Below are 57,071 nucleotides of genomic sequence, written 5' to 3' on the forward strand. Positions count from 1 at the left end.
CACCCGTGTTTGTTGCCGCCAATCATGCTTGTCTTCCTGTCTTACGCCGCTTGATCGGCAGGTCAATGGTGCAGTGGAGATGGGTATCGGTCATCTCGTAGGTCGTTTTGGCGCCTAGCGTATACGGCAGCGCCTTCTCGATCAGCTCTCGGCCATAACCTGTCTTTTGAACGGTCTCCGTCAAGCGCGGTCCAGAAACCTCTTCCAACCAATCGACAAGAAGCCGCTTTTCGCCGTCCAATGTTTCGTAAGGAGCCCAAGATATCTTAAGGTTCCCGTCGTCGGTCGAGAGCGCGCCATATTTCCGGGCATTGGTTGCAAGCTCGTGGATCGCCAGGGCAAAGGTCTGGACGGTACTGTTTTTCAGGAGCACCTCAGGACCATCGACGGATACGCGGTGCGCGACGGAACCGAGCGCGGAGAGTTCCATTTCGGCCAGGGTTCCGATGGTGATTGGCTCCATTTCGGATCTCGAAAGCAACCCCTGCACACGCGATAGGGCCGACATCCTATCGGCGAACCTATCCATGAAATCCGGCGTAGGGCCGGTCTCACGCATTGTCTGCTCGGCAATCGAGCGGACGACGGCGATCAGGTTGCGCGTCCTATGCTGAAGCTCGGCAACCAGCGCGTTCTGTGTTTCTTCCCATCGTTTGCGGGCGGTGACATTCTGACCAATCTTCACGACGCCAGCAGTTCCCGTGTCTCCTGAAGGCAGCGGCCGCGCGAAACCTTCAATGAAAACGCGACTGCCGTCCTTGCGCATGTGCCATCTGACGTTTTCGGCAAAGCCGTCCTGAAGGGCCTTTCGCAATTCCGTCTCCGGCACCCCGGCAGCCCGATCTTCCGGGGTGTAGGTTATTGCCAGATCCTTGCCGACGATCTCTTCAGGCGTCCAACCGAAAACCGATTGCGCGCCGGGCGGCCAGTCTTCGACCTTCCCCTCTTCGTCGGTGGTGAATATGGCGTAATCGAGCGCGCTCTCGACGATCAGCCGATGACGCTCCTCGCTGCGCTGCAGGGCTGCGTTCGCGTGGTGTGCCGCCTTCTGGGCCATAATGCGTTCTGTAACATCCGCCGCCATCCCAAACCATTCTACAATATCGCCATCATCACCAAAAACAGGGATCGCGCGCGAAAACGTCCATCCTTCTGATCCGTCTGTCCGTCGGACACGGTGTTCCAGTTCAAATGGGCCGCGGTCTGCAATCGCCTTGTCGATGACGGCGCGGATCGACGCGTGGTCTTCCGGAAAGATGTAGTCGTCCATCCATCTAGCGCTTGGGCGCTCCCCATCGACAAGAAACCCGCGACCGAAAAGGTGGCGCATCTCCTGCCAGTCGGGATTGAGACTGTAGACGACGTCGGAACTCGCTTCGACCAGCGCCCTTATTTGCTCCTCGCTCTTCCGCAACGCCTCTTCGGCAAGCTTGCGAGGCTTGATGTCATGGAACAGGACCGCAACGCGGCAGTTTTCGGCGCCGCCAATCCTGAAGGCGTAGACATCATACCAACGCCCAAGAGCCGCTGCACGGTGCTCGAAGCGTTTCGGCTGGCCCGTTTTGGCTATATTGCCGTAAGTGTCGAACCAGAACTGCTCGTGCTTGGGGATCAGGGAGCGTGCAGACTTACCAACGGAGTCGATAAGTCCCGTCTGGCGGGCAAATGCCGGATTGATTTCGAGGAAGCGATAATCCGCCGCCTGACCACGCTCGTCGAAAATCACCTCGATGGTGCAGAAACCTTCGTCGATAGAATCGAACAGTACATGATACCGGTCCTCGCTCTCGCGCAGTGCTGCCTCGGCCACTTCGCCGCGAAGACGAAGTAGCTCCGCCTGCGCCACCTTGTCCGCTGTAATATCTCGGGTTGTCGTAGCGACACCGTCGCCAAGTTTCACAACAGACTGTAGGAACCACCCGTCGAACTGCTCATGCACGTAGTGATGTTCAGCTTGTTCGGGAACCCCGGTTTCCACCACACGCTTGAAAGCGTCGAAGATGTCTGCCTCGACCACGCCAGGATTGCGCTGCAGAAGGCTTTCGCCCCAAGCCGCACCGTACCGGTCTTCCGAGGTTTGGTTGTTGAGCGTCCAAACGAAGTCGATAATCTCGCGGCGATCGTTGCGAACAGCATCGAATACCTGGATCATGTCCGGGGAGCTGTCTATGACCCCTCTAAGGAAGTCACGGCTCGCCCTAAGCTCGGCCGTGCGTTTTTCGACCTGGCGCTCAAGCTCGGCCATGTGCCGGTTCCGGATATCGTCGGCCTGCTTGCGGTCATGTATATCGACGTTCATGCCGATCCACTTGCGGACAGTCCCATCTTCATCCAGCAGTGGCGTTGCGACACTGTTCGTCCACCGCCAGCCGTTCGTCACATGAAGGACGCGGAATTCCGTGTCCACGTAGCGCCCCGTGTGGATAGCTTCCCGCCATTGATGTTCCGTGTAGGCTCGGTCGTCAGGATGAACAGCGTCGAGCCAACCATAGCCAAGCATTTCCTCAAGGGTCTGACCTGTGAAGGCACGCCAGCTCTCGCTGTCATCGACGACATTGCCGAGTGTATCGGCTTCCCAAGTGACGTCGGCATACTTGTCGATAAGACGGTCGAAGCGTCCGCCTGTACCCCGGGGCAACCCTTCTCCAATCTCGGAGTTTCTAGCGATGTCGTCTTCCATATCCGCCTTCCCCGCCGGTGCCGTTCACTATAGCGGAAGTTGCGCTCGATTGCGCTGCTGGCACCAGCTGGGTTGGGCGACGAAACTTCTGTCCGCTTGCCATAACCAGTGCCAAGGCGATGGGTACGTCCTGGCCCACAAACGGCTTCAGATAGTGTCGAACGCGTTGAAAGCGCGATGGGATGATCTCTCGGTCATATCCTGTCAGAAAAAGGAAAGGGATACCCTCACTCAGTAGACGATCCGCCGCGGGGAACGAGGTTGCATCGCCAACTTTGACGTCAAGGATCGCAGCATCGATCAGGTTATGGCCCCAATACTGAAAACATTCCTCTAGAGCTGAAAAAGGTCCGACGACCTTTGCCCCATGCTCCATCAAAGTTCCCATAATGTCGCATGCTTGATCATAGTCGTCTTCGACCACGAGTGCTTTCTTCCCGACGAGCTCACATTGAAACATCGACTACAACTCCTTGCGCAGCTGCTAACCGCAAGTGCACCATGAAGTTCCCGTTGCGCGAGGCCACCACGCGCGCTGCCGGGTTATAGAGGAGTCATAAGAGGTGCGGGTTCAACCGGAACCTAAATCATGCAAGCTACAATCGGAACTCGCTTTAGCAAGTGCACCACAGGAGCTCGGTTATGAGCATGGACTGGCGTACTCAGCGTTCGAACCTCTCCAGCATCTTCTTTAATTGTGCATTTTGCAGTTGAAGTCTGCGGGACAGCTGTTCGCGGAGCGTCTTGATCTCGTCTTCGAGGCTCAGCTGTTCTTCCAAATATGTGGGAATGGCTGGAGACGTCTGCGCAACGACGTCAGATTCCCGAGCGGTCTTGCGGCTTCCGCGCACCTTCCGTGTTGTTCCCTGAGCAACCTGCGAAGGTGAACCGACGTCGTTCAAAATCGTGACTGCAGTATCAATGTCGCTGGAGGGGATGGGATTGACAGTTGGTTCAAACCCGGCGCTATCAACATTGTTCGCACCCTGGACATCGTTCCCCAACTCCGCAGGCTGCGCCAGTCCCGCCGAAGTCGCGTCATGTCGATCAGCGCTCTTTATTTCAGCAGGTATTGAGCCGTCAGGAGGGTTGGACGCGTTGTCATCGGCAGGTTCACTGAGTTCGGTGCTCGACGGAGCTTGTGGGCTTCCCTCGTCCGTCGAGGTTTCGTGTTCACCCTTATCCTGCCGCCTCGACGTCAGCCGAGCAAGAAAATTCCACCGTGACGCCATCTGCTATAAACCTTGTGTTCTACCTTGCACTCGGATTGGACAATCCGAGCTTTGCGGCGGAAGACCGCCACAAAATAAGGATCTAGGCGAGCACAGAATGCCTACCAGCACCCGAAGGCGTGATCAGTTGAGCTTGAGCCGCTTCCGCAGATCTGCATTTTCTGCACGAAGCTTCTCAGCCAGCAGCTTGCGCAGTCTCTGGTTTTCCTCTTCCAGCTGAAGAAGATCTGCGATCTCGTCGGTTGCGGAGACTGGTGCTTCTGCCGCTGCCTGCGCTGCCTTGCGGCCACGTTTTGCAGGTGCACTGACGACAACACCCTCATCTACACTCAGCTTTGGCTTACGCCCCCTCGTCTGCTTGCGGGGCTTGGCAGCTTCAGTACCTGATACGCCAGTTGCTTCCCCCAGCGCTGCTGCCGAAGCCGTTTTCTTGGCGCGGGGCTTACGCTGCTTCTTCGGAGCGTCGGGCTCAGCTACGGCGGAAGCCGGCGCACCGGTATCGGTTACTGTATTGTTTTCGTCGGCCATCATTATCTCCTGTGTCGCCAAGGCATTTGTCGGCTGATCGAGGGCCGCTGTCAACAACGGCGCTGCTTGATACTCTTCCGATAAAGAGACATCGTGGCTCGGTGCACCATCACGCGCGCCGGTGAGAAATGGCATCGCCTCTTCCTGCAGATCTCTTGTCACAGATTTGAGGTCCATGTCTCCCCAAATCGAGTTCGACTTGGGTCCAGGTTTTCTCCTGCCCGATTTGTACTCGATGGCAAAACCGCCCTGGATCTTTTTCACTTTACAATGCCCCGAAGTTTCCGCGGTGATGTATCGACGAAACGTCAGGATGGCAAGATGTTCGTATATATGGCGCAGCGGTGCATTATCCTGGCCTCACGGCGCATCTGCTTTTGTTCGTGACAGGCACTTCTAGCGGCACTTAAGAATGAGCCGCCCCTGCCGCGATACTTTTATTGACCTGAACAACAGTCATCAGGAATGGGGGCCGGGCACGGTCAGCACCGGAGCGATCCGAAACGCCATCGTTTCCTGTTGTAAGGCTCAGGCGGCTTCCAAGGCTGCCTCTTCTTCCGGCATGGCAACATACTTGAGGCCGTTCTCGCAGACGATATGTTGGTTGCCCCAACTCCGCAGCGCGGCGATGACCGGCTCGAGGCTCAAACCCAACGGCGTCAGCGCGTAATCGACGCGCGGGGGCACCACAGCAAACACCGTGCGCTGCAGAATGCCCGCCTCCTCCAGTTCCCGCAATTGCTTGGTTAGCATCCGCTGCGTCACAGAGGGAATTCGGCGCCGCAGCGCGTTGAAACGCAGCGTCCCCTCCTCTAGCAGATGATGAAGGATCACCCCCTTCCACTTGCCATCAAGGAAACTCAAGGTCGATTCGACAGGGCAGCCCGGGAAATTACCGGTCAGCTTTGCACGCGGCTTGGACATGACAAACTCCCTCTCACGGTATACTTTTCGGCACTATAGGCCAAAAATGTGCATTCTTGCTGAATGAAACCATAGGCGCCATGTATTGCCTACGCACCGCAAAGAAGGAGATTTCATATGCGCGCCGTCGGTTTCAATATGCCCCAGCCTATCACATCCGAAACCTCGCTGATCGACATCGAACTGCCCATGCCGGAAGCCAAGGGCCGCGATTTGCTCGTTGAGATCAAGGCCGTTTCGGTCAATCCGGTCGATACGAAGGTTCGCGCCTCGGCGCCGGTCGAGGCCGGGCAGCATCGTATCCTGGGGTATGATGCTGCCGGTATCGTCAAGGCTGTCGGGCCAGACGTAAAGCTCTTCAAGCCGGGCGACGAGGTTTATTACGCGGGTGCGATCAACCGCCCGGGCACCAATGCCGAATATCATCTCGTGGATGAACGGATCGTCGGGTTCAAGCCGAATACGCTGAGCTTCGAGGAGGCAGCCGCCCTGCCGCTCACCACCATCACCGCCTATGAAGCCCTCTTCCACCGTATGAAGATACAGGACAAGGTGGCCGGCGCTTGGAATGCCGTACTGATCATCGGCGGCGCAGGGGGCGTCGGCTCCATCGCGATCCAATTGCTACGCGAGCTGTCGGACGTCACGGTCATCGGCACCGGCTCGCGGCCGGAAACGCAGGACTGGATCCACTCGCTTGGCGCACATCATGCGCTGGATCATTCGAAGCCATTGGCAAAACAGTTGGCGGAATTAGCGATCGGTGCGCCGGCCTTCGTGTTTTCTACAACGCATACGGACGAGCACCTCAAGGACATACTGGAGCTGATCGCACCGCAGGGTCGGGTCTCGCTGATCGACGATCCGAAGGAACCGATTGACCTGCGGTCATTTAAGAGCAAGGCACTTTCGGTTCACTGGGAAATGATGTTTGCCCGGCCGGTTTGGCAGACGGGGGACATGATCGAGCAGCACAAGCTTCTCAACCATGTTGCAGAGTTGGTTGATGCGGGCAAGATCCGCACGACGCTTGATGAAACGCTCGGAACGATCAACGCCACAAACCTGAAAAAGGCGCACGCCCTGATCGAGAGCAACCGCACCAAAGGCAAGATCGTACTTTCGGGCTTTTAGGCTCCACCAAAAGGACCGCCGCGTGCGTCACGCCTTCTCTTCATGAACAAGCCTGGCAGATCAGGCTGCCGGGCTGTTAATATATGACTCAGGCCACCGAAGTGTGGCGCTCACTGTGATGCAGCGCGCCTAAACCATCACGCCTTAAAGTATCTACGCCAAAGAAATCATAGATAACAAATAGTCTAGAAGCATTTTAAAGTTTCTAAAATTTTAATTATCTATCTTTACTTTAACAGCATTAGCCAACGAAACGGCTGCATTCACGACGTCACCGACTCCGCAGTCCGGAGTCTACTGTGCCGCCGCCTAAACCGCTAATTAGAAGGTCATACTATAATGTTCGGAATGTCGCAAATTTCTCGAATGCAGACCAATTCGCTTAATCTGATCACGGCGAACATCATGATCGCGGACGTCAACCTGAACATTCGGTATATGAATGACGCGGTCAAGGATCTGCTGAAAGAAGCCGAGAGCGACCTGAAGAAAGAACTTCCGCGGTTTGACTTCGCCAAGCTGATCGGTAGCAATATCGACATCTTTCACAAGAATCCATCGCATCAGCGCAACATGCTTGCGGCACTCAAGACACAACACCGGGCAACGATCTGGGTCGGCCACCGAGCTTTCGACCTTATCGTCACGCCGCTGCGCGAGAACGACAAGACGAACGGTTTTGTGGTTGAGTGGGCAAACGCCAAAGATCGGCTGCAGAATCTGGACTACCTTGGACAGATGATTGCAATCAGCCGAGTTCAAGGCATCATTGAATTTACGACGGAAGGTGAGATCGTCACCGCAAACGATAATTTTCTTAAAACCATAGGCTATCGCCTCGAAGAGATCAAAGGACGCAACCATAGCATGATGGTTGAACCAGGCTATGCTCAATCGCCCGAGTACAAGGAGTTCTGGGACGCGTTGCGCCGAGGCGAGTTTCAAGCAGCCGAGTTTACCCGATATGGCAAAAACGGGAAAACCGTTGTTATCAGCGGCTCCTACAATCCCATTCTTGATGGCAGAGGGAAAGTCACCAAGGTCGTGAAGTTCGCTACCGACGTAACGGAACGCGTACACGCAGTGGATACGATAGGCGCTGCTCTAACAAAGCTCGCTCACGGAGATCTGTCGTTCAGCCTGGACGAACCCTTTGCTGCGGACTTCGAAGGACTACGGCGGACGATGAACGAAGCGCTCAGCCAGATGCGAAACACCCTCGGCGCCGTTGCACAATCGACCAGCCAGATCGATACTGGAACGCGGGAGATCAGCCAGAGTGCCGACGATCTTTCCAGACGCACGGAACAGCAGGCCGCTTCCCTTGAGGAGACCGCCGCAGCGCTTGACCAGATCACGGTGAACGTGGCTAACGCCTCCAAGCGAGCAGATGAGGCTCGACATGCAGCCGCAACAGCGAGTGAGAATGCGGAGCGTTCCGGCAAGGTCGTAGCAGACGCCGTCGGCGCAATGTCGCGCATCGAAAGCTCATCGAACCAGATCTCCAATATTATCGGCGTGATCGACGAGATCGCTTTCCAAACGAACCTTCTGGCGCTGAACGCCGGTGTCGAAGCTGCACGCGCTGGCGAGGCCGGGAAAGGGTTTGCTGTCGTCGCGCAAGAGGTACGCGAGCTTGCTCAACGATCGGCACAGGCCGCCAAGGAAATCAAGGATCTGATACGGAACTCGTCCGAGCAGGTCAGCACCGGCGTCAAGTTGGTCAGCGAGACCGGTGAGGCCCTTCAGACAATTCAGCAGAATATTGTTGCCGTCAACGACCACATGGAGGCGATTACCAGCTCCGCCAAGGAGCAGGCGACCGGCTTGTCCGAGGTCAATTCCGCGGTCAACCAGATGGACCAAGTGACGCAGCAGAATGCTGCGATGGTAGAAGAGACCAATGCCGCTAGCGCGACTCTTGCACAGGAAACGGCGCGCTTGCGCGAATTGATCGACGGTTTCCAGCTGGGGAATTCAATCGACAGCGGCCAACGCCAGGCGGGACTAGCGGATTCGCGCCACAGGTCGGCGGTGGCGCCCGCCCGCCCCATACGGGCCAGAGTAGCGCGTTGAATGTGAGCGGTATCAAGCTACGTTCGGAATTAGTTTTAGGCACGGCACGTCAACAAACAGTCCCGTCAACGTGGTGAAGGTCTATCGAGGTTCATCAGAACGGCATGCACCCACTCCTTGGATGCATGCCGTTGGGAAAGGCGGGTGACATTATCACTGCCGTTTTCGTGTCTTGTTTGTCAGAGCACGGCAGACATGCCGCCATCGACATAGATTATCTGACCGTTGACATAGTCGGCGTTGGAGGCAAGGAAGGCCGCGGTTCCCACGAGTCTCTTCCCTCCGACCCCAAAGCTTCACAGGGGTGCGCCCTTTGACCCACGCATCGAATTCGGGATTATCGACAAGAGCCTGGTTCATGTCGATGTAGCTCGCTTCTCCTTCCGCCGAGCGATGCCGACACGTTCCGATAGAAGCAAGGCTCCTCTCTCCGAAGAGACATAGCGGTTGTAAAATTTCACAATATGTTTAAAAATAGTTTCGAATGTAGAACGATGTTTTGCAGTCGTGGAGGGGAAGAGACCGTTCATGGCTAGATCTAAGGGTAAACCTCAGCTGGTGGTCGAAGGCGGCAAACCGGCGCGTTCAAATCGTGTGAATTTTCTCGAACTCGCCTATCAACGGATCGAGGATCTGCTCGTCAATTGCCACCTGAAGCCTGGTCAGCAACTAACGCTTCACGAACTTCAGGGCCTAACCGGCCTTGGCCGCACACCTGTCCACAACGCCGTCAGCCGGCTGGCGGCAGACACCCTGCTTATCATCGTCCCGCGACATGGCCTCAAGGTCGCTCCTATCGACCTTTCCCGCGAGCGTACGCTTTTGCAGTTGCGCCGAGACGTCGAGCGGTTTGTCGTCAAGCTGGCCATCGAACGCGCCAGCCTCTCGCATCGCAACCAGATGCTGCACATGGAGCGGGCTCTGAAGGAAAGGCGCAGCAATATTACGCTTGAAGAGTTCAATATGCTTGACCGGCGTATCGACGAGATCCTTCTTTCGGCGGCACGCGAGCCTTTTCTTGTTCACACGCTGCGCCCCTTGCACACCATCTACCGGCGCATTGGTTTCATTTATCACACTCACACCGATGGCCCATCAGACCTTACCCAGACGGTAAACTGCCATCTTTCTGTGTTGAATGCCGTAGCTAACCGGCATCTCGATACGGCTGTGGCGGCAACCGACGCACTGATGGGATTCGTCGAATCGATGTTCGACGAGATGGAGGCCGGCATAGACCCGCGCCTGCTCGATTGCAGCATCGAGCCGATCTTCAAGCCTTGAGTTTCAAACGGGGGAGCGTTCGACATCAAAAACCTCGTCGTGCGCTTCGGCAAAAAAGAGGTCGTCAAAGGCATATCGCTATATGTCGGGCCGGAGAGACGGTGGCGCTGGTCGCCCTTTCGACAAGAGGGTTCGTGGAGGGAACAACTAAACTGGACATTATCGCCTGGGCCCGGCAATCTACGGCCTGGCAAACAGACCAAGCTCGATTAACGAGCTCGTTGCCCGTTTTCGCCCCACAGTTATGGCGGTAGCAGCCCGCACTGGCTATTCAACCTATCTGATGACTCGCGCTGGCTCGAGGCGCTGTGCATAGACATGCACGAGGGCAATGCGATCATTCGGACGCTGTCAGGCGGTGTCGGGGCCACATTCCGCAGACAGGGTTTTAGCCACGACATCAGCCAGACATACACGGAGGCAGCAGACGTTGCCTGTCTCATGCGGCGGCCGGGCCTCGGCGCTGTCGCGGCCCTGTCGATCGCCATGCAGTCCGCCCAGATGAACAACCAGCGCGCGGCCAAAATCGCCGACATCATGCAGGAGGCGGTCCAAAGCTCCTGAAGGCGCGATCAATCGCCAATATTCAGTCGCATCCCGTTGTCATCAGTGCCGGCAAAGCGGGTTGCGGGCGGATCAATTTCGCACCAACTCGCAATAGCACCCGGAGGCTCCCGCGAACGTTCAGATGTGCGGCATTACCCTCTATTTCTCGACCAGCTCGACCCGGCGGTTCTTGGCCCGGCCCGCGTCGTTCGCGTTGCTGGCCACAGGCGCATAGGGACCAATGCCTTTTGCCTGAAGCCGGCTGGCGTTGATGCCGAATTTGCCGGCAAGGGCTTTCACGACGGCGGTGGCGCGCGCCTGAGAGAGCTCGATGTTGTGCTCAAGCGCTCCCGAACTGTCGGTATGGCCGACGATGTAGACCTTTCGGGTTTCATCGTGCGCCAGCAGTTCGGCCATTTGTGCCAGCGTTTCGTCCGATTCGGTTTTCAAGGTGGCGCTGTCGGTTTCGAACTGAATGCCATAGAGCGCGATGTGACCGGCTTTGGCTAGGCCATCGCTCATTGCCTTGGCGTCCACAGTGACCTGGCCAGTCTGCATCGCGCGACCTTCAACGATTTGAAGCAGCACACCGGCTTGCCGACCGCTGTCCTGGCTTACCAACAAGGAAACATCCACTGACCCATCGGAGCGATCCAGATGAGCTGTCATGGCCCGCACGTCGTCATTAGTGGCGTTGAGCAGGTTGATCCTAAGATTAAAAAGATTGCTGTCCATGGCGCGATTGATCGGGTCGGCAAGTGCGGCAGCAAAATCATAGCCACCGCACGCACTGCTTTCGCACTGGTATGCGGACTGGAAGCCGGCCGCTTTCAATGTCTGCTCGTAATTACGATAGACCTCAAGCGCCGTCTTCCCCTCGGGGATTGCATAAATGATGCTGGTCAGACGGCCTTCTGCGGTCTGGCTCCTGGCAAACTGGCTTTTCTGGCTGGCGTCATAAGGTCCCAGTGGCAAGGTCAACGCCGCGTAGTCCCGCTGTTGGTAGCCGATGATCACCGCACCCGCAAAACGCGAGACAATTGGATTGTCTTTGCCGCCCTTGATGTCCTGCGCCGGCGTTTCGGCTGCGGCCAAATTCGGCAAAATTAGCGAAGGGAGGACGGCGACGGCCGCGAGGGCTGTTCGAAATCCTGACATATCAAAATCCTTTCGATGGGCGTGCATCCAGACAAAGCTCGGAGGTTGGCGGCCATTGGGCGCAAGACATGCGGTGCGCCTCGGTCGCATCTGGAATGACGGCTGAAGCGCCTAGAGGCGATACACCGCAGGGAGGGAAAGGGGCAATTAGTATCCTTGTACTAGCGACATCAGGCGCCACGATCGGTTTAAAAGTGAATATCATGGCATATCGGTCCAAAAATCGTGGGTTGAAAATAAGGCTCCACCAATCAAAAGCAAAAATTTTCTAAACTTCTTCTATTCTGACACTCCTGACTTTCTTCTTCTTTACCTTAGGGAACTTTTATTTAGAATTGTCTAAAACAAAAAGCATTTCCTTTCTTTGCCAAGTTGACTATGATGAAATTTGATTGCGCTTCATCTTTGAGGAGAGAAAATGAAAGTTCTGATCATCGTGGCAGCCCTGCTTCTCGGCCAGTCAACGTTCGCACAGGCAGCGTCATGTGAGAGCAATTTCAAGGTCTCCGGTGTGCCAATGGTCACTGCGCTAAGCTACCGTTCCTGGCAAGAATATCCCAAGGCGAATGCCACGGTCATTCTGAAAAATCTGGCTCAGTCTGTTGCGGCAGAAGGGTTCTCCGGCATAAAAGTCAACAAGGAGCTTTCCTCCATTGATGCCTTCCAGGAAACCAGTGGTAGTGGCCGCATTCAAACCCTTCGTATTGTCGCGCGCCAGAAAGGCGCGGGCGTTAGGGTCGATGCCGTTTTCGATATCCAGGCCGGCCAGCTGACCAGCAAGGAAGTTGTCCGCACAGGCATTTGCAACATTATTGGTGCAGCACGCTGACTGAGCGTATTGCAACTCTTTTACCATGATCGGGCTCAGCCGGATTGAAACCGTGTTCGTTGTTGCAGACAAAATACGGCTTAAGACCAACTCGTGCCTTGACCTGGGAGACTGCAGTTGGACGAGCGGTCACATCGGCTGCAGGCTTTTTCGCCTTTGTATCCCATAGCCAGTCGAGATAAATTCTCTCGCGACCGGCAACGAATAGCTCCGGGAGGTCGGGCAGCCGATTGAAGCCGAAGTGCCAGAGACGCAGGTTCGCTTCATCACTCGGTAGGGGGCATCATTTGGCCCGCGCGCGGGATGGTGACCTGGATATCTCGAGCGTTTCGAACAGCCGACTCACCGCGCGATCTCTTCCATCACAGATGCTTGAGCGGGCGATTCGGGAATGGAGCTCTCGTGAGCCCACTATCTGGCAATATAGGCGGCCAGTTCATCGGGTGTACCGGTGGGAAAGGCCTGCTTTAGAAAATCCAAGAAGGCTGAGACGCGAGCGCTCAACAGCCGTCGCGACGGGTAGAGCGCCCACAAAGCAATGTCGGCCCCCTCAACATCCCCCCAATGCACCAGAGTGCCGTCGGCCAGATCGTGGCTCACCAACGAGATCGGCAGGCGTGCAGCACCGACGCCTGCTCGAACCGCATCGCGAACCATGATCATGGATGAGAGGGCGAGAATTGGATTGACGCTGATTGTTGCAGGTCCCGTGGAGGTCATGACGTTCCAAGTCTGACGGTTGCCGGCCCCGCGCACGACGCCCGGCGCTGAGTGATCCGCGGCGGGCCTCAGAAGATCGGGGCTTGCCACGACGACCAGGCGATCGTGCAGAAAGGCGCGACCGACCAGACTCTCGTCCGGATCGGGGTTGACCCGGATAGCCAGATCATAGCCTTCCTCGATCATGTCAACAGCCCGGTCCTCTGTGGTGATTTCCAGCCTCACATCCGGATATTTCAGCGCGAACCCCGCCGCTATCTTGCCCATGGCGGTCTGTGATAAAAGGAGTGGCGCGCTAACACGCAATCGGCCACGCGGCTTCTCTGCCCCTGAAGCAATAGCGGCGGCGGTTTCGTCAAGCTCCGTTAGAAGAGCAGCTGTTCGCTCGTGGAGGGCACGGCCCTCCTCGGTAAGTTTCAGATTGCGTGCGCCGCGTTCGAACAAACGTATGTCGAGGGCAGCCTCCAAGTCGGCGACCCGTCGCGACAAAGTCGCCTTGGGACGCCCGGAGGCCCGGGCCGCTTTACCGAAGCCGCCGTGACGAGCCACGAGGTTGAAGTCCGCCAGTGCGATAAGATCCATGATCGTTCCATGTATGAGACGGCGCGACTAGATTAAGCCTCTATTGGCTCGACAATGAACCAGCCATATTCGGGGTGTCAAGTCATTCAGCCGGAGCCATTCCAATGACCACGTCCGCAACACAAATACCCATAACCGCTACTCCCAAGATCGTTGTTCTAGGCGCCACAGGTCCGACCGGTCGCCATATCGTCAGCCAGGCTGTCAGCCGTGGCTATGATGTCACCGTATTGGTACGCTCGTCGGAGAAAGGCGCCGATCTCAAGGGGGCAAAGATTGTCGTCGGCGATGCCCGCGATGAGAAAGCGCTGCGCCAGGCGATCAGAGGCCGTGATGCCGTGATCAGTGCCCTCGGCACACCCGCGAGCCCTATTAGTGAAGTCACGCTTTTGTCGGCCGCCAGTCGCGCTCTCGTCGATTCTATGAAAGCAGAGAACGTCTCCCGCCTTGTCACGATCACCGGGATCGGCGCCGGCGACAGCAAGGGACATGGCGGGTTTCTCTTCGACAAGTTGATCTACCCACTGCTTTTGCGCAAGGTTTACGCCGACAAGAACCGCCAGGAGGCAATCGTAAAGAGCAGTGATCTCGATTGGACCATCGTTCGTCCTTCGATCCTCAACAACAAGCGCGGAGACAAGACGGTACGGACGTTGACGGATCTAAGCGACTTCCACGGCGGCACCATTTCGCGCGAAGACGTTGCGACGTTTATACTAGACCAGATCACCTCAAACGAATGGCTGCGCAAAACACCGTTCATCACGTGATAGTCTTCAGATGCAAACTGGCACCCAGATCTTCACTGTGGCCCGGATACCGAGCTGAGTTTTATTAAGTCAGCGAGATGTGCAGGCCACAGTGACGCCGACATCAGGCGCGCAACGACTAACTCAGAAACGCCATCGCTTCGATTTAATGCCAAAGAGATGATATAGATGAACGAGGTTGGGGCTCGGGAAGTCACACTCGCACTCTTGGCTGCCAGACACAGTATATGTCGACGACGACTTGGTTGACGGCAACGCTTGGGCTGAATAGTCGGCACTGCTGATCTGCGCCTTTCTCGTCACGTTCTTCCTGCCGAACTTGGCGACGACGCTGGCGTGATCGGATCCGGCCTTGCCGCGCTTGATCTGACGTCCAGAGTGATCCCGCGCCGCTGGAAAGCGCTTTGTAATGGAAGACGGCGTGTCGGCGTCAGGAAGAGCGGCGTCGCGCAAGCACTCTGCGAAATGACTGGCTGACCGGTTCTCACACTCACGTGCACAGTTCGAATTTTTGTCTTCCTGATCTCCTAACCTGCTCATCCGCCGCCGCCCATGGTTACGGACATGAAGGCGCGGAAGTTTTCTGCAGGGGATGTAATCGGCCGCGCCTTTGCCCAGGCAAGCCCGACATCCATGCTAGGTATCGGCTCTATCAGCCGGCGAACTTCAATGCGCTGGCCGTCAAGCGACCAAGGTCGATAGACCATGTCAGAGAGGATCGTCACCCCGACACCTGCCGCAACGAGCGAGCGGACCGCCTCTACGGAACTGGTGGTCAGCACCGCCCGCGGCGACAGTCCGACCGCCTCCCAATAACGCGATGCAGTCTTGCGGGCCTCGTCGATGGTCAGCATGACGTAGTCCTCCTCAGCGACATCCTTGAGGCTTATCTCGTTGCGCGACAGGAGATGATGATCGGCAGAGAGCCAGAGGCGCCGGCTGGAACGCAGCAGCAGTTCGTGCTCCAGATCTTCCGAGTTGGCGAGGTTTGAAACGAGCATCAGCGCGATATCAACGTTGCCACGCGCCAGTTGGCGTTCCAGTCCCGCGCGCGGCAGCTCTCGGAGTTCCACGGAAATCTGCGGGTAGGCCTTGCGAAAGCGAGCATAGTATTTGGACATGAAATAGCCGATGACGGTGTAGGTCATGCCGATCCTAACCTTGCCGCCGAGCTCAGCCCGTTCGCGCGATGGGCTGCGGACCGCGGCAGCGACGGCGCCGGTAATGACCCGCGCATGTTCGAGGAAGTGCGCACCTTCCATCGTCAGCCGCACACCCGAATGGGTGCGCTCGAGCAACCGCACCCCCAGCTCTCGTTCCAGCGATTTAATCGCGGCGGTGACTGCCGACTGAGAGATATTCATATTAACAGCCGCATGACTAACCTGGCCACTGTCAGCAGTTGCTATAAAATAATCCATTTGTTTCAATGTTATATTCACTCGACGCGCCCCTCGTACTGTTATCTGATTTTTCGATATTACAATCAAAAAACTACTATTTCACAAGGGGGCAAAGGTGCGACAAGATTTGTGCAACGCCGCAAAGACGGCTGCATAACAGGGGAACGATAGAATGACCGTCACGTTGAATTGTGACATGGGGGAGAGCTTTGGCCTCTACAAGCTCGGAGACGACGCCAGCTTGATGCCATTGATCGACGCCGCAAACGTCGCTTGCGGCTTTCACGCCTCCGATCCGGATCATATGCGGAACACGGTGCTGAGCGCCAAGATGCACGGCGTCAAGGTTGGCGCCCATCCGTCGCTTCCCGATCTCCAGGGCTTCGGCCGTCGCGAGATGAAGATGAGCCGCCAGGAAATCGTCAACTCGGTGCTTTATCAGGTCGGCGCGCTCGTGGGCTTCCTCAAGGCAGAAGGTATGGAGCTGAACCATATCAAGCCGCATGGCAGCCTCTACAGCATGGCGGCGCGGCAGGAAGAGGTCGCCCACGCCATCTGCGATGTCGCCGAGATCTACGGCGTGCCGCTGTTCGGCATGACCGCGACGTTTCACGAGACGATCTACACGCAGCGCGGCATCGAATTCGTCCCGGAATTCTACGCGGACCTCGAATATGCGCCGGGCGGCATCCTGATCGTCACCCGCGAACACCCGGCGATGGACCCGGATCTGATGGCTGAGCGCTGCGTCCGCGCCCTCACCGATGGAAAAGGCACTGCCCTTGACGGCAGCTTCTTCCCGGTCCGCTGCAAGACGATCTGCGTCCATTCCGACACGCCGAACGCGGTCGACATTGCCAGGACCGTGCGCAGCGCGATCGCGCCTTGGCGTTGAAGTGATCGACAACCGCCCAAAAGGCGGTCTTAATGCCTGCATCCCCTTATTGTTTGCCTGATCCGGAGATCGATATGGCCCAGCTTCTCTCTCCCCTTCCCGGTACCTTCTACCGTAGCGCATCCCCAGATCAGCCACCATTCAAGGCTGACGGCGATGGCGTTGCGGTCGGCGACGTCATCGGCCTGATCGAGGTTATGAAATCCTTCCATGAGGTAAAGGCCGAGATCGCGGGTAAAAATATCCGCTTTGTCGCTGATAACGAGGACCCGGTCATGGCCGGCGCACCGCTGGCGGATCTCGACTGATGCTCAAGAAGCTCCTGATTGCCAATCGTGGGGAGATTGCAGTGCGCGTCATCCGCGCGGCACAGGATCTCGGCATCGCGACGGTCGCAGTCTATTCCGCGGCGGATGCGGACGCATTGCATGTGCGGCTTGCCGACGAGGCCGTCAACATCGGCCCGCCCGCTGCCAAGAAATCCTATCTCAACATCGAAACGATCATTGCAGCGGCCATCGAAAAAGGCTGCGACAGCATCCATCCGGGCTACGGGTTCCTCGCTGAGAACGCAGGCTTTTCCGATGCCGTGACGGCGGCAGGCCTCAGCTTCGTCGGGCCATCTGGCGACGCGATCCGGCTGATGGGTGACAAGGTGTCCGCCCGCACCGCGGCGGCTGCCGCCGGCGTACCCGTCGTTCCCGGCTCCACGGGACGGGTCGATGGCATCGAGGCAGGGCGCCATGTGCTGGAAGAAACCGGTTTTCCGGTAATGATCAAGGCTGCGGCGGGCGGTGGCGGGCGTGGTATCCGCATCGCCAATTCGTTAAGCGAATTCGAACAGGCCTTTCCGCAGGCGGAAGCCGAGGCGCTGGCCGCCTTCGGCGACGGTGGCCTCTACATGGAAAAGGTGATCGGCAAGGCGCGCCATATTGAGGTGCAGGTGCTGGCCGATGGAAAAGATGCAATCCACTGCTACGAGCGGGAGTGTTCGCTGCAGCGCCGCCGCCAAAAGGTGTGGGAAGAGGCGCCGTCCCGCTGCCTGTCAGACGCCCTGCGCGAAGAGCTTTGCGCCTCTGCAGTGGCGCTGGCCAAGGCCGTCAATTATTCCGGCGCCGGCACCGTTGAATATCTCTACGACGACGAAGCTGACCGCTTCTATTTCATCGAGATGAATACCCGCATCCAGGTCGAGCATCCGGTAACGGAAGCGATCACCGGCATCGATCTCGTGGCGGAAATGCTGCGCATTGCCGGTGGCGAGCCTTTGCGGATCCGGCAGGGCGACGTGACGGTCAAGGGCCACGCCATCGAGGTCCGGCTGAATGCCGAGGATCCGGCCAAGGATTTTGCACCTTTCCCCGGCAAGATCGGCGACCTGCGCATTCCAGGCGGTCCCGGCGTCCGCTTCGATTCCATGCTCTATAACGGTTATCAGGTGCCGCCATTCTACGATTCCCTGCTGGCCAAGCTCATCGTCCACGCCGATACCCGCGAAGCGGCGATCGTGCGGCTGACGCGTGCGCTGGGCGAACTCCAGATCGACGGCGTCAAGACCACCAAGCGGCTTTTCCTGGCTCTTGCTGCCGATCCTTCGGTCAAGGCCGGAGACGTGCATACCCGCTGGCTGGAAGGCTGGCTTCAAGACAACGCCAGGGCGCTTGCCGGCTGACAAGGAGGTTCGATGTCGATACGCTTCAATTTCGGCGGTGACGAACATATCTTCGGCGAAGTGTCCGAAGATATGTCGCTCGCTTCATTCTTCACCGGCCTGTCGATGATCAATGCGGTCCGGACAGCCGGCATCCGCGGCGTTACCGAGACGTGCCCGGCCAATGCCAGCTTCCAGATCCGCTTCGATCCGGACGTCATCGCCCCGCAGGATCTGTTGAAGGAGCTGCAGTCGATGGAGGACGCGGCGTCGAAATCCGACGCGACGCTCAAGACCCGCATCATCGAGCTGCCGGTCTATTTCCAGGACCCCTGGACCCATGAAACGGAAATGCGCTTCCGCGAACGCCACCAGGATCCAAGCGCGACCGACCTCGAATATTCGGCGCGTATCAACGGCTATGCGACGATCGAGGAGTTCATCGCCGCCTATTCCGGCCAGCCGTGGTTCGTGTCAATGGTCGGTTTCGTCGCCGGCCTGCCCTGGCTCTACCAGATGGTCGAGCGCAAGAAGCAGATCGAGGCGCCGAAATATCTGCGCCCGCGTACCGACACGCCGAAGCTGACGGTCGGCCATGGCGGTTGTTTCGCGGCGATCTATTCGGTGCGCGGCGCCGGTGGCTACCAGATGTACGGCGTCACGCCCGCTCCGATTTACGACCCGACGCGTAAGGTTCGCTACCTCACCGAAGACATGGCGCTGTTCAAGCCGGGCGACATCGTCAAGTTCAAGGCGATCAACCGCGACGAATACGACGCTACGCTGGAAGAGATCGACGCCAACCGCTGGCAGCCGACGGTGCGCGACTGCTCGTTCAGCCTGACTGAGTTCAACCGCGACATGCTCGGCACCAATACCAACCTGATGGAGCTCCTCAATGGCCGTTAAGGTGATCACTCCCGGTCTTGCAACCTCGGTGCAGGATCTCGGCCGTCCGGGCTACTACCATGTCGGCATCCCAGAGGGCGGCGGCATGGACCGGTTCGCTACACGCATCGCCAACCTTCTGGTCGGCAACGAGCCGCGTGAGGCGATTCTGGAGGCGACGTTCCTCGGACCGGAACTCGAATTTACCGCACCGGCCGTTGTTGCCGTCACCGGCGGCGAACTGCCACCGAAGGTCAACGGCGATGAACGCCCGACCTGGGAAAGCTTCAGTGTCAAGGCGGGCGACCGCCTGTCCTTCGGTTACCTGAAATCCGGCGCCCGCGCCTATATCGCGATTTCCGGCGGCATCGACGTGCCTGTCGTGCTCGGATCGCGCACGACTTATGTACTCGGCGCGCTTGGTGGCTTCGAAGGCCGCGTGTTGAAGGCAGGCGACGAGATCCCGGTTGGCACCGGCACCGGCACGCCCGGGCGTTCGCTGCCGGCGGAACTGCGCGGTGCCGGCCCCTCTTCCGTGGAATTGAGAATGCTGCCGGGCATCTATTGGCACCGCATCACCGAGGCTGCCGGCAAGCGCTTCTTCGAAGACACCTGGAAGGTGGCGCCCGAAGCAGACCGCATCGGCTATCGTTTCAAGGGAGGCACGCCGCTTGAATTTGTCGCCCGCGAGCAGCCCTTCGGCGCCGGTTCCGACCCATCCAACATCGTCGATGCATGCTATCCCTACGGCTCCGTGCAGGTGCCGAGCGGTACCGAACCGATCGTGCTGCACCGCGACGCGGTATCAGGCGGCGGCTACATGATGCTCGGCGTGGTGATTTCCGCCGACATGGACCGCATCGCCCAATTGCAGCCACACACACCGGCGCAGTTCGTGCCGGTGACGCTTGAACAAGCACTTGCAGCGCGGGCCGACCGCCGCACAATGCTCGCTAAAGCAGAGGATTACCTGACCGCCTGAGGCGGCGGTAAGACCCCGTGGAGGAGGATCATCTACGGGGTGGGAGGGGTTCGGTCGGCCAAAGCCGGCCCTCCGCCGCGCCAGGCGACAACACCCGGCGCGCGCAACGACAAGACTACGCCGACAAACGGCGTGACTTTGGCATCCGAGTGGTCCGCAGAGATCGCCGGAACCGACAGGGGAATATCGCGATTTTCGATCGGCCGTTTCACGGCCCGATGTCGCATGCCTTTCCGTCGGAAACAAGGAAAGGGGACTATGGCTCATCTCAGCGCGGACAATATTTCGGTAGCCTTTGCAGGACTTAAGGCCCTGTCATCCGTGACGCTCGACATCAGGCCTGGCCAAATCAGCGGCCTGATCGGGCCTAATGGCGCGGGCAAGACGACCCTGGTCAACGTTCTGACCGGCTTCCAAATGCCAACGGAAGGATCGGTCAACCTTGATGGCAAGCCACTCACCAACCTTAAGCCGCATCAGGTGAGGCGCCTAGGGATTGCCCGCACATTCCAGGGCGGCCGACTGTTTCGCGACCTAGCGGTGATCGACAATCTGGAGGTCACCGGCGTTGGGCTTGGCATGAGCCGGCGCGCCGCCGTCGCCGAAGCAGAAGCCATGCTCGACTGGATCGGCATTTCGGCACTCGGCGGGCGCGCAGCCGGCACCCTGCCCTATACCGACGAACGGCGCGTTGCGATCGGCCGTGCGTTGATGGGCCGACCTGCCTTCATCCTGCTCGACGAACCCGCCGCCGGCATGAGCGCTCAGGAAGCGACCGATCTGTCCAGCCTCGTCAAGCGCATCGCCCGCGATCTCGGCTGCGGCGTACTGATCATCGAACACAATGTCGGGCTCGTGCTTGGTCTCTGCGACCATATCGTCGTGCTCGATTCCGGCGCGGTCATCGAGGAGGGGACACCTACCGAGATCCGCCAAAGCGAAAAAGTCCGGCATGCCTATATGGGCACCGCTGCGGATACGGCCCTGCCGGTCGCGGAGGTGCTGCTATGAGCCTGCTAGTCCTGGCTAATATCGAGGTCCGTTACGGCCGCCTTACTGCTGTCCGTGGCGTGTCGCTCTCCATCAAGGACGGCGACACAGTTTTTATCACAGGGCCGAACGGTGCCGGAAAGTCTTCGCTGCTCCGCGCCATCGCAGGGGTCACGCCTGCTTCGAACGGCACGATCGATTTCGACGGCTACAACATCACCGGTAAGGCGCCGGAGGATATCGCCCGGCTCGGCTTCTCGATGGTGCCGGAAGGCCGAGATGTCTTCGGGTCGTTGACGATCGAGGAAAACCTCATGGTCGGCACCGGCATGAAGGCGAAGGATCGCGGCTGGAAGGCGAAGAGGGCCGAGGACCTCGAGGCGGTCTACCAGACCTTCCCGATCCTGAAGGAACGCCGCCACGGCCAGGCTGGCTTGCTTTCAGGCGGCCAGCAGCAGATGCTCGTCATCGGCCGGGCGCTAATGACCAATCCGCGGCTGATTGCGATCGACGAACCGTCGCTGGGCCTGGCACCCAATATTACCGACCAGGTCTACGAGCGACTGATCGCGCTGCAGTCGTTAAGGGCGCTGACCCTGTTGATCGTCGAGCAAAGTTCCACTCGCGCCAATCTGGTCGGCGGGCGGATGCTGCTGATGCGTGGCGGCCAGATCGTTCTCGACGGCGACGCCCGTGAACTCGGCAACAGCGCGGCGGTGCAGGCCGCTTATTTCGGTTACGAGGATCATTGAGATGCTGCAGATCGTCTTCGACTCCCTGTCGCTCGGCTCGCTCTATGCTCTCGGCGCGCTCGGGATCGCGCTGATCTTCGGGGTCATGCGGCTCGTCAACTTCGCCCATGGTGACGTCATTGCCTTCTCCATCTTCGCGCTTTTGTGGCCGTCGACCGATGCGATGGCGATCGTCTTTGCCGGCCAGTTGCCCTGGTACCTGCTGATCCCCTTCGTGCTTCTCGTCGGGGCCGGACTGTCGGTCCTTTGCGAAATCGTCGTCTTCCGCCGCTTCCGGCGCGCCAACCCGGCGACGATGATGATCGCCTCCTTCGCGCTCGGCTTCGTCATCCGCTATTTCCTGCTGATGCTGTTCACCAGCCGCCCGAAGTCGATCTCGCTCCTACCGATGCTGTCGCAACCTGTCGAGATTTTCGGGGCTCGTCTGCCGCTCCTGCAACTGATCACCATCATCGCCACCGTAATCATCCTCATCGGCCTGACGCTCTTCCTGCGCCGGACCCGCTTCGGCCTGGAAATGCGGGCGGCGGCTGAAAATTTCTCGATGGCGCGCATGCTGGGCATCCGCGCCAACCGGGTGATCATGGGAGCGTTTGCGCTTTCAGGAGCGCTGGCCGGTGCGATCGCCATGATCTTCGGCAGCCAGACCGGCACCGTCGATATCCAGATGGGCGCCTCGATCATGCTCATGGCCTTCATCGCCACCGTTATCGGCGGGCTTGGCAGCCTTGCGGGTGCCGTTCTGGCTGGCTTCCTCCTGGGTGCCGCCTCGGTGATCATGCAAGTCGTGCTGCCGGTCGATGCCCGTCCTTTCCGCGACGCCTTTGTCTATGGCGCCGTCATCCTCGTTCTCCTCTTTCGCCCGCAAGGTCTGATCGCCGCCCGCGGCACCAAGGAAAGGGTCTGATCCATGACCGATGCCAGCCTCTCCACCCTTCCCCCAGCGCTTGCCAACCCGCGCAAACCCGCTCGGTTCGCGCTGGCCCGCCGGACTATCATCACGCCAATCCTCCTCTCGCTTCTGATCCTTGCCGTCGCCATCGTGACGGTGATGACCGGCTCGCGGCCTTTCAACCAGGCGATGATCGACATCATGGTGCGTGTCGTCCTCGTCGTTGGGCTTTATATCTTCATCGGCAATTCCGGCGTGCTCAGCTTCGGCCATATCGGCTTCACCTGCCTTGGCGCCTATGCTGCAGCGTGGCTGACGATCAACCCGCTGATGAAGAAGACCTCGCTGCCTGGGCTGCCGAGCTTCCTTCTCGAAGCCCGCCTTCCCTACTGGCAATCGGCGATCATCGCTGCACTCTTCGCGGGACTGGCGGCGTTGATCTTCGGCAAGGTGCTGATGCGGCTTTCAGGCATCGCCGCTTCGATCGCCACGTTTGCCGTGCTGGCGATGATTAACACCATCTATTCGAACTGGGAGAGCGTCACCGGCGCAACGTCGTCGGTCGTCGGCATTCCGATCGTGCGCGTGATCTGGCCTTATGTGGGCGCGGCGATCGTTGCGATCTTCATCGCCTGGGGCCATGCAATCTCCCGCTCCGGCCTTGCCTTGCGGGCCGCCCGCGACGAACCGACGGCGGCGGCCGCCTCCGGCGTCGATATCCCCAAGGAACGCCTCATTGCCTTCGCCATTTCCGGCGTCATCATGGGTCTCGGCGGCGCCGCGACGGCCCATTCCATCGGCGTTGTGACACCCGATACTTTCTATCTCGGCCTCACCTTCATCACGCTCGCCATGCTCGTCGTTGGCGGCATGAGCAGTCTCTCCGGTGCGGTGATCGGAGTCCTGCTGCTTTCCGCCCTCATCCAGGCTCTGCGCTGGCTGGAGGCGGGCGTTCCGCTCGGGTCGACCACCTTTGCCCTTCCCAAGGGGCTTCAGGAGATCGCCCTCGGCGTCATCATGATTGTGATCCTCGCCCTGCGCCCGGCCGGCTTGATCGGCAATCGCGAGATCACGCTCTTCCGCGTCAACCGAAATAAATAACCGGCGGAGAGGAAAACCGCCGCAACAAAGGAGACGTCAATGGCCCACAAGATACGCATACTTTCAGCGACGATGGCCGCGGTTCTCGCCGCCTTCCCAGTGCTCGCGGACGACGACAAGATCGTCGTCGGTTTTGCCACAGGCGCATCCGGTTTCATGGAAGCCTATGACAAGCCTGCCCAAGATGCGGCGATGATCCGCATCAAGGAGATCAATGCCGCTGGCGGCCTGCTCGGCAAGCAGATCGAAGTCGTCAGCGCCGACACCAAGTCCGACCGTGCCGAAGGCGCCAAGGCAGGTCTCTCGGTCATCGACGAGGGAGCCGATCTCGTCGTCGTCTCCTGCGACTACGACTTCGGCGCACCGGCAGCGCTTGCTGCGGAAGATGCAGGTCTCGTCTCCTTCTTCCTTTGCGCGGAATCGGTGAAGGCCGGCATCCAGGGCGTCGGCAAGCACTCGTTCTCTGCTTCGGTTCTTGCTGCCGTACAGGGCGCCACCATGTCCGAATGGGCATTCAAGGAAAAGAAGGCCAAGAATTTCTACCGCCTGCTCGACACCTGGACGGAATACAACAAGGGCATCTGCGACGGCTTCGACTGGATGATGCCGAAGCTGGAAGCACAGGGCGCCAAGCTAGTCGGCCAGGATACGTTCAAGAACGACGACGCATCAATCGCCGCACAGATTACCCGCATCAAGTCGCTGCCGAAAGAGCCGGATGCGATCATGCTCTGCACGATGATGCCGGGCGCTGTCTCCGCCATCAAGCAGATCCGTGCGGCCGGCATCAACTCGATGATCCTCAATGGCTCCGGCGTCGACGGCAGCTACTGGCTGTCGGCCGTTCCTGACCTGTCGAACTTCTACACCCCGGTGCAGGGTTCGATCTATGGTGACGACCCGAACCCGGACGTGCAGAAGTTCAACGCCACCTACAAGAAGGAAACCGGCACCGATCCCTCAAGCCAGTATGTCTACCCCGGTTATTCGATGATCGACGTTTGGGCAAAGGCCGTCACCCGCGCCAAGACCACGGAAGCCGACGCTGTCGTGGCCGAACTGGAAAAAATGAAAGACGAGCCAACCCTGTTCGGACCGCGCACGTTCACAGCGGAACTTCACCACCAGAACAGTGCTCGCTACCTGATCGTCGATATCGAAAAAGGCAAGCCTAGCGTTATCGGTTCCTGGACGATTTCCGAACCGGTACCGATGAACGCACTGGTCAAGTAGTCGTACGATACCCGCCACCGGCTTTGTCCGGAGGTGCACGCGAAGAAACCGGCCGCACGACAAAGTGCGACCGGCTTTTCTATGCAGGAGCGCTTTGGTCAGGCGCGGATCTTGCGATAGGAATCCTTTTGGGCAATCAGATCGCCCGAAAAGGCAAAGATGTCACAACCGTCGACCTCGACAGTCTGGCCGCTCCTGTCCGTCCCGACAAACCGCCAAGACGAAACCCCGGTATCGCCGGAAACGACATGGCGGCCGTTCGTCCATGCCGCCTGCGGAAACGCCTCGAATAGAGCTGCATAGGATGCTCGCACGGCATCGCGACCCACGTGGCGCCGTCCCTCAGCATCCGGTCCTCCCGAGGCGTTAAAGGCGCAATCATTCGCCATGCAGGCCATCAGTCCGTCCACTTTCCGGCCGTTCCACGCTTGCAGAAACTGTTCGAGCACCATCAGACGGCGGTGCTCGATCTTGTCTTCAGCGTCCGCCATCAGACGAGCCCTTCGGCCGCGATCGCGGCCGGCAGCCGGTCGAGGGTGCGACCGAGACGAGTGATGATCTCCGAGATGTCCGACGACGTTACGATCAGCGGCGGGCACAGCGCCAGTTGGTCTCCGATAGCGCGGAAGATCAAGCCTTCATCATGACCAATCCCCGATGCCAGTGCGCCGGCCCGGCCGATCTTTTCGAATGGCTTGCGGGTGTTCTTGTCGGACACGAGTTCCAGCGCGCCGATCAGGCCGGCACCACGGGCCTCCCCCACCAGCGGGTGATCCGCAAAGCTTTTGAGCCCGGCCTGAAATTGCGCCTCCAACCGCACAGCGTTGCCCATCAGGTCGTTCTCCTCGATGATTGCGAGGTTTTCCAAAGCGACGGCCGTAGCCACCGGATGTCCTGAAGCGGTAAAGCCATGCCCGAAATTGCCGATTTTTTCCGAATTGTCGGCGATCGCATCATAGATCGCCTCTGAAAACACCACGGCGGCAAGTGGCATATAGGATGAGGTTATCTGCTTCGACAGCGTCATGATATCCGGCGTAAAACCGTATTTCTGGCAACCGAACGGCGTACCGAGCCGGCCAAAACCGCAAATCACCTCGTCGGACACCAGAAGGATGTCGTTGGCACGACAAATCCGCTCAACCCCCTCCCAATAACCGGCCGGCGGAGGCAGGACACCGCCTGCAGACATCAGCGGCTCGCCTATGAAGGCCGCAATCGTGTCGGCATCTTCCTCTGCGATCACCGCTTCCAGTTCCGCCAGCAGCCGCGCCGTGAATGCCGCCTCGTCCTCGCCTTCCATTCCGAAACGGTAGAAATGCGGGCAGGTCAGATGACGCACCGGGATCGCTGGCAGGTCGAAATCGCGATGGTTGCCGGGAAGCCCCGTCAGACTGCCCGATGCGATCGTGATGCCATGGTAGCCTTTAGTGCGGGCTAGGAACTTCTTTTTCTGCGGTCTGCCAAGCGCATTGTTCATGTACCAGACCATCTTGACGATCGTATCATTCGCCTCCGAGCCGGACGAGGTGTAGAAAACGCGTGTCAGGTTGGATGGCGTCATCTCGATCAGCTTTTCCGCCAGCCGGATGGACGGCTCATTCGCCTTCGACGAGAAGGTGTGGTAGTAAGGTAGCTTCAGCATCTGCTTGTAGGCAGCGTCCGCCAGGCGCTTTTCGGAAAAGCCGACGGCTACCGACCATAGGCCGGCCAACCCCTCGATATATTCCTTGCCGCGATCGTCATAGACCCGGATGCCATCGCCGCGGTCAATGACAAGCGGCCCGGTGCGCTCGTGCTGGCGCAAGTTGGTATTGGGATGCAGGGTCGTCGCAATATCGACGACGGCTAGAGAATTGGAAATCAGGGTCATGGCGGATCTCTAAATCTTGGTGCTGATGGTGAGGTCTTCAAGTCGAAATTGTCCCGTTTGCGCTCACCTGAGCGTGTTGTCCGTCCAGTTGGGCGCAATATGCGGATAGTCGGGGCGCGGCTCGATATCGTGGATGAGGCGCAGAACGCGCGGCGGCGTCAGTGGCAGCCGGTACACCGGCTTGCCAATCGCATTCGAGACCGCGCAGGCGATCGCGGAGCCGACTGCAAGGATAGGCACCTCGCCCGCACCCTTGGTTCCGAGCGGCCCCATCGAGGGCGCGCCTTCGTAGAGATCCGCAACCACCGGCACGACGTCCTGCGCCAAGGGCACCCGATATGTCTCGAACCCGTCCTGGGCGATACGCCCGTCGCCGGTGATCGTCACTTCTTCGTGCAGCGCATAGCCGAGACCCTGCACGACGCCGCCCTGGATCTGACCCATGATGGCGCGCGGATTGAGCGCCCGGCCGACATCCTGCACGACACGATAGGCAAGCACGTCGACATGGCCGGTATCGGGATCGACCGCGACTTCCGCCTCGTGCACGACGAAAACCGGAATGTCGAGCGCATCTATGAAATGGCCCATGGCGCAGCCCGCCATCGCCGGCGTGTTTTTCGCCGTAAAGCTGCCGGTGCCGCTGATCGGACCGGTCGTCGCCTGCGCATGGGCAACGACCGTCGAAATCGCAGCACCCGAGCCGGGCCGACCGGAAATTTCCACACGCCCATCGCGCAGAACGAGATCCTTCGGCGCCGTTTGCAGCATTTCGCCAGCTGTGCGCAGCAGCTTTTCCCGCACTTCAGCCGCAGCCCCCACGCTTGCAGCCCCGATTGACACCGTGGTGCGACCACCGCCGATGCCGGCATCAAGCCCCGCCGCATCGGTATCGGCTTCGCGTACCACGATCTGGTCGGGATGCAGGCCGAGCTGACCGGCAACGATCTGCGGCAGCGACTGCATCATCGTACCTGAACCGATCTCGACACCGGAGGTAACGAGCGTCGCACTCCCATCGGCGTTGAGGTTGATCGTGGCGGCAGAGGGGCCAACGAAAATGAACCAGGTGCCGAGCGCTGTGGCGCGGCCATAGAGCCGACCGTCCGCCGCATGCTCCAGCGTACCAGTATTTGCCCGCAAGGTGTCCATCCGCTCCAGCATCGGGCCAAGCACATCGCCCTCGAACACCTGGCCTGTCGGCCCGAGATCGCCGTTGCCGAGTACGTTGCGCTTGCGGAATTCAATTGGATCCATGCCGATCGCCGCACAGATTTCGTCGGTGTGCCGCTCCAGCGCAAAACTGTTGTAGACACCGTTGCAGGCCCGGAAAGCTCCATTGGGCGGCGTGTTGGTGTATACGGCCCGGCTCACGAGCCGAACGGCCCCAAGGCGATAGCTGCCGCCCAGCGTGTGCGACGTCATTGTCGTCAGGAAAACCTGCTCGCCTCCGTAGGCGCCGCAATCCATCAGCACCACCGCCTCGCGACCAACGATCTCGCCCTCGGCGGTAACGGCGGAGCGAATGCGGATCTCGGCGTTCTCGCGGCACAGGCAGGTCGCCATTTCCTCCTGACGGCTGTTTTCCAGGATCACCGAGCGGCCGGTCATCCGCGCCAGAAGCGCCGTAATCGGCTCGATCGTGGCGTCGAACTTCAGGCCGAAGCCGCCGCCCACCGGCGGCACCGTCACCCGCACTCTCCCCGGCGGCAGTTGCAGAACGCGACCGGTCACGTTGCGCACCGTCCAGGGCACCTGGGTCGAGGTCTCTATATGGGCCCGGCCGTTTTCCCAACTGCCGATCGCGACGCGTGGCTCGAACGGAACATGGCTCTGCCTGCCGACTGCGATGCTGCTCTCAACGATCGTCACGTCCGACCGGGCAAAGGCAGCATCGACATCGCCGCGCACCGATTTCGCTTCCCAGGCGATGTTACCGTCGCGCGCCCCGCCTTCGGTCAGCACCTCATAGGCACGCCAGTCCTCGTGGATAAGCGGGGCGCCAGGCGCCAGCGCTTCAGCCATCGTCAAAACAGGATTGAGCGGCTCGACGTCCAGCACGATAGCAGCCAGTGCGGCTTTCGCTTCCGCCTCGGTTTCTGCGGCAATGCAGGCGATCGGCTCGCCGTGATAGCGGATCGTGTCTGTCGCAAACAGGGGATGGTCGGCGATGCCGATACCGTGCAGGCCAGGCGCATCGGCACCCGTCACGATCGCATGGACGCCTGGGCATTCGAGTGCTGCCGAAACGTCGAGACGGGTGATACGACCGGCAGGTACCGTAGATCGCAGCAAAACTGCATGCAGCGTATCGGGTCGTGCGCGATCATTGGTGTAGCGGGTGCGGCCACGCAGCTTGTCGCGCGCGTCCCGCCGCGGCAGATCCATGACCGTGGAGGAGACGTCAACCATTGGCCTGCTCCATCTTCTGACTATCAAGAAAGTTCATCACCGCATCGACGATCCGCTCGTAGCCGGTGCATCGACAGATATTGCCGACCATCGCCGCCTTGATCTCATTACGGCCAGCATCGGGGTTCTCGCGCAGAAATGGCGCAAGGCTCATCACCATGCCCGGGAAGCACATGCCGCATTGCACGACGTCCGCCGCCTCGAACGCCGCCTGCAGCGGATGCAGTGCCGTATCGCCCGGCGCCAGAGCCTCGATCGACTTTACCGTCGCACCGTCCAGCAAGCCGATCGGCCTCAGGCAGGACATGACCGCCTCCCCATCCACCTCGACCGTACAGGCACCGCAAAAACCTTCGCGGCAGACGGCCTTCGTGCCGGTTAAAAACCGTTCGCGGCGCAGTACGTCCACGAGGGGCGTCATGGGATCGCCGTGGAAGCGGCATGCCGATCCGTTGATCCGAAGCGTGACTGTCATTGCACGCTCTCCTTTGCCGAAAGAGATGCAATCGCGCGACGGACCAGTGTAGGTAGGACCTGACAGCGATACCAGCCATCCGCCTCAATGCCATCGCGCCCACGAAAATCAACGCATTGTGCGGCCAGTGCCCTCATCCTTTCGGGATCTGCCGACACGGAAGCCGGCTCTATCGCAAGCACCGCTTCGAGCGAGATCCATCGCCGTGCCACATCTTCGACCGAGCCAACGGCAATTCTAACCCTGCCGTCATGACCCCGCACCGCGGAGACGATCGCGACCGGGTAATCGCCCGCCCGGCGCAATGGCAGGCGCGCATGAGCGCTGGCGATCACATCGCGGCGCAGGATCACCGAGGTGAGGATTGAATCGCGCAGAAATACCCTTCTGTTTGCAAGGAACTCGGCAATCGGCAGGACCTGCCGCTCACCAATGGACCGCAGTTCCACTACCGCATTCATTGCCAGGAATACCGGCAGCAGATCCGCCGCAGCGAAGTCGAATGTACACAGATTGCCGCCGACGGTCGCCACACGCCGGATGGCCGGGTTGGCAGCGCCATTCGCCGCCGCCACCACGGCGTCGAAGCCGTTTAGGCCCGCAAGCTGCCGTGCAAGACCCGCATGGGTGACTGATGCACCTATGACAACCTGATCCTTCTCGATTTCAACGGTAAAAAGAGCGGGAAGGGCGTGCAGGGAAACCAGTACATCCGGAAGATTGACGCCTCGCCGCGGATCACGCATCAGCCAAGTGCCGCCAGCAAGGACGGCCGCGCCTCTGTGTTTGGCGGCAAGCGCTTCCTCGATGCTGCCGGCAACGGTCAGAGACCGCTCCATGCTGTCGAACATATCAGTGCCCCTTGAAATGCCGTCTTTTGCGGCGTTGCAACATTCTGTCCCAGGCCGAAGAGCATGTGAAATAGTTGTTTTTTGAATGTACTATCGAAAAAATTGATACCGTAGCCGGCATCTACCGAGCCGCTGACAGGCGCCGCATCAGCGCGGCGCCCTCTCCTTCTGCCGGCCGGCAAGCGGCTCAGGCCCAGTGTGCGACGGTTCGTTTCTCGAAGCTCTCGCGGAACTGCTTTGTGGTGTTTTCCAACACCTCGCCGGTCTCCCATTCGAGGATGACGGCATAGCGCCTGACAGCATCGAAAGAATTGATTTCGCCTGCCTTGTACTTGCGGGAAACCTCGGCAGGATCCATCCGCGCCCATTCGGTGCGGCTTGCGCGAATTTCGGTCCGCAAGCGCTCTGTCGCCGCCTCGTCAATCTCGTAAGCGCAAAGGTCACGGTCGATTTCACTAACGACGACGCCATAATCCAGCGCCGCGCGTTCGATAGACACGTAGTCGTCGATGACGTCCTCCAGCACTTGGAGCGGGTCGCGCTTGAGTGGGTCGCCGAAACCTCCGCCGCCAGCAGTCGGCCTTGCGAATTCATCGCCGGTATAGACCGGGTAATCCGAAAATACGGAACCGAGCCATGTCGCTTCCGTCTCGCCAGCGCGGCGGATTGTTAAGCCATGTGGCATCGATGGAAGTCCACCTTCAATTCCCCATACGACGGCCCGTTCGCGGTCGCAGATATAGGACATGACGGCGCCTTCTGCCTCCAAGAGCAGCGAGGTCTTCTGGACGCCCACCCCGCCGCGCCATTTGCCCGGACCGGCTGAATCCTGCTTGATCTGGAACTCCGTCGTCCGCGTCGGGTTGACGCGTTCGTTACCCTCGTTCGGCTGCGACATCAGGCCGGTTCCGAAGCAGGCCGTCGTCACGTCGGCGCCATCCTTGCCGTTGCGACCGCCCCAGCCGCCCGGCAGCCATTCGTAGAACATGAAGATCGGCTTTTCCGTCTTACGCGCGTCGCGGCCTCCAGCCAGCAGGTATTCGAGGTTGAAGGCGCAGGCGATCGCCCGTTCCGGCATGATCTTCGACCACATCTCGAAAATCGCATTCATGATCTTTTCGAACGGCATCAGGAAGCCGGTCACGGCCACCGGCCATTCGGCGCTGACGACACTGTTCTTCGGCGCCGTCACCTCAATCATCCGGTAAAAACCGCTGTTCAGCGGCAGATCCGGGAAGAAGGTCTTCATCCCGGCGACGACGGCTGAAAAAGTCGCGCCCGGCGCCGAATTGTACATCGACGAAATCGTCGAATGGCTGCCGGTGAAATCGTAATGGATGCTGTCGCCCTTGATGGTCATCTTGATGCGGATCGGGATCATACCTTCGCCGCCCCCGAGATCGCGATCGATATAATCCACCGTCTCCCAGGTGCCGTCAGGCAATTCCAGCAGACGCTTGCGAACAGCGCGTTCGACATAGTCCTGGACCTCCTCCATGCCGCGAGTAACTTGGTCGCGACCATATTTGGCAACCAGCCTCAGCAGTTCGCGTTCAGCAGCATGGGTCGCCTGCGCCTGCGAATGGATATCGCCGATGATCGAGGCCGGATCGCGGGTATTTGCGGCAATCATATTGGCAACGTCCGAGCAGAAGCGGCCGGCCTGGAACAGCCGGATCGGGGTGATCCGCAGCCCCTCGCGGAACATGTCGCGCGCCGTCACATCGAACGAACCGGGCACTGATCCGCCAAGATCCGACCAGTGGCCGTTGGACTGCGCAAAGCCGATCAGCTTATCCTCATCGAAGATCGGCCGAACGAGGCGGACGTCGCTGAAATGGGTTCCGCCGGCGTAAGGGTCGTTGATCGCGTAAACGTCGCCGGGCGCCATCTCGCCTTCGAAGACGCGGATAACTTCCTTGCAGGTATTGTGCAGCGTGCCGACATGCACCGCGATATCGTAGTTGCCCTGCGCTACCGAATTGCCGTCGGCATCGTGCAGCGCATTGGAAAAGTCACGGTTGTAGATGACGAACGAATAGCAGGTGCGCAGCATCTGTTCGGCCATCTGATCGACCGTGGTAATGAAGGAGTTCTTGAGAACCTCGAACGTGACCGGATCGAGCCTCTGTTCCGGATGGGCAAACGTGTTCATGGCTCAGCCTTTCGTTCCGATGACAATGTTCATGAAGGCATCCACTGCCGCATTCATCTTCGGTGGCACGACGGTGGTAGAGTCGAACTGCTCGACAATGGCCGGTCCGGAGAATGTCGCGCCGGCGGAAAGCTTTTCGCGCTGGTAGATCGCCGCGTCATGCGCCACGCCCTCGAACCAGACCTTGCGGCGCCCGACCGGCTCCGGGGCATGAGGCCTGACCTCGTGCTTCGGCAGATCGGCCTTCGGCACGATGCCGATCGCCTTGATCGCGAGACGGAAGATCGACACCGGCGCCTCGTCACGACGGTAGTTGAACTCCCGCTCGTGTTCGCTGTGGAAGGCTTCGATCAGCTCGCCGATGCTGGCGATACGGGCTGGCGCATTGACGGATAGCGACCGCCACTGGCCCTGGTACATCATCTCCACGGTACGCTGTAGCGCCATGTCGGAATCGGCAATTCCCTCGTGCGACAGGCGTTCTGCTGCCTGCAGTTCCATCCTCTGGAAGGCGACCTCCATTTCCTCCGGTGCAACCGACGACGCATCCGCCATGAAGCTTTCGGAAAAGTCGTGCTGCACGTCGACCAGCAGGCAGCCGAGCGCCGATGTAACGCCGGGGTTGGGCGGCACGATCACCGTCGGGATCGACAATTCCTTGGCGACTGCCGCGCCATGCAGCGCACCGGCTCCACCGAAGGCGATAAGCGCAAAATCACGCGGATCATAGCCTCGGCTGATCGACAGCAGCCGTACCGCATTGGCCATGTTTGCATTAGCGACTGCAACGATCGCCTCGGCGGCCTGATGCAGTTGCATGTCGAACGGACCTGCTACGGTCTCCTGCACCGCGTCAGCGGCAAGCGCCGGATCAAGAGTTATCTTGCCACCGGCAAGGCTGGTGCCGAGGCGGCCGAGTACGACATTCGCATCGGTATTAGTGGCAATGTGGTTGCCGTTGCAATAGCAGGCCGGGCCCGGCGTGGCGCCGGCCGATTGCGGGCCGTTGCGCAGCGAACCACCCTCGTCCTGCCAGGCGAGCGAACCGCCGCCCGCACCGATCGTCAGCACCTCGATCGACGGGAAGCGGATTGGGTAGCCATATTCGATATACCAGTCCTTGGTGATGCGCGACTGGCCGTTCCAGGCGAGCGACACGTCGGTCGAGGTGCCACCCATGTCGAAGCCGATGGAATTGGGGAAACCGCAGAGGTTGCCGATATAGCGGCTGGCGATGGCGCCGGCGGCGATGCCCGATCCGGCCAGCCGGGCGGAGAAATCCCTGACGCTTGCTGGCGTCATCACGCCTCCGCCGGAATGCAGCAGCAGCAGATCCCGCAGATAGCCGCCGGCCGCCAGCTTATCGCCGAGCCGTGAGACGTAATCGACGACAACCGGTGCGCAGACGGCATTCGCCATCGTCGTCGAGAACCGCTCGTGCTCGAAGATCTCCGGCATCACCTCGGAGGAGATCGAGACCGGAATGTCCGGCATCACATTGAGAAGGATATCGCGCATGCGCCGTTCATTGGCCCCGTTCACATAGGAGTTCATGAAGCAGACCGCCACCGACTTGACCTCGCGCTTGCGCAGCACCTCGGCAACATGGCGTGCATCCTCCTCGTTGAGAGCGTCGAGGATCACGCCTTCCGCATCGACCCGCTCGCGTACGGTCAGCCGGTCACGGCGCGGGATATAGGGTTTTGCGACATCCTTGTAGGTGTCCCAGAGATCTTCCTTGTTGGCGCGGCGGATCTCCACGACGTCGCGAAAACCCTCGGTACAGACCATGGCGCAACGCGGCAGTCGGCGGGTGATCAGCGCGTTGGTGGCAACCGTCGTGCCGTGCGAGAACATCGTCACTTCGGAGAGGTCTATGCCCCCCTGCTCCACCCCGTTGAGGATCGCCCGCATCGGGTCGTCCGGCGTCGAGGCAGTCTTCTCGATGCGGATCGCGCCGGTCTCCTCGTCCATGATGCAGATGTCGGTGAAGGTTCCCCCGACGTCCACAGCCACTCTCGTCCTGGTCATGATCTATCCTCTGCGATGTGGGTTCGCCGGACACAATCCGGCCGGCGCCTGCCCCCGCAAGGGGCAGCGTTCTTTGGTTTCGTGATGGCGATAATCCGGTAGAGGCCTCAGGCGCCGTTAATTCCGGCTTCGGCTTCCGGGCAGGCGGCCGGTCCGCAGGAGCGCTTCCCGGCGGGTATCGGTCGGTGAACAGTTGAAGCGGGAACGATAGTGCCGGCAAAATTGGGACTGGTCGGCAAATCCCCAGCGATAAGCGATCTCTGCGATCGTCGCGCCATTGGTGACGGACATCAGATCCTCCGCGCAATGATCGAGCCGGCTGTCACGGATGAAGCCGTTGATAGACTTGTCGCTGCCCTGGAACAGGCCCTGCAGATAACGCAGGGATATTCCGCAGGCATCTGCGACTGCTTGCGGCCCCAGTGCCGTGCTTTTCAGGTTATCGCGGATGTATTGCTCTGCGCGGTGCAGGTGTCCCGCCCGGATCGACGAGACATTGCTGTCGAGCACGCGATCGTCGCTGACGATCGACAGGCAGAGCATTTCGAGCATATGCCGTCCGGTCATCTCTCGCGCCGCCTCGCTGATGTCCGAGACATGGCCGATCGTCGTGCGAACGGTATCGAGAAACAGCGCCGCAACCCCTTGGCTAGCATCGAAACTAAGCGCGCTCAGCCGTTCCGTCGAGCCGATCCTTGCCCGTATGCTGGCCGATGGGACCTTGAGAACCCATAGTGCATTGGGACGGCCGTGCCAGAATTCATAAGGTGCATCGCCGCGCTCGACGATGAAACTGCCCGGATTGCATCTGACGCTACGCGACCCTTGCGAGAAGTTGACCTCGCTGACCTCCGGTATGGTGATCAGCAGGCTGGCATCCTTCTCGTTGAGAAAGTGCCTGCGGTGGCGTCGATATGAGACGCCGTCGCAGCGCATCTTCGACACGCCGACCAGGCCGAGAGACCAGGTCTCCAGCATTCCAGTGAATTCCCGCCTGTTACGATACTCCGTATCGAGCGGAAAGTAGGTTTCGGTCACTGCAGCCTGCCAGGCATCTCCGCCGGACGAGCCGCCGACATTATCGACGACATATCTCATTCCTCGATCCCCTGTGGTCCCGTTTTCTGGACTCTTCTTGCGGGGCGAGGTTACAGCAATTTCAAGGCGGGTATTGGCAAAAAACGCATAAAGTTATGAACTATGCCGTACAACGGTGAATGTTTCGGACACCTCGGAATATTGACGGGCAGTGATCGCTGAATTGAAGGTTGCGACCCTTACCCTTACCTCGTCGGGCGCGAGCCAGATGGCGCGATCTCTTCGATCCGCAGGTCCTTCGGCGCGTGTAGAACAATTCCTTGCATGGTTTCCCTCCCGTTTTCGTGTCTTCTTTGTCAGAGCACGACAGACATGCCGCCATCGACATAGATGATCTGTCCGTTGACATAGTCGGAAGCATTGGAGGCAAGGAAGACTGCGGTTCCCACGAGTTCCTCCGGCCGACCCCAACGCTTCGCAGGGGTGCGACCCTTTACCCAGGCATCGAATTCGGGATTGTCGACAAGGGCCTGGTTCATGTCGGTGAGCATGTATCCCGGACCGATGGCATTGGCCTGGATGCCGTGTTGAGCCCATTCCGCCGCCATGGCGCGGGTCAACATCTTGATGCCGCCCTTGGCCACGGTGTAGGGCGCGACCGTTGCGCGCGCAAGTTCGCTTGTCAGGGACCCGATATTGATGATTTTGCCGCTGCCGCGCGCGATCATTCGCGTTGCGGCCTCTCGACCGATGACGAAGGCACTGGTCAGGTTCGTGTCGATGACCCGCTGCCAGTCGCTCGTCGCAAGCTCGACCATAGGCTTGCGGAACTGGATACCGGCATTGTTGACGAGAATGTCGATCGCAATGCCCTCGGCGTCGAAACGCTTGAATTCAGCAATGATATCAGCTTCGGAATTGACGTCGAACGTGGCGCCGTCAACCGAATGACCGGCGTCCCGGAGTTGTGAAACCGCCTCGGCAACACGGGCGGAATTTGTGCCATTGATAATCACGCGAGCGCCGGCGACGGCCAGTCCCTCTGCCATGGCCCGCCCCAATCCGCGCGAAGAGCCGGTTACGAGTGCGGTACGTCCATGGAGGCTGAAAAGTGGAACACTAGTCATATTTATCTCCTCACATCGAGCTACGACGAACGTGCAGGTCCTGTCGTTCGAAAACCTGCGGCAGAAGATCGACGCCAAGACCCGGTCCCTCCATAGGCAGGACATAACCGTTCTCGATGATCGGGATCGTATCGACAAGCTCCTTGTACCAGCCCGTATAGAAAGCCCGAACCGACTCTTGGATCAACGTATTTGGTTGACTAAAGGAGGCGTGGATGGCTGCGATGAAGCCAACGGGACCGATGCAGTCATGAGGAGCGAACGGCCGGTGATAGGTATCGGCCAGGGACGCGATCTTGCGCCCTTCGGTCAGCCCGCCGGTCCAGCAGAGATCCGCCATGACGATGTGCATGGCATCCCGGTCGAGCATATCCTTGTAGGGGAAGCGAGATCCAAGCGTCTCGCTGGCGCAGACCGAAACAGTCGTCGAGCGAGCGAATTCCGCCAGCGCTTGCGGAGAATTCATGCGGATCGGATCTTCGTACCATGTCGGCTTGTAGGGCTCTAGCGCCCGCGCGATCTGGATCGCGGTCGGAAGGTTCCAGAGCGAGTGGAATTCAACCATGATCTCGATCTTGTCGCCAACCGCTTTGCGGATCTTTTCGAATGGCTCGATCGCCGTCTTCATCTGCGCCGGGGTTATATGCACGCCATGGTTTTCGATGGCGGCGGGGTCGAACGGCCATATCTTCATGGCAGTGATTCCGCTTTCCAGCAGGCTTTCCGCCACTGCGTCGGCACGGTTCATGAAGCCGTCCAGATCTTCGTACGGGCCGCTGACCTCCCCCAGGTTCCAGGTAGATACCGGCTTGATATTCTGCGAGCGCACATATTTGTAACCAGCGCAGGTATTGTAGATCCGTTGCTTATCGCGGCAAAGGCCTCCCAGCATCTGGTGCACGGGTTGTGAGCATACCTTGCCGAACAGATCCCAAAGCGCAATGTCGATGGCAGACGTCGCCCGCGACTCGACGCCCGTGGAAGCCTGGGCCATCGGCAGGTTGGTCATCTCCCGGTGCAAAGCCTCGATGTGCAGAGGGTTTTTGCCCAGAAGCCGCATTGCGAGGGTATCGTGGATATGAGCCTCGACGGCGCCCGCGCCATAAAAGGTTTCCCCAAGGCCAATCAGCCCGGAATCCGTGTGGACGCGCACCCACAACACATTTGCGAACTCGTCAGTCCGCAATGTTTCGAGCGAAACTATCTTCATCACCACCTCCTCATCCGTCTATCGGCGGAGCAATTCCAGCCCGTTCGGACTAATCGAAGCAAGGCTCCCGCGCCTATTCGTAAAGAACGGTAATAGTGCGGGTAAAATTTCACAACATGTTTTAGATGAATTTACAGCGCGAAATAGTGTTTTGCAGTCGGGTGAGGAACCGTTGACGGCAAAACCTGAGAGGCCTCGCAACTTTGCCGATTTTCGAACCTCATAGACGCCTGATCTGGCTTCGAACGAATGAAATACTCGCAATCGTCAATGGATGGCTTGTTTGACCCAAAATTCTCAGGCGTAGGCGCTGAGACCGGCCAGGATCAGTAGCGACAAGAATAGGAGGGGCGGCGGCAGTTCTTTATAGTTCCGAATGCGGACAATAGCCGCAATCGCTGCAAGCATGATGTCTCTACCAATCTTTCATAGTAGGCAACGTCACATGAGCGACCTGCTCACAGGCCATCGTCTTCACAGCGATGACACGCCTGTTCGGTGCTGCAGCCGGAGCCGGGCAAAATCAGGTCTAGCGATTGTGGACCTATGTTCGCAACAGTCGTCCCTATGGTGACTAAACTCCGACAAGTAATGCTAATCCTCCTCACCAACGGCCGAACACTGATCATTGATGTGGTTCGAGCCTTCATCGTCAGCTTCCCGGCCAACTACGACACGAAATCGTACAGTAGCTTGACGTTCAGCAACGCGATGACGACGGCGATCACCCAGGCAAATGCCGACAGCCACAGCGGTGCTGTCAGCTCACCCATCTTGGTCCGGTCCGACGTGAACATGACCAGCGGGAACACCGCGAATGATAGCTGGAGGCTCAGGACGACCTGGGTCAGGATCAGGAGCTGTCCCGTCCCACTGTCGCCAAAAGCGATGGTGACACCTGCAGCCGGAACAATTGCGATCGCCCGCGTGATGAGCCGCCGTAGCCACGGTGCAAGCCGGATGTTGAGAAATCCCTCCATGATTATCTGACCCGCCAGCGTCGCAGTGACAGTCGAGTTGATGCCGCAACAGAGAAGAGCAATGCCGAACAGCATCGGGGCGATTGCGAGACCGAGCAGTGGAGCTAGAAGGCTGTGGGCCTCGCCGAGTTCCGCGACGGTGGTCTGCCCGGTTTTGTGAAAGGTGGCAGCCGCCAGGATCAGGATGGAGGCGTTCACGAGCAGCGCGAACATGAGGGCAATGGTCGAGTCAATGGTCGCGAACTTCAGCGCCTCTCGCTTTTCCGGAAGCGTCTCGCCGTACGCCCGTGTCTGAACGATGCCCGAGTGGAGATAGAGGTTGTGCGGCATGACGGTCGCCCCAAGAATACCGAGCGCTAGGTAAAGCATGTCGGGATTAGTGAGGATGTCGGTGGTGGGCGCGAAGCCGAGGATCACTTGGCCCCAATCGGGGTCGGCAAGCGCAATCTGGATGGTGAAGCAGACGGCGATGACCCCGAGAAGGGTGATGACCAGCGCTTCGACCCAGCGGAAGCCCAGCTTCTGAAGGTAGAGGATCAGGAACACGTCCAGTGCCGTGATGATCACCCCCAGTTCCAGAGGGATGCCGAAAATCAGGTTAAGGCCGATGGCGGTGCCGATCACCTCGGCGATATCAGTCGCAATAATGGCGATCTCGGCCAGCAGCCACAGTATCATCGCCACCGACTTCGGGAACGCGTCGCGGCAGGCCTGAGCGAGATCCCTGCCCGAGCCGATGGCTAGGCGGGCGCACAAGGACTGAAGGACGATCGCCATGATGTTCGAAACCAGCGCGACTGTCAGGAGGGCGTAGCCAAACTTCGACCCGCCAGCGAGCGATGTCGCCCAGTTGCCCGGATCCATGTAGCCGACAGCGACCAGATAGCCGGGGCCGAAGAAGGCCATCGCCCTTCGGAACGTCCCGGATCCCGCGGCCACCCCTATGGACCGGTGCACGTCCGAGAGCGAGGCCTCACCCATGGTCCGCTGCCACCCCTTGACCGGTTTATCCATAGCTTCATCCATTTTTTATAGTCTTAGCTTAGTTGCTCTTGCAAATCATTCGCATGAAGATCGAGCAATGACAAGAGGGGTGTCATCGACGTGCCGCTATCCGCTCGACACATGTATCCGCTGTAGCCGCCGACGCTGATCTGACGCAGTGAACTACTTCCAAACCAAGCAACTTTACAAAATGATGCCTGACAGACTTGAAGGCGACGACACTTTAGGCGTTCATGTACCCCTCATCTGCATGTCTTTACGTTATATCGTCAGTAAACTGGGATGATTTCTTAACTGGCCGTAAATAAATCTAGAGCACTCTCTAAGCCATTGAAAACAGGCGTTTCACATGGCAAAAGCTTTTGCTGTCGACTCTACAACACAAATGAACTGGAAGATCGTCGCCAGCGGCTTCCTGGCCATGATTTTGCTTGTCACTTGGATGTGGAGCGTACCGCGCGGCGCTTTTGTCGTCGTTGTTGCAAGGCCGTTTACGACGATACAATCGACATGGTCCCTGATTGCTGATGCCGACGGCTCTTTCGTCAGTACTGGTATCGCACCTTGGGTCGCCGTTGCCTATTCTAATGCTCCCTCCTTTCCGGCGCGTTTGCGAAGTGCGGGCGCCTTGCTTGTCCTTAATGCCGATCTGATTTCCACTTGCCAGCAGGAAAATTCCGATGAGCGCCCTCGATAAAATTCGCCAGAAATCCTCAATTGGTATTATTGCGCTTCTCTGGATCAATGTCGTCCTGATCATCCTGAGAAACCTGTTTCGCGCCGAAGGCATCGACCTGGCTTCGATCGTTACGGGTGCGATCATAGCCATTCTAGCGAGCGTTTTGTGGAATAGCGATCGCACAGGACCCACTACCCGCGTGGTGACGTCGGTGGCGCACGCGGCATTGGTTGCTGTTCTGGTGTTTTCGTTTTCCGGCTCGCCATTGCAGATCGACATGCACATGTATTTCTTCGCCAATCTTGCGATTTGCGCCGTTTGGGTGGATTGGCGCGCAATCCTCGCCTATGCGGCCTTTGTTAGCGTCCATCATATTCTCTTGTTCTTCCTCTCATCCCTCGCCGTCTTTCCAGAAGGATCCGATTTCTCGCGGGTGGTGCTGCACGCCACGATCTTGATTGCCGAAACTGGCGTGCTGTTTGCGCTGGTGTACTCTTTGATCTCCGCCCTCGTATCCGCGGAGGCAGCCATGGATCAGGCGAAGACCGCGCAAGAAGTTAACGCCGAGATGGCGCTTCGAGCCAAAGAGGCGGATCTGGAGATGGAAGCCGAACGCCAGCGTGTAAGTTTGCAGGCCGAAGCGGCAGCCCAGAAACGTTTGCAAGAGGCCACAGACGGCCTTGCAAAAGGTCTCCGCCAGCTTGCAGCGGGCGATCTTGCCTTCCAGATCAGCGTACCATTCTCCTCCGAGTTCGAGGCGCTACGACACGATCTCAATATTGCGGTAAAGCAGCTCGGAGAAACCCTGTCCGCAGTCGCAGACTCGGTGGGCGCTATTGACACCGGCAGCAGCGAAATCAGTCACGCTGCCGGAGACCTGTCAAGGCGGACTGAGCAGCAGGCAGCATCGCTCGAAGAAACAGCAGCAGCCCTGGATGAGATTACGGCTAACGTTGCAAATTCCACCAAACGCGCGGAGGAGGCTCGTGCAATTGCCGCGCAAGCCAACACAAGCGCCTCGGAATCAGGCATGGTTGTGGCAAGTGCAGTGGACGCCATGCGCAAGATTGAAGAATCGTCCAATCAGGTCTCCAACATCATCGGCGTCATCGATGAAATCGCTTTCCAGACTAATCTTCTAGCGCTGAATGCCGGCGTGGAAGCTGCTCGGGCTGGAGACGCAGGTAAGGGTTTTGCGGTGGTCGCGCAGGAAGTGCGAGAACTGGCACAACGGTCGGCACAAGCAGCTCGTGAAATCAAGGAATTGATCCGCAGCTCGAGCATTGAGGTGCAAAGTGGCGTCAAGCTCGTTCGCGAAACGGGTGCAGCCTTGAAAACCATCGAAAACTACATCGTCACTGTCAACGAGCATATGGATGCGATGGCGATATCATCGCGAGAACAGTCAACCGGTCTTGCAGAGGTGAACACCGCAGTTAATCAACTGGATCAGGTCACCCAACAGAACGCCGCTATGGTGGAGGAGACCAGCGCGGCCGGAACCGCTCTTGCCTCTGAAACCGGCAAACTTCGTGCACTGATAGAAAAATTTCAGTTCGACGCTAAAAGCTCCGCCCAAGCTGTCGCACGTCAACGCAGAAATCAAGCCGCTTGAGACGGCTGTTGCGATACAACGGCAGGAGCTCTGATGCGGGGCATCAGCGGTAATCCTCTTGCATCCCGGCTTGATGAGCGTCAACGTTGATGGATCGCTCTCTCGTAGATCGCGAGCACATCGTCGACGGCGTTCAGCAGTATCCCTTCCGCATTGGAGCCAGCTGTCGCCCAGCCGGGGAGGAACTGGTGCAGAAGCGGCTGCGGAATGCTTCTTCCCTTGAGAGCGTCCAAGAGCGTCTGGACAGCGGAAGCCGCCTCCGGCCGGTTCCAATAGTACCGTATCCGGTCACTGTAGCTGTAATGACGCTGTAGCCGGAGCGACGCGTCGTCGCCATGGTAATGTCCCTGCCAGTCGCCGGGGTGTTCGAGCATCAGCCGCTCCATCGTCGCCACAAGCGGGCGTGTCCCATAGGATGGAACCAGTTCGGAGGCGATCATGTCGAGGCCGTAGAGTGCCTGGCGGTAGGCGAAGGTGAGGCCGGGACCGACCTTCAGGATGGAGAAGCCGTCCCGCACGAGGGCGGTCAGCGCCTCTTCCGGCTGGTAGTCCGTAGAGTGCGCCTCGAAAACAAGCTTGCCGTGGTCGCGCAATACCCCAGCAAGATTCACCGCCTTCGGCGGGTTGTATTCGACGAAATTCTCGCTGCCGAACTCGACGCCAGGCTGGACGACGAATGCGAGCACCCGCTCAAACGCGTCATCGAGTCCTGCGGCTGCGAAGATCTCCCGGTGGATGGAGATCGTGCTTCTGGCGGCTTCGGGCGAAGTCGGCTCGACTCTGTCTAGCATATGGTCGGCGCCACCTGGAACCGGCACCTCGGTTCCAAGCACATAGACCGGAGGCGGAAGGCCAGCGGCATTGGCAGCGTCCTCCGCCACCTGGCACAGGTCTGCTGCCCGCCTTGCAATCGTGCGATCGTCAAGCGCCGCCGGCTCCCCGGCGCAGCCCATCGAGGTATCTATGTGGATCTTACTGAACCCCGCAGCGACGTAGGCTTCGACCATGTCCCGCGCCTTCGCCAGCGCAGCCTCTGCATGTTCTTTCCGCCAGGGATTGGGGCCGAGATGGTCGCCGCCGAAGATCAGGAGGCTGCGTTCCAGCCCTTCCTCTGCGGCAATCGCCTTCACAAGGCTGACGAAATCGGCCGGCGTCATGCCGGTATAGCCACCGAGATGGTTGACCTGGTTGCAGGTGGCTTCGATCAGGACATGCTGCTTGGTGGCGGATGCACGGCGCACGGCCGCACGAAGGACGGTTGGATGTGCCGAACAGACCGACGTGATCCCCAACGGAATGCCGTTGCGGCGCGCTGTTGCAAGTTCCAGGAGATAGTTGCTCATGTCAGGCCTTCGATCCGTTCGCTTCGATAAATTCATCAAGCTCCGCAAAGGTCGAAACGCCCTCCATCGGTCCCTGCTTCGTGACGGTGCGGGCGCCTGCCGCATTCGCATAACGAAGTGACTGCGCGGGAGAGCGGCCCTGTCGACGACAGGTGACGTAGGTCGCGCCGAAGCAGTCTCCCGCTCCCGTCGGGTCCAGTTCGTCCACGACGAAGGCGGGGCAGTCGATACGCTCCCCCGGTCGATACCACGACGATCCGAGAGCACCACGCTTGAGGACGATCTCGGAGATGCCGCGCGATAGGAGTTCGTGAACTGCGGCCTCTTCGTCCTCCAGTCCTGCCGCGATCGCCAGTTCCTCGCCAGAGGGAAGAAGGAGATCGGTGACCGACAGGATGTCTTCGAGGCGTCTTCTCGCCTCTCCCTGTCCCGCGACAAGCTCCTTGCGTATGTTGGGATCGAACGAGACCGTGCCTCCTCGCGACCTCACGGATGCGACCGCTTCGGCAAGAATCTCGGCGATCCCCGGAATGGCGAACGCGGAACCCATCACGTGAACATGGCCGGCACGCGAGACGAGAGCCTTTGCCGCCCCCGTCATGCGTATCTGTCCCGAGGCGGACCTTGCGATGTTGAATACGAAGTCGCGGGCGCCGTCGGGGCGGTAGCGGACGAAGGCGCTTCCGGTCGGAGCGTCCGACAGCACTTCGATGGCGGATACGTCAGCGCCGTCTCGCTTCAGCCGCTCGATGTTGAGACGTCCGAAGTCGTCGGATCCTACGGCCGAGATGATCCCCGCCGCACTGCCGAGCCTTGCCACCTGATCGATGAAGATTGCCGGAGCTCCGCTTGGAAATGGTCCAAGCAGCGTAAGAGGCTCGAGGAAACCTGTACCGACTGATGTCGACATGATTTCGACAAGTATCTCCCCTGCCGTGATCGTCGGCCCCAGCGCCTCTGGAGCTAGAACGGATGCGGTTTTCATGGCTCCTCCTACATTCTCGTATCGCCCCGGGGTTCTTCCCAGGCTGTGACTCAATAGAAAGCGACGACAACGCATGTCAAACTATTTTTGCGCGTGTAAATTTATGCTGCACCCGCGAAAATCGGCAATGAGATGAATATGCTTCGGTATTGGCAATGGACGCCGCATTGAGTGTATATTTTGTCGACAGACTGGTTGCACCGCAGCACATTTGCCTAGCTTGGCGTCGATACTTCGACTTGACACAGTGCACTATGACAGAAATAAATGTTTACGCATGTAAGTTTTTGTGTTTTTCACACTCGCAATGGAGGAGATTGTCATGAGTGTAAGGCCTAATATCCTATTGTCGTCAGTCGTCGGTGTCGGCCTGGTTGCAGGCATAGCAAATGCCGAGGACATCTCGATCGCTACAGTCAACAACGGCGACATGATTATCATGCAGAAGCTTTCCCAGCAGTGGGAGAAGCAGACTGGAAACAAGATCAAGTGGGTCGTTCTGGAGGAAAACGTCCTGCGCGAGCGCGTTACCACCGACATCGCCACCAAGGGCGGACAGTTCGACGTCATGACGATCGGCGGCTATGAAGCCCCGATCTGGGGGAAGTCCGGATGGCTGAGGCCTGTCGACGATCTTGGCAATGACTATGACTACGCGGACCTTCTCGATCCGATCAAGAAAGGCCTGACCGTCAATGGAAAGCTCTATGCTGTCCCCTTCTATACCGAGAGCTCCTTCACGCTCTACCGAAAGGACCTGTTCGACACCGCGGGTCTGAAAATGCCCGATCAGCCGAGCTACGACCAGATCAAGGAGTTCGCGGCAAAGCTCACGGACAAGTCTAAGGGGCAGTTCGGTATCTGCCTGCGCGGCAAGCCGGGCTGGGGCGAGAACATGGCCTTCCTCGGGACGATGGTGAACACCTATGGCGGACGGTGGTTCGACATGGACTGGAAGCCGCAGCTCAATAGCGGACCCTGGAAGAAAGCTGTCACCGACTATGTCGACCTCATGACCAAATACGGTCCATCCGGGGCAACGTCGAACGGCTTCAACGAGAACCAGACGCTGTTCGCGTCGGGGCGCTGTGCGATGTGGATCGACGCGACCTCGGCTGCAGGCCGCATCTACGACCCGAAGCAGAGCCAGGTGGCCGACAAGGTCGCTTTCACGCGGTCTCCGGTCGCCGTAACGCCTGCCGGGTCGAGTTGGTCCTGGTCTTGGAATCTCGCCATTCCGGCGACTTCGACCAAGGCCGAAGCTGCGAAATCATTCATAAAGTGGGCGACGTCGAAGGACTACGTCAAGCTCGTAGGTCAGTCCGAGGGATGGGTCGCGATACCACCCGGCACCCGCAAGTCTACCTACGCTCTTCCCGAGTACCAGAAGGCCGCTCCTTTTGCGGATACGGTGCTCAAGGCGATCATGTCTGCTGACCCGTCCAAGCCAACCCAGGATCCGGTTCCTTATACCGGCGTCCAGTTCGTGGCGATTCCGGAGTTCCAGAGCATCGGCACCTTCGTCGGACAGCAGATCAGCGCGGCTCTCGCGGGCCAGCAGTCCGTCGACGCGGCGCTCGATGCTGCACAGAAGCAGGTCACGCGGGACATGACCCGCGCCGGCTACATTAAGTAGAGCTTAAGCCTGTCGTTCGTGGCAGGCCCTCCCGAGGTGCCCGGCGGCCTGCCGTCGGGCACCGAACTCAATATTGCGACACAACCAGATGAACGGCCGCATCCTTCGAGGATACGGTTCGTCGGAGACGGACTATGAGACTGAAAGACAAGATCGCCCTGATCACTGGCGGCGCACGTGGCATTGGACTCGGCTTCGCGGAAGCCTTTGTGGCCGAAGGCGCGAAGGTCGTCATCGCCGACATCAACATCGAACGGGCAACCGAGGCAGCCTCGGCAATCGGTCCGTCGGCCAAAGCGGTGAAACTGGACGTCACGGAGGTGGCCGACATCGAACGGGTCGTGAAGGCCGTGGACGCGGAGTTCGGCGGCATCGACATCCTGGTCAACAACGCGGCCATTTTCGACATGGCGCCGATCAACGGCATCACCGAAGACAGCTACCAGAGGGTGATGGACGTGAACCTCAAGGGGCCACTGTTCGTTATGCGGGCGGTCTCCAACATCATGATCGACCGCAAGCGCGGCGGCAAGATCATCAACATGGCGAGCCAAGCGGGACGTCGTGGGGAGGCCCTCGTCACGCTCTACTGCGCCTCCAAGGCGGCTATCATCTCGGCCACCCAGTCTGCGGCTCTGGCGCTCGTCAAGCACGGCATCAACGTTAATGCGATTGCGCCGGGTGTGGTGGACGGCGAGCACTGGGAGGTGGTGGACGCCAAGTTTGCCGAGTGGGAGGGGCTGAAGCCCGGCGAGAAGAAGGCGCAGGTCGCGAAGTCGGTGCCGATCGGCCGCTTCGCGACACCTGACGACATCAAGGGGCTCGCCGTCTTCCTCGCGTCGTCCGACAGCGACTACATCCTCGCCCAGACCTATAACGTCGACGGCGGAAACTGGATGAGCTGATAGGGAGCGCAGTATCATGAAGGCCATCCATTTCATCGGGAGCGGCCAGCCGGTGCTGGCCGAAATACCGCTTCGGGACGAGCTTCCCGACGGACATGCCCTTATCCGTGTCAGGGCTTCGGGGCTCTGCCACACCGACATAGACGTGCTGCATGGCCGCTACGGGTCGAGCGCGTTCCCGGTCGTTCCCGGACATGAATATGCAGGAGAAATCGAAGCTCTCGCCGCCGACGTAGAGAGTTTCCAGGTCGGCGAGCGCATTGCCGTCGATCCCAACCTACCCTGCGGAACATGCGCCTCCTGCCGGAGGGGACTGACGAACCTGTGCACCGAACTCAAGGCCTACGGTGTGACGCATGACGGCGGCTTCGGCGAATACAGCGTCGTCCGGGCCGACCATCTCCACAGGATCGGCGATCTCGCCTTCGACCGCGCAGCGCTTGCCGAACCTCTCGCCTGCACCCTTAACGGCCTGAGGGCCGCGGGTGTGGTGCAAGGGACATCTCCTCCTTCCAACGCGATTGTCTTCGGCGCGGGCCCGATCGGGCTGCTCATGGCACTTTCCCTGCAAGCGAAAGGAGCAGGAACCGTAACGATAGCCGACGTCAACGAGAACCGCCTGGCCTTCGCCTCCGACCTCGGTCTCAAGACTGCGGTGTCCGGCTCGCACAGCCTCTCGTCGCAGCGGCACGCCTTCGATTTCGTGGCCGACGCGACCGGCGTCCCGGCCGTGGTCGAAAAGATGATCGACCTCGTCGAAGACGGGGGAACCGCTCTCTTGTTCGGAGTCTGCCCGCCCGCAGCGACCGTCGCCATTCATCCGTTCGAGGTGTTTCGTCGGCAGCTCAAGATCGTCGGCTCTCACTCCTTGAACCGCAACATCCCGGAGGCGATCGAGATCCTTAAAGCCGACGATGGCCGCATGGCAAGGCTCGTCAGCCATCGGCTTCCGCTCGAGGAGATACTTCCGTACTTTCTCGCAAAGCCTTCCGATCCGGCAACCATGAAGGTGCAATTCGTATCGGCTTGACGCCAGCCACACATGTTTAGATGAATGCCCCAGCAGGCTAGGCAGAAACGGAGCGGACGTGCCAAAACCGATCAAGACGATGGAGGACTTTTCGGAGTTTGTGGGGCTTTCGCGGCCGACCGTCTCGAAGTACTTCAACGACCCGTCTTCGGTGCGGAAAAAGACGCGAGACGCTATCGAGGAGGCGGTCAGAAAATCGGGATTCAAGCCGAACCTTTTCGCGGTAAATTTGAACCGTCGCAGGAGCAATATCATCGGGATCATAATCCCGAACGCACTGGATCCATTCTACATGGCGTTGACCCGCCGGATCGAGATGATCGCCGCTGAAGCCGGATTTCTTGCCTTCGTGTTGTCGTCGGACGGACGTCCGGAGATCGAGGACAACGCCGTCAGCACGCTGCGGTCCATGAACGTTGCGGGAGCCATCATCGCACCGATCGGCACGACATCCAGGAACTCGCCCTTGCGCGTTCTCGCACGGGACATTCCGCTGGTTTATGTGGACGCGCCTCCGGACGAGGAGGCTTCCTTCGTCGGAAGCGACAACCGCCAGAGCTTTGGCCTGATCGTCGATTACCTTTGCCGTTCCGGAGAACCTCCCTGCTTCTTTGGGATGCCCGAGGTAAATCGAAATGCCGCCCAGAGACGGAAGGTCTACGTTGAGGCCATGGAGACGGCGAACCTCAAACCCTCAGTGCTTGAAATTTCGACGGACACCACATGGGAATTCGAGCGCTTCGCTTTCGAAGAAGCTTCCCGCCTGTTTGAGAATCTCGACAGGCTGCCGACACGCACTATCGTCTGCGCCAACGACCGGCTTGCATTCGGCGTCATCGCCGCGGCGTGGCAGAAGGGCCTCAAAGTCGGCCACGGTGCCGCCTATGACCTGAGGGTGGCCGGACATGACGACCATCCCCTCTCGCAATACGCCTGCCCTCCGATTACGACGGTTGCACAGAACTACAACGAGGTCGGACGCCTCGCGATCGGCCTGCTGCTGAAAAAGCTTGGCGAGGCGGACGGCGGGGATGATCCGAACCTGAGGCAGGACCAGATCCTGCTGAAATCGAACCTGATGCTGCGTTCTTCGGCATAGCTGGTCCAAGAACCTAGTCATGACAGGGTTCGCGCGGCTCGAGCGAGGCTCCTGCCGGATAAGCTTATTCCAGCTTTGCCCAAGACGCTATCGACCGGCGTGTATCGGCCTCCGGCTACGTGGCATTGAATTATCCATGGAGTGGTCCAATGGAAAAGTGATTACGGCGAGCTTGAAGTCGGGTTCAGATTAGACCGTTAGGCTTCGTAACGGCGGAACCGCTGAAGATGTGAGGCTTTACGGCGGTACCTGGATCAAAGTCATTTAGCGCGAGGCGCCGCCACCATGGCTAAGATCTCGAACCTCTCCTGCAACCGTGTCGCTTGGTAGAGGGCCGCACTCGCCCAAGACGGAATTTAATGACTTATGGCGATATGGGATGTAGCTGCGGCACGCCTCGCAATCATTTCGGCATCGAGCCGGAAAGGCAAAACAGCAGCGAAGGCCCCTGATCACTGGATTGCAAGGACAGCCAGCGATGCCACCAAGGCGGGTATCATCACCACGAAGCCGATCTTCATGAATGCCCAGGCTCCGATCTGCAAACCCTCGCGACGAAGTGCAGTCAGCCAAAGTATCGTCGCAAGCGACCCGGTGATGGAAAGATTCGGGCCAAGATCGACACCTATCAAGACTGCGCCGGCGATCTTGTCGGATACCTGCGCCAATTGGACGGCGCTTCCCGCCACAAGTCCGGCTGGCAGATTGTTGACAAGGTTGGACACCAAAGCCACAGCGCCACCTGCTGCTGCGGCAGTCCATGTCGGACAGGCCTGAGCATAGTGCGAAAGAGACTGTGCCAGATAATCGATCAGTCCAGTCCGGTTCAATGCCTCGACGACAACGAACAAACCTGCGACCAGCGGCAATACACTCCATGAGACACCCTTCAGCGTCTCGACCGGGCTCCGGCGCGTGATTAGCAGGACTGCGGCAGTCGCCAGGCAACCTGCAAGAAACGTCGGAAGACCGAGATCGAGATGCAAAGCCGACGCCCCGAGAAGGAGGATAGCCGTCCCGCACAATGCAACACCCGCGAGCTTCGCGCTGGAAGACAAAGGCGCGGCCTGCACATTGGAGGCGACGCTATCGGCCGAAATGACCAAGCGCTGGCTCCAGTACAGTGCAAGAAATGTGACGATGATGGAGACGAGCGAAGGCAGAGCGAACGTGGCAAGCCAACGCGATAGCGGCGGCATGTCCCCTCCTGCGAAAATCACCAGATTGGCGGGATTGGAAATGGGAAGGACGAAGCTTGCGGCATTGGCGATGAAGGCGCAGATGAGCAGATAGGGCATCGGGTCCCTCACCTTCGCGACACGGCAGGCCGCGTAGACGGCAGGCGTCAGCACCACTGCGGTCGCGTCGTTCGACAAGAAAACGGTCACCATGATCCCAACCGCGTAGATCAGGGCAAAAAGACGCTTGGGCGATCCCTTGGCATGGGTGGTCGCAATCGAAGCGAGCCAATCGAACAGTCCTTCCTGGCGCGCGAGTTCAGAGAGCAACATCATGCCGATCAGAAACAGATAGACGTCGATACCCTTTGCAACGCCGGCCAAGGCATCATTCGGACCGATGAGCCCTAACCCCACAAGTAGAACGGCGCCGAGAACCGCCCATATTGCTTCTGGCCACGCGAAGGGCCGCGTGATCACGCCGAGTGCGGTCAAGCCGGCGATGCCCCAGGTCATGGTTAATGTGTCCATCATTTTCCAACCGAATTTCGTAGCGGATGCGGACATTCGCCATCAGCGATCGACCGCTGCATCCATACCGTTCTTTTGCGACGGAGCAATACTGTCGCGGCCAATGACAAAGACCGCTACAGCAAGCAGGGCGATACCGCCGTGGACCCAGTAGGCAAGCCCGTATCCGCCGATGTTCGTCAGCCAGCCTGCAACGATGTTGCTGAGCGACGCCCCTATTCCCTGGACGGTCATCACCGCGGCCAGACCGACGTTGAACCGACCAGTGCCAGCTAAAATTCGCTCTGCGGCGATCGGGGTTGCAATGCCGATCAGACCGGCGCCGATACCATCGAGGATTTGAACCGGGAAGATTGCTGTAAAATCCGTGAATGAGCCGGCGATCGCACCGCGGATCGGCAACGCCAGCAACGCGATGACGAAGACAGCTGCCAAACCGAAGCGGCGGATGAGAAACGGTGCGGCAAGAGCCATGGCGATCATCGACAGCTGCGAGACACCCGTGGTCACTGCGGTTGTGCGGAATGGCGTACCAAGCTGGATGGAGAAGTCCTGCGCAATAAGGCGGCTGATCGGCGCATTGCCGAAATGGAAGATCATCAGCGTCACGGCAAGCAGGATTAAACCCCTGCTACCGACCAGGACAGAGTAGCCGGACGGACCAGGCGCGCCGTCGTCATGTGCCAGACCTCGCGCCACGTCATGGTTGATCCTGTTGGGATCGATTGCAAGCGCCGCCAGTACGGCAGCGATCGCAGTCAGGACCATAAGTCCGATAACCCCATTCAGGCCGAATGCCACGGTCGCCGCGTAGATGCCCGCAAGAGACACAACGTTACCAAGGTGATTCCAGAACTCGTTTCTGGACACCTGGTGCGAAAAGCGTCGTTCGCCGACAAGCCCCAGCGTCAGGCCCATGAGCGCCGGACCGACGATAGCACCTACGATTGCCGTCGCCGACTGGCCACCGAAGACCGAGGCATTGCCCGGACTGGCAAGCGTCCACAACGCCGCGGCGGTGACCAGGATCACTGGGATGATGATCAGCATGCGCTTGCGGCGAGAGGCATCGACCCAGGCACCGAATAGCGGCGTTGCGACCATCCCCAGAACGCCACCAAGCGTGGCGATAATGCCGAGCGTCATTGGTGACCAGCCGTGGGTTGCCAGAAACCCGTCCAGGAAGGGACCCAGGCCGTCACGCGCGTCGGCCAGGAAGAAGTTGAGGAAGGCAAGCGCGACCAACGAGTGGTCGGTCAGGCCTGTCTGTGAGGTGGTTTGCATGCCGGCCTCTCTTCGCATTGTGTGCTATGGTTTGTGATGGCCGCCGTGAACGGACGACGGATGTCAAAGTTCCAGGCGGCCGGAGCGGCTATGCTCGTCAAGGCTTGCCATGTCGTAACATGTCTTCCAGCGGGCCATGGCGCGGCGGGCCGCCTGCCGGTCCGAGTACTTCGATGCTGCCATCCTGACGAACGATGTAGGTCGCGTGCAGGAAGCCATGCTCGAACCGGCCCTGAACGCTGACGGCTTCAGCGAGCCCAACAAGCGTGCCACTCTCTCCGGAAGGCCCGGTCTCGACGAGTGCCCGTCCGCTGTCATCTTGGACGATGAACTTGTTGCCGAAGACCTCGGCCACCTTTCCCTTGACGGTGACCAGGCTCCAGTCCTGCATCGACGAAATGGCAACCGGCGTCATGGGCGCAAGTTCTATGCTTGGGCTGGCGAGCTTCATCGCTCCGGCGCCGGCCGCCGCTCCAAGCGCCAGGATCGCGAATGCTGTTATGCCGAACGCCGCCCGACGCCGAGTCCGATTTTTGTGCGGTGGCTTCGGCGGATGCGGCGTGCCGACGTCCTCGTGACGAGTATGGGACGTGGTGTGGTCTACGTTTGACATGCAAATCTCCTTTTTCTGGTTTGATGGGAGAGTCATATCAGTGCATCGCCACCGATAGCCTGAACCTCGCGGTTCAGCTTGAGTTAAGCCTTGGTGTCCTAGAGAATTGGAATTCCTCGTCAGAAATGGATCAGACATGCGCGTGCTTCTTGTCGAAGACGACACCGACCTTTCCAAGCGCATTGCCACCAGCCTTAGAGCGGAAAGCTTCGTCGTCGACATCGCTCAGAACGGGGAGGACGCGCAGCATGCCGGCCTCACCGAGTTCTATGACGTAGCAGTCCTTGATCTTGGATTACCAAAGATCGACGGCGTATCCGTCCTCAAATCCTGGCGCGCGGCCGAGCGAACCTTTCCAGTGCTCATCCTGACGGCCCGCGACGGATGGTCGGACAAGGTCGAAAGCTTCAAGGCGGGAGCCGACGATTTTCTGACCAAACCCTTCAAGGTCGAGGAACTGGTGCTGCGGCTACGCGCCCTTGTCCGGCGCGCCACCGGGCACGCGAGCTCGAAGGTCACGTGCGGACCAGTGACATTCGACGCCCAGCTTGGCACGTTCGAACTCAGCGGCTTGCCCTTGAAGCTCACAGCTCTGGAATGGCGTGTGTTGTCGTGTTTGACGCTGCGCAAGGGCGCTGTTGTCGAACGGCGCGAGCTGATCGAACGGGTCTACGAAGGAGATGCAGAGGTCGATTCCAATTCGATCGAGGTCATCGTCGCCAGATTGCGCCGAAAGATCGGACCGGAACTGATCGAGACCGTGCGCGGCCGTGGCTATATGCTGACGGCCGCGCCATGAGAAGCCTTCGGCGCTATCAACGCTCATCGATATCGAAACGGTTGGCTGGATTTTCGCTCGTCTTCGTGACTGCCACGATCATTGTTGCGTCAATTATTCTGTACTTTATCGTCGCTAGCGTCGTGCGCGAACAGATCGATCAGCGGCTTGATACCCAGATAGACGGACTACGCAGTGCCCTCTCGGTCAACTCGGAAGGATCTGTGGTGCTCGCAACATCGTTGGACGGTCCGCCGTTCGAACGCCAGGGCTCGGGGTGGTATTGGCAGGTCTCCGGTGACCATTTGCATATCACCTCAAGATCGCTTGCCGGCCAAACCATCGACAACCCTCCCCGCCCTTTCGACTGGCGGCATGTCTTGAGCGGCGCGCCACAACCGGCTGACCACGCGGACTTCCGCGGAGAGGAACTTTATATGCGCGTGGCCGAGGCTGTCGTCGGCAACAAGTCGGTCGAAATCTCTGTCACGGCGCCACAATCGGCGCTGACCGCGCCAGCCCGTCGTGCCCTCTTCTGGTTGGTTCCCGCGATGGCGCTGCTGGGGACTGTCTTGCTTGCGGGCATCCTGCTTCAGGTACGCTATGGTTTACAGCCTCTGCGGCAACTGTCCGAACACGTATCTGCGATCACTGCGGGTCGTCTACTCCGGCTGCCCGATGTCGATGTGGCGGAACTGCGCCCTGTCTCCGAGCAGATCAATCGGATGGTCGATCAAAACCTCCAGCGGCTGGCTGAAACGCGCCTGCACTTTGCGAACCTTGCCCATGGCCTTAAGACGCCGGTTGCCAGCCTTTCGCTCGCGCTCGATGCCAACAACGACCCTGAGGGCGAGATGCGCAAACTGGTCGACAGGATCGACCAGCGTATTCGTCATCATCTCGCCCGCGCCAGAAGAACCGCCGCCAGCGGGATGGGGTCAAGCACGTTCATCAAGCCTCGCGTCGATGATCTGGTGCTCGTCATGTCGCGAATTTATGCCGATCGAGGCATCATCCTTCTTTGCGATATCGATCCAGACCTGCGCGTTGCCTGCGCTGAAGACGATCTCGATGAGATCCTCGGCAACCTCATCGACAATGCGTACAAATGGGCAAGTAACGCGATTGAAATCTCGGCTGAAACCGAGGGCAATGCGATCGTTATCACGATCGCAGACGACGGTCCCGGTCTGGCGCAAGAAGCGATCGCGGACGCATTCCTGCCCGGAAGACGCATGGACGAAACTGTTCCGGGAGACGGCTTCGGATTGACGATTGCCAGCGAACTCGTGCAGCTCTACGGCGGCTCGATCATGGTCCAGAATGGCGGCGATGGGGGATTGCAACAAACAGTCAGTTTGCCAAAGGCGATCGAAGTGTCGAGCCTGGAGCTCCATCGATAATCGTTTTGCCTTTCTTTGCTGGCGGCACGATGTTTGAAATTCAAATCGACGCGGCGGATCTGCCAAAAACTTCTTAAAGGATCGACGGAATATCGCTCTCCTCGCGTTAAAGGTACATTCGACGTGCCGTCCTTTGTCAGCCTCTGGAGAATTCTGATCCACTTCGTCCTAACGCGTAGCCGATCCTTTCGCATGCCCGGCCTCGACGGCGTTGCCATGCGCTGCACATCCGAGCCTTACCCGTGCCAGCGACGATGACATGATCGAAGATCCGGATGGAGAGCTGGTGAAGGGGGTTGCGGCGGGCGATCCGGCCGCGATGCGGACCATGGTCGCACGCAAGCTGCCGCGTTTTCTGGCACTTGCCAACCGCATGCTCGCCGATCCGGCAGAGGCGGAGGATGTGGTGCAGGAAACCTTCCTGCGCATCTGGAAGCATGCCGGCGGCTGGCGGCAGGGCCGCGCTCGCTTCGATACCTGGGCGCACCGCGTGACGATCAACCTTTGCTACGACCGCCTGCGCAAGCGGCGTGACGTGCTGATGGCCGAGCCTCCGGAACAGATGGACCAAGCGCCCTTGCCGGATGCCGGACTGACGGGCCGCGAAGCAGAAAGCCGGCGGGTCGACAAAGCGTTGCTGGGACTGGCACCCCGGCAACGTGAAGCGATCATACTGGTATATTACCAGGACATGTCGAACCAGGAGGCAGCAAACGTGATGCAGATCAGCGTTGATGCACTGGAAAGTCTGCTGGCACGCGGACGGCGGGCGCTGCAGAAGATTCTGACAGGAGATGATGATGAGTAACGACGGCAAGCAAGACATGGATCTCGAACGGTTCCGTGCGCTCGTCGAAGCCTATGGCGGCGACCGGAAACGCTGGCCCGAAGACAGGCGCGAAGCAGCCGACCGCGTTGCCGCAACGGAGGCGGGGCGTGCACTGGTGCGTGAGGCTTGCCGTCTGGATGCGTTTCTTGCGCTGTCTGCAACGTCCCTTCCGCCCGCGGCTTTGACCGGCCGCATTTTGCAATCAGCAGACAAGCGCATCACGTTGCGCCGCAGGCTGCAGCGGTGGCTGGTCGGGGCGGGACTTGTGGGCGTTGGTCTTGCCGGTGGCCTTACCGGCGCACTGGCTGTTGCGGTCGTTGCCCCGCCGCCCCAGATCCCGATTGCCGACACCGCGACGGCCTTCGGCAATATCATGACCGAAGCCGAGATTGCACAGGAGATACAATGACCGAGCAGGGTTTCAAACGACTGGCTATCGGCCTTCTGGTCCTCAACACGTTCCTGATCTGCGCCCTCGCCGGTGCCGGTTTCTTCTATCTCTACGGCAATGTCTCGACCCCGCCCTCGCGACTGCCTCTTGCGGGCGAACAGCTGCCTTCAAAACTGCGCGGCGAATTTCAGAAGGCTCTCAACGATGCTCGCCGCGATGTGCGGTCTACCGGATTGGAGGCACGGCAGGCGCGCGTCGAGGCCGCGGCCCTGATGGGCAAGCCGGATCTCGACGGCATCGCGCTGGCCGATGCGCTGAAGCGTGCCCGCGAGGCTGAGTATGCAGTGCGGGCAGCCACGGAGCAG

52 protein-coding genes and 1 pseudogene (1 of these 53 only partly in view) are annotated in these 57,071 nt (G+C 59.4%); 27 read left to right on the forward strand and 26 right to left on the reverse strand.

Going from position 1 to position 57,071, the window contains the following annotated elements; translation table 11 throughout:
* Positions 1 to 22: 22 nt before the first annotated feature.
* From EPK99_RS01560 to EPK99_RS01580, 5 genes are all read right to left on the reverse strand, one after another.
* On the reverse strand, positions 23 to 2,638 hold the full coding sequence (locus EPK99_RS01560; protein WP_164901662.1) for a PAS domain S-box protein: 2,616 nt from the start codon (positions 2,636 to 2,638) through the stop codon (positions 23 to 25).
* A 22-nt stretch (positions 2,639 to 2,660) separates the two neighbouring features.
* Positions 2,661 to 3,104, reverse strand: coding sequence for a response regulator (locus tag EPK99_RS01565; protein WP_128440873.1), 444 nt, complete (start codon positions 3,102 to 3,104; stop codon positions 2,661 to 2,663).
* Between the two features lie 238 nt (positions 3,105 to 3,342).
* Positions 3,343 to 3,912 (reverse strand): hypothetical protein, encoded by a 570-nt coding sequence (locus tag EPK99_RS01570; protein ID WP_128440874.1) that lies wholly within the window; start codon positions 3,910 to 3,912, stop codon positions 3,343 to 3,345.
* 123 nt (positions 3,913 to 4,035) lie between these two features.
* Positions 4,036 to 4,704, reverse strand: a complete 669-nt coding sequence (locus EPK99_RS01575) for a transcriptional regulator (protein ID WP_128440875.1) — start codon at positions 4,702 to 4,704, stop codon at positions 4,036 to 4,038.
* A 264-nt stretch (positions 4,705 to 4,968) separates the two neighbouring features.
* The gene (locus EPK99_RS01580) at positions 4,969 to 5,364 is read right to left on the reverse strand and encodes a winged helix-turn-helix transcriptional regulator (protein WP_128440876.1); all 396 of its coding nucleotides are present in this window, start codon (positions 5,362 to 5,364) and stop codon (positions 4,969 to 4,971) included.
* Between the two features lie 117 nt (positions 5,365 to 5,481).
* Between EPK99_RS01580 and EPK99_RS01585 the strand changes: the two genes are divergently transcribed.
* Both EPK99_RS01585 and EPK99_RS01590 read left to right on the forward strand, forming a co-directional pair.
* Positions 5,482 to 6,498 carry a zinc-binding alcohol dehydrogenase family protein gene (locus tag EPK99_RS01585; protein WP_128440877.1) on the forward strand — a complete coding sequence of 339 codons (1,017 nt, stop codon included), beginning with the start codon at positions 5,482 to 5,484 and terminating at the stop codon, positions 6,496 to 6,498.
* A gap of 339 nt (positions 6,499 to 6,837) precedes the next feature.
* The gene (locus tag EPK99_RS01590; RefSeq protein WP_128440878.1) at positions 6,838 to 8,574 is read left to right on the forward strand and encodes a methyl-accepting chemotaxis protein; all 1,737 of its coding nucleotides are present in this window, start codon (positions 6,838 to 6,840) and stop codon (positions 8,572 to 8,574) included.
* Between the two features lie 179 nt (positions 8,575 to 8,753).
* Here EPK99_RS01590 and EPK99_RS01595 read toward each other — a convergent pair.
* A pseudogene (locus EPK99_RS01595) lies at positions 8,754 to 8,937 on the reverse strand (SDR family oxidoreductase); the annotation flags it as partial.
* Positions 8,938 to 9,102: 165 nt separating this feature from the next.
* Here EPK99_RS01595 and EPK99_RS01600 point away from each other — a divergent pair.
* Positions 9,103 to 9,858, forward strand: coding sequence for a GntR family transcriptional regulator (locus tag EPK99_RS01600; protein WP_128440879.1), 756 nt, complete (start codon positions 9,103 to 9,105; stop codon positions 9,856 to 9,858).
* Positions 9,859 to 10,176: 318 nt separating this feature from the next.
* Positions 10,177 to 10,422, forward strand: a complete 246-nt coding sequence (locus tag EPK99_RS01605; protein ID WP_128440880.1) for an IclR family transcriptional regulator — start codon at positions 10,177 to 10,179, stop codon at positions 10,420 to 10,422.
* Positions 10,423 to 10,563: 141 nt separating this feature from the next.
* Here the strand turns inward: EPK99_RS01605 and EPK99_RS01610 are convergent, their stop codons facing one another.
* Positions 10,564 to 11,562, reverse strand: a complete 999-nt coding sequence (locus EPK99_RS01610) for an OmpA family protein (RefSeq protein WP_128440881.1) — start codon at positions 11,560 to 11,562, stop codon at positions 10,564 to 10,566.
* A gap of 418 nt (positions 11,563 to 11,980) precedes the next feature.
* Here EPK99_RS01610 and EPK99_RS01615 point away from each other — a divergent pair, with 418 nt between their 5' ends.
* Positions 11,981 to 12,391, forward strand: a complete 411-nt coding sequence (locus EPK99_RS01615) for a hypothetical protein (protein WP_128440882.1) — start codon at positions 11,981 to 11,983, stop codon at positions 12,389 to 12,391.
* A gap of 411 nt (positions 12,392 to 12,802) precedes the next feature.
* Here the strand turns inward: EPK99_RS01615 and EPK99_RS01620 are convergent, their stop codons facing one another.
* Complete coding sequence (locus EPK99_RS01620; protein ID WP_128440883.1) at positions 12,803 to 13,693, reverse strand: LysR family transcriptional regulator; 891 nt, start codon at positions 13,691 to 13,693, stop codon at positions 12,803 to 12,805.
* A 104-nt stretch (positions 13,694 to 13,797) separates the two neighbouring features.
* Between EPK99_RS01620 and EPK99_RS01625 the strand changes: the two genes are divergently transcribed.
* The gene (locus tag EPK99_RS01625) at positions 13,798 to 14,463 is read left to right on the forward strand and encodes an NAD(P)-dependent oxidoreductase (protein WP_128440884.1); all 666 of its coding nucleotides are present in this window, start codon (positions 13,798 to 13,800) and stop codon (positions 14,461 to 14,463) included.
* A gap of 123 nt (positions 14,464 to 14,586) precedes the next feature.
* Here EPK99_RS01625 and EPK99_RS01630 read toward each other — a convergent pair whose 3' ends face one another.
* Positions 14,587 to 14,916, reverse strand: a complete 330-nt coding sequence (locus EPK99_RS01630) for a hypothetical protein (protein WP_128440885.1) — start codon at positions 14,914 to 14,916, stop codon at positions 14,587 to 14,589.
* Positions 14,917 to 14,999: 83 nt separating this feature from the next.
* Complete coding sequence (locus EPK99_RS01635; protein ID WP_245455593.1) at positions 15,000 to 15,884, reverse strand: LysR family transcriptional regulator; 885 nt, start codon at positions 15,882 to 15,884, stop codon at positions 15,000 to 15,002.
* Between the two features lie 154 nt (positions 15,885 to 16,038).
* Between EPK99_RS01635 and EPK99_RS01640 the strand changes: the two genes are divergently transcribed.
* The 10 genes from EPK99_RS01640 to EPK99_RS01685 all read left to right on the forward strand — a co-directional run bounded on the left by EPK99_RS01640 (position 16,039) and on the right by EPK99_RS01685 (position 25,250).
* Complete coding sequence (locus EPK99_RS01640) at positions 16,039 to 16,761, forward strand: LamB/YcsF family protein (RefSeq protein ID WP_128440887.1); 723 nt, start codon at positions 16,039 to 16,041, stop codon at positions 16,759 to 16,761.
* A 74-nt stretch (positions 16,762 to 16,835) separates the two neighbouring features.
* Positions 16,836 to 17,069, forward strand: coding sequence for an acetyl-CoA carboxylase (locus tag EPK99_RS01645; protein WP_128440888.1), 234 nt, complete (start codon positions 16,836 to 16,838; stop codon positions 17,067 to 17,069).
* A complete protein-coding gene (locus EPK99_RS01650) occupies positions 17,069 to 18,433 on the forward strand; it encodes an acetyl-CoA carboxylase biotin carboxylase subunit (protein WP_128440889.1) in 1,365 nt (454 codons plus the stop codon). The genes EPK99_RS01645 and EPK99_RS01650 overlap by 1 nt, the downstream gene beginning before the upstream one ends.
* 12 nt (positions 18,434 to 18,445) lie before the next feature.
* Positions 18,446 to 19,321, forward strand: a complete 876-nt coding sequence (locus EPK99_RS01655; RefSeq protein ID WP_128440890.1) for a 5-oxoprolinase subunit B family protein — start codon at positions 18,446 to 18,448, stop codon at positions 19,319 to 19,321.
* Positions 19,311 to 20,282, forward strand: a complete 972-nt coding sequence (locus tag EPK99_RS01660) for a 5-oxoprolinase subunit C family protein (RefSeq protein WP_128440891.1) — start codon at positions 19,311 to 19,313, stop codon at positions 20,280 to 20,282. Before EPK99_RS01655 ends, EPK99_RS01660 begins: the two co-directional genes overlap by 11 nt.
* Positions 20,283 to 20,540: 258 nt before the next feature.
* Complete coding sequence (locus EPK99_RS01665) at positions 20,541 to 21,293, forward strand: ABC transporter ATP-binding protein (RefSeq protein ID WP_128440892.1); 753 nt, start codon at positions 20,541 to 20,543, stop codon at positions 21,291 to 21,293.
* The gene (locus EPK99_RS01670) at positions 21,290 to 22,024 is read left to right on the forward strand and encodes an ABC transporter ATP-binding protein (RefSeq protein ID WP_128440893.1); all 735 of its coding nucleotides are present in this window, start codon (positions 21,290 to 21,292) and stop codon (positions 22,022 to 22,024) included. Before EPK99_RS01665 ends, EPK99_RS01670 begins: the two co-directional genes overlap by 4 nt.
* Position 22,025: 1 nt before the next feature.
* On the forward strand, positions 22,026 to 22,931 hold the full coding sequence (locus EPK99_RS01675) for a branched-chain amino acid ABC transporter permease (RefSeq protein WP_128440894.1): 906 nt from the start codon (positions 22,026 to 22,028) through the stop codon (positions 22,929 to 22,931).
* Between the two features lie 3 nt (positions 22,932 to 22,934).
* Positions 22,935 to 24,017 (forward strand): branched-chain amino acid ABC transporter permease, encoded by a 1,083-nt coding sequence (locus EPK99_RS01680; protein ID WP_128440895.1) that lies wholly within the window; start codon positions 22,935 to 22,937, stop codon positions 24,015 to 24,017.
* Positions 24,018 to 24,056: 39 nt separating this feature from the next.
* Positions 24,057 to 25,250 carry an ABC transporter substrate-binding protein gene (locus tag EPK99_RS01685; protein ID WP_128440896.1) on the forward strand — a complete coding sequence of 398 codons (1,194 nt, stop codon included), beginning with the start codon at positions 24,057 to 24,059 and terminating at the stop codon, positions 25,248 to 25,250.
* 98 nt (positions 25,251 to 25,348) lie between these two features.
* Here EPK99_RS01685 and EPK99_RS01690 read toward each other — a convergent pair whose 3' ends face one another.
* The 11 genes from EPK99_RS01690 to EPK99_RS01740 form a co-directional block, all read right to left on the reverse strand.
* The gene (locus tag EPK99_RS01690) at positions 25,349 to 25,741 is read right to left on the reverse strand and encodes a nuclear transport factor 2 family protein (protein ID WP_128440897.1); all 393 of its coding nucleotides are present in this window, start codon (positions 25,739 to 25,741) and stop codon (positions 25,349 to 25,351) included.
* A complete protein-coding gene (locus EPK99_RS01695) occupies positions 25,741 to 27,123 on the reverse strand; it encodes an aspartate aminotransferase family protein (protein WP_128440898.1) in 1,383 nt (460 codons plus the stop codon). The genes EPK99_RS01690 and EPK99_RS01695 overlap by 1 nt, the downstream gene beginning before the upstream one ends.
* A gap of 63 nt (positions 27,124 to 27,186) precedes the next feature.
* A complete protein-coding gene (locus EPK99_RS01700) occupies positions 27,187 to 29,535 on the reverse strand; it encodes a xanthine dehydrogenase family protein molybdopterin-binding subunit (protein WP_128440899.1) in 2,349 nt (782 codons plus the stop codon).
* A complete protein-coding gene (locus EPK99_RS01705) occupies positions 29,528 to 30,010 on the reverse strand; it encodes a (2Fe-2S)-binding protein (RefSeq protein ID WP_128440900.1) in 483 nt (160 codons plus the stop codon). The genes EPK99_RS01700 and EPK99_RS01705 overlap by 8 nt, the downstream gene beginning before the upstream one ends.
* Complete coding sequence (locus tag EPK99_RS01710; RefSeq protein WP_128440901.1) at positions 30,007 to 30,861, reverse strand: FAD binding domain-containing protein; 855 nt, start codon at positions 30,859 to 30,861, stop codon at positions 30,007 to 30,009. The genes EPK99_RS01705 and EPK99_RS01710 overlap by 4 nt, the downstream gene beginning before the upstream one ends.
* 187 nt (positions 30,862 to 31,048) lie before the next feature.
* Positions 31,049 to 33,016: a hydantoinase B/oxoprolinase family protein gene (locus EPK99_RS01715; protein ID WP_128440902.1), complete on the reverse strand. Its 1,968-nt coding sequence runs from the start codon at positions 33,014 to 33,016 to the stop codon at positions 31,049 to 31,051.
* Between the two features lie 3 nt (positions 33,017 to 33,019).
* Positions 33,020 to 35,047, reverse strand: a complete 2,028-nt coding sequence (locus EPK99_RS01720; RefSeq protein WP_128440903.1) for a hydantoinase/oxoprolinase family protein — start codon at positions 35,045 to 35,047, stop codon at positions 33,020 to 33,022.
* A gap of 117 nt (positions 35,048 to 35,164) precedes the next feature.
* Positions 35,165 to 36,145, reverse strand: coding sequence for an AraC-like ligand-binding domain-containing protein (locus EPK99_RS01725; RefSeq protein ID WP_128440904.1), 981 nt, complete (start codon positions 36,143 to 36,145; stop codon positions 35,165 to 35,167).
* A gap of 296 nt (positions 36,146 to 36,441) precedes the next feature.
* Complete coding sequence (locus EPK99_RS01730) at positions 36,442 to 37,212, reverse strand: SDR family oxidoreductase (RefSeq protein WP_128440905.1); 771 nt, start codon at positions 37,210 to 37,212, stop codon at positions 36,442 to 36,444.
* 10 nt (positions 37,213 to 37,222) lie between these two features.
* Positions 37,223 to 38,422 (reverse strand): mandelate racemase/muconate lactonizing enzyme family protein, encoded by a 1,200-nt coding sequence (locus EPK99_RS01735; protein WP_128440906.1) that lies wholly within the window; start codon positions 38,420 to 38,422, stop codon positions 37,223 to 37,225.
* A gap of 668 nt (positions 38,423 to 39,090) precedes the next feature.
* Complete coding sequence (locus EPK99_RS01740) at positions 39,091 to 40,416, reverse strand: Nramp family divalent metal transporter (RefSeq protein WP_128440907.1); 1,326 nt, start codon at positions 40,414 to 40,416, stop codon at positions 39,091 to 39,093.
* Positions 40,417 to 40,756: 340 nt separating this feature from the next.
* On the opposite strand from EPK99_RS01740, the gene EPK99_RS01745 reads away from it, so the two are divergent.
* Positions 40,757 to 41,104 (forward strand): hypothetical protein, encoded by a 348-nt coding sequence (locus EPK99_RS01745; protein ID WP_128440908.1) that lies wholly within the window; start codon positions 40,757 to 40,759, stop codon positions 41,102 to 41,104.
* Complete coding sequence (locus EPK99_RS01750; protein ID WP_128440909.1) at positions 41,088 to 42,701, forward strand: methyl-accepting chemotaxis protein; 1,614 nt, start codon at positions 41,088 to 41,090, stop codon at positions 42,699 to 42,701. The genes EPK99_RS01745 and EPK99_RS01750 overlap by 17 nt, the downstream gene beginning before the upstream one ends.
* Before the next feature lie 80 nt (positions 42,702 to 42,781).
* On the opposite strand, the gene EPK99_RS01755 is transcribed toward EPK99_RS01750, so the two are convergent.
* Together EPK99_RS01755 and EPK99_RS01760 are read right to left on the reverse strand one after the other, a co-directional pair.
* Complete coding sequence (locus EPK99_RS01755; RefSeq protein WP_128440910.1) at positions 42,782 to 44,044, reverse strand: D-tagatose-bisphosphate aldolase, class II, non-catalytic subunit; 1,263 nt, start codon at positions 44,042 to 44,044, stop codon at positions 42,782 to 42,784.
* A gap of 1 nt (position 44,045) precedes the next feature.
* Complete coding sequence (locus EPK99_RS01760) at positions 44,046 to 45,029, reverse strand: tagatose kinase (RefSeq protein WP_128440911.1); 984 nt, start codon at positions 45,027 to 45,029, stop codon at positions 44,046 to 44,048.
* Between the two features lie 322 nt (positions 45,030 to 45,351).
* Between EPK99_RS01760 and EPK99_RS01765 the strand changes: the two genes are divergently transcribed.
* The 4 genes from EPK99_RS01765 to EPK99_RS01780 all read left to right on the forward strand — a co-directional run bounded on the left by EPK99_RS01765 (position 45,352) and on the right by EPK99_RS01780 (position 49,699).
* Positions 45,352 to 46,665 carry an ABC transporter substrate-binding protein gene (locus EPK99_RS01765; protein WP_164901663.1) on the forward strand — a complete coding sequence of 438 codons (1,314 nt, stop codon included), beginning with the start codon at positions 45,352 to 45,354 and terminating at the stop codon, positions 46,663 to 46,665.
* 134 nt (positions 46,666 to 46,799) lie between these two features.
* The gene (locus tag EPK99_RS01770; RefSeq protein ID WP_128440912.1) at positions 46,800 to 47,570 is read left to right on the forward strand and encodes an L-iditol 2-dehydrogenase; all 771 of its coding nucleotides are present in this window, start codon (positions 46,800 to 46,802) and stop codon (positions 47,568 to 47,570) included.
* A gap of 16 nt (positions 47,571 to 47,586) precedes the next feature.
* Entirely contained in the window at positions 47,587 to 48,600 is a 1,014-nt protein-coding gene (locus EPK99_RS01775) for a zinc-dependent alcohol dehydrogenase family protein (RefSeq protein WP_128440913.1), read from the forward strand.
* Positions 48,601 to 48,679: 79 nt separating this feature from the next.
* Positions 48,680 to 49,699, forward strand: a complete 1,020-nt coding sequence (locus EPK99_RS01780; protein ID WP_128442116.1) for a LacI family DNA-binding transcriptional regulator — start codon at positions 48,680 to 48,682, stop codon at positions 49,697 to 49,699.
* Between the two features lie 452 nt (positions 49,700 to 50,151).
* On the opposite strand, the gene EPK99_RS01785 is transcribed toward EPK99_RS01780, so the two are convergent.
* The 3 genes from EPK99_RS01785 to EPK99_RS01795 all read right to left on the reverse strand — a co-directional run bounded on the left by EPK99_RS01785 (position 50,152) and on the right by EPK99_RS01795 (position 53,305).
* Positions 50,152 to 51,408, reverse strand: coding sequence for an arsenic transporter (locus tag EPK99_RS01785; RefSeq protein ID WP_128440914.1), 1,257 nt, complete (start codon positions 51,406 to 51,408; stop codon positions 50,152 to 50,154).
* 42 nt (positions 51,409 to 51,450) lie between these two features.
* A complete protein-coding gene (locus EPK99_RS01790; protein ID WP_128440915.1) occupies positions 51,451 to 52,692 on the reverse strand; it encodes an MFS transporter in 1,242 nt (413 codons plus the stop codon).
* Between the two features lie 97 nt (positions 52,693 to 52,789).
* The gene (locus EPK99_RS01795) at positions 52,790 to 53,305 is read right to left on the reverse strand and encodes a hypothetical protein (protein ID WP_128440916.1); all 516 of its coding nucleotides are present in this window, start codon (positions 53,303 to 53,305) and stop codon (positions 52,790 to 52,792) included.
* A gap of 136 nt (positions 53,306 to 53,441) precedes the next feature.
* On the opposite strand from EPK99_RS01795, the gene EPK99_RS01800 reads away from it, so the two are divergent.
* From EPK99_RS01800 to EPK99_RS01820, 5 genes are all read left to right on the forward strand, one after another.
* On the forward strand, positions 53,442 to 54,104 hold the full coding sequence (locus EPK99_RS01800) for a response regulator transcription factor (RefSeq protein ID WP_128440917.1): 663 nt from the start codon (positions 53,442 to 53,444) through the stop codon (positions 54,102 to 54,104).
* Between the two features lie 41 nt (positions 54,105 to 54,145).
* Positions 54,146 to 55,486: a sensor histidine kinase gene (locus EPK99_RS01805; protein WP_245455595.1), complete on the forward strand. Its 1,341-nt coding sequence runs from the start codon at positions 54,146 to 54,148 to the stop codon at positions 55,484 to 55,486.
* A 211-nt stretch (positions 55,487 to 55,697) separates the two neighbouring features.
* Positions 55,698 to 56,294 (forward strand): RNA polymerase sigma factor, encoded by a 597-nt coding sequence (locus tag EPK99_RS01810; RefSeq protein ID WP_281033433.1) that lies wholly within the window; start codon positions 55,698 to 55,700, stop codon positions 56,292 to 56,294.
* Complete coding sequence (locus EPK99_RS01815; RefSeq protein ID WP_128440920.1) at positions 56,287 to 56,724, forward strand: hypothetical protein; 438 nt, start codon at positions 56,287 to 56,289, stop codon at positions 56,722 to 56,724. The genes EPK99_RS01810 and EPK99_RS01815 overlap by 8 nt, the downstream gene beginning before the upstream one ends.
* Positions 56,721 to 57,071, forward strand: the 5' portion of a protein-coding gene (locus tag EPK99_RS01820; RefSeq protein ID WP_128440921.1) for a periplasmic heavy metal sensor. It continues 102 nt past the right edge of the window; 351 of the gene's 453 nt are visible here — the first part of the coding sequence; it begins with the start codon at positions 56,721 to 56,723; its stop codon lies beyond the right edge, outside the window. The genes EPK99_RS01815 and EPK99_RS01820 overlap by 4 nt, the downstream gene beginning before the upstream one ends.

Origin of the sequence: Neorhizobium lilium (assembly GCF_004053875.1) — a bacterium.
In the GTDB taxonomy this organism is placed as follows: Bacteria; Pseudomonadota; Alphaproteobacteria; order Rhizobiales; family Rhizobiaceae; genus Neorhizobium; species Neorhizobium lilii.

Coding starts and splice junctions, on each gene's coding strand:
- EPK99_RS01685 (WP_128440896.1), top strand. CDS start 24,057: ATGGCCCACAAGATACGCATACTTTCAGCGACGATGGCCGCGGTTCTC.
- EPK99_RS01675 (WP_128440894.1), top strand. CDS start 22,026: ATGCTGCAGATCGTCTTCGACTCCCTGTCGCTCGGCTCGCTCTATGCT.
- EPK99_RS01755 (WP_128440910.1), bottom strand. CDS start 44,044: ATGAGCAACTATCTCCTGGAACTTGCAACAGCGCGCCGCAACGGCATT.
- EPK99_RS01725 (WP_128440904.1), bottom strand. CDS start 36,145: ATGAGATATGTCGTCGATAATGTCGGCGGCTCGTCCGGCGGAGATGCC.
- EPK99_RS01625 (WP_128440884.1), top strand. CDS start 13,798: ATGACCACGTCCGCAACACAAATACCCATAACCGCTACTCCCAAGATC.
- EPK99_RS01585 (WP_128440877.1), top strand. CDS start 5,482: ATGCGCGCCGTCGGTTTCAATATGCCCCAGCCTATCACATCCGAAACC.
- EPK99_RS01785 (WP_128440914.1), bottom strand. CDS start 51,408: ATGGACACATTAACCATGACCTGGGGCATCGCCGGCTTGACCGCACTC.
- EPK99_RS01720 (WP_128440903.1), bottom strand. CDS start 35,047: ATGACCAGGACGAGAGTGGCTGTGGACGTCGGGGGAACCTTCACCGAC.
- EPK99_RS01670 (WP_128440893.1), top strand. CDS start 21,290: ATGAGCCTGCTAGTCCTGGCTAATATCGAGGTCCGTTACGGCCGCCTT.
- EPK99_RS01695 (WP_128440898.1), bottom strand. CDS start 27,123: ATGACCCTGATTTCCAATTCTCTAGCCGTCGTCGATATTGCGACGACC.
- EPK99_RS01665 (WP_128440892.1), top strand. CDS start 20,541: ATGGCTCATCTCAGCGCGGACAATATTTCGGTAGCCTTTGCAGGACTT.
- EPK99_RS01590 (WP_128440878.1), top strand. CDS start 6,838: ATGTTCGGAATGTCGCAAATTTCTCGAATGCAGACCAATTCGCTTAAT.
- EPK99_RS01795 (WP_128440916.1), bottom strand. CDS start 53,305: ATGTCAAACGTAGACCACACCACGTCCCATACTCGTCACGAGGACGTC.
- EPK99_RS01645 (WP_128440888.1), top strand. CDS start 16,836: ATGGCCCAGCTTCTCTCTCCCCTTCCCGGTACCTTCTACCGTAGCGCA.
- EPK99_RS01710 (WP_128440901.1), bottom strand. CDS start 30,861: ATGTTCGACAGCATGGAGCGGTCTCTGACCGTTGCCGGCAGCATCGAG.
- EPK99_RS01640 (WP_128440887.1), top strand. CDS start 16,039: ATGACCGTCACGTTGAATTGTGACATGGGGGAGAGCTTTGGCCTCTAC.
- EPK99_RS01765 (WP_164901663.1), top strand. CDS start 45,352: ATGAGTGTAAGGCCTAATATCCTATTGTCGTCAGTCGTCGGTGTCGGC.
- EPK99_RS01655 (WP_128440890.1), top strand. CDS start 18,446: ATGTCGATACGCTTCAATTTCGGCGGTGACGAACATATCTTCGGCGAA.
- EPK99_RS01740 (WP_128440907.1), bottom strand. CDS start 40,416: ATGGATAAACCGGTCAAGGGGTGGCAGCGGACCATGGGTGAGGCCTCG.
- EPK99_RS01660 (WP_128440891.1), top strand. CDS start 19,311: ATGGCCGTTAAGGTGATCACTCCCGGTCTTGCAACCTCGGTGCAGGAT.
- EPK99_RS01715 (WP_128440902.1), bottom strand. CDS start 33,016: ATGAACACGTTTGCCCATCCGGAACAGAGGCTCGATCCGGTCACGTTC.
- EPK99_RS01580 (WP_128440876.1), bottom strand. CDS start 5,364: ATGTCCAAGCCGCGTGCAAAGCTGACCGGTAATTTCCCGGGCTGCCCT.
- EPK99_RS01750 (WP_128440909.1), top strand. CDS start 41,088: ATGAGCGCCCTCGATAAAATTCGCCAGAAATCCTCAATTGGTATTATT.
- EPK99_RS01790 (WP_128440915.1), bottom strand. CDS start 52,692: ATGCAAACCACCTCACAGACAGGCCTGACCGACCACTCGTTGGTCGCG.
- EPK99_RS01760 (WP_128440911.1), bottom strand. CDS start 45,029: ATGAAAACCGCATCCGTTCTAGCTCCAGAGGCGCTGGGGCCGACGATC.
- EPK99_RS01735 (WP_128440906.1), bottom strand. CDS start 38,422: ATGAAGATAGTTTCGCTCGAAACATTGCGGACTGACGAGTTCGCAAAT.
- EPK99_RS01600 (WP_128440879.1), top strand. CDS start 9,103: ATGGCTAGATCTAAGGGTAAACCTCAGCTGGTGGTCGAAGGCGGCAAA.
- EPK99_RS01650 (WP_128440889.1), top strand. CDS start 17,069: ATGCTCAAGAAGCTCCTGATTGCCAATCGTGGGGAGATTGCAGTGCGC.
- EPK99_RS01730 (WP_128440905.1), bottom strand. CDS start 37,212: ATGACTAGTGTTCCACTTTTCAGCCTCCATGGACGTACCGCACTCGTA.
- EPK99_RS01605 (WP_128440880.1), top strand. CDS start 10,177: ATGCACGAGGGCAATGCGATCATTCGGACGCTGTCAGGCGGTGTCGGG.
- EPK99_RS01570 (WP_128440874.1), bottom strand. CDS start 3,912: ATGGCGTCACGGTGGAATTTTCTTGCTCGGCTGACGTCGAGGCGGCAG.
- EPK99_RS01635 (WP_245455593.1), bottom strand. CDS start 15,884: ATGGATTATTTTATAGCAACTGCTGACAGTGGCCAGGTTAGTCATGCG.
- EPK99_RS01615 (WP_128440882.1), top strand. CDS start 11,981: ATGAAAGTTCTGATCATCGTGGCAGCCCTGCTTCTCGGCCAGTCAACG.
- EPK99_RS01700 (WP_128440899.1), bottom strand. CDS start 29,535: ATGGTTGACGTCTCCTCCACGGTCATGGATCTGCCGCGGCGGGACGCG.
- EPK99_RS01745 (WP_128440908.1), top strand. CDS start 40,757: ATGGCAAAAGCTTTTGCTGTCGACTCTACAACACAAATGAACTGGAAG.
- EPK99_RS01780 (WP_128442116.1), top strand. CDS start 48,680: ATGGAGGACTTTTCGGAGTTTGTGGGGCTTTCGCGGCCGACCGTCTCG.
- EPK99_RS01800 (WP_128440917.1), top strand. CDS start 53,442: ATGCGCGTGCTTCTTGTCGAAGACGACACCGACCTTTCCAAGCGCATT.
- EPK99_RS01690 (WP_128440897.1), bottom strand. CDS start 25,741: ATGGCGGACGCTGAAGACAAGATCGAGCACCGCCGTCTGATGGTGCTC.
- EPK99_RS01705 (WP_128440900.1), bottom strand. CDS start 30,010: ATGACAGTCACGCTTCGGATCAACGGATCGGCATGCCGCTTCCACGGC.
- EPK99_RS01610 (WP_128440881.1), bottom strand. CDS start 11,562: ATGTCAGGATTTCGAACAGCCCTCGCGGCCGTCGCCGTCCTCCCTTCG.
- EPK99_RS01770 (WP_128440912.1), top strand. CDS start 46,800: ATGAGACTGAAAGACAAGATCGCCCTGATCACTGGCGGCGCACGTGGC.
- EPK99_RS01620 (WP_128440883.1), bottom strand. CDS start 13,693: ATGGATCTTATCGCACTGGCGGACTTCAACCTCGTGGCTCGTCACGGC.
- EPK99_RS01680 (WP_128440895.1), top strand. CDS start 22,935: ATGACCGATGCCAGCCTCTCCACCCTTCCCCCAGCGCTTGCCAACCCG.
- EPK99_RS01775 (WP_128440913.1), top strand. CDS start 47,587: ATGAAGGCCATCCATTTCATCGGGAGCGGCCAGCCGGTGCTGGCCGAA.
- EPK99_RS01815 (WP_128440920.1), top strand. CDS start 56,287: ATGAGTAACGACGGCAAGCAAGACATGGATCTCGAACGGTTCCGTGCG.